This window comes from Moritella sp. F3 (assembly GCF_015082335.1).
Lineage (GTDB): Bacteria > Pseudomonadota > Gammaproteobacteria > Enterobacterales > Moritellaceae > Moritella.
This window is the reverse complement of sequence record NZ_BLRL01000013.1, coordinates 1-57,671: the sequence shown is the minus strand read 5'-3', so window position 1 is coordinate 57,671 and position 57,671 is coordinate 1. Positions and strand designations below refer to the sequence as shown.

The window sequence follows — 57,671 nt, the reverse complement described above, 5'->3', positions numbered from 1 at the left end:
CTAATTGGCTATAAATGTGTTAGCATACCGAAAAATACACCCCATTTTCACAAGGTATTTATTCATGAAAGTTGTTCGCTGGCTACTAGGCCGTCTTATTTTAACGCTTAATTTCATCTTTTCACCAAAAAGCATGAAACGTCCTGCAGAAGAACAAGCAAAGGTTGATAGCGAGATCAATAACATGTCTCTTTACCAATTTGAAGCTTGCCCATTTTGCGTCAAAGTACGCCGCAGCATGAAGCGTTTAAACCTAGATATTACTGTACGCGATGCAAAAAATGATGCGACGTTTGGTAATGAATTAGAGCAAGAAGGCGGTCGCCGTAAAGTACCTTGCCTACGCATTGAAGAAAATGGTCAAGTGCAATGGATGTATGAATCAAATGACATCATTGCGCATTTAGAAAAGAAATTTGCTTAATTAAATGGCGTCCAGCCAAATTAATTAATGCCTGAAAGCCTGATAGCAATATCAGGCTTTTTTTATGATAAATAAAACCGCCCCGCAGTAAAGTCCCTGTATACCAACGATTCGACCTCAATTTTAAGCTAATCACTGCTAACACCCATTCATTATTACCACGCGGTAAAAGTAATTTACTATTTCATGGGATTATCAATATCTCAGAAATAACTATAATGGCTCCAACAAAACGAGGGACCTCAGTGTTACCTCCCAAATGACAATATAAATTAGCGAGAACAACATGACTGATAAATTTATTAAATCAAAAGCGGCAATTGCTTGGGGCCCTAACCAACCACTTTCTATTGAAGAAGTAGATGTAATGCTACCCCGCGCTGGCGAAGTATTAGTGCGCATCATCGCAACTGGCGTATGCCACACTGATGCATTCACTATGTCAGGTGATGATCCAGAAGGTATCTTCCCAGTGATTCTTGGCCATGAAGGTGGTGGTATCGTTGAACAAATCGGTGAAGGCGTAACAAGTGTTGCTGTTGGCGATCATGTTATCCCACTTTACACACCAGAATGTGGTGAGTGTAAGTACTGTAAATCAGGTAAAACGAACCTTTGCCAAAAAATTCGTGAAACCCAAGGTAAAGGCGTAATGCCAGACGGTACGACGCGTTTTTACAAAGACGGTCAGCCAATCTTCCATTACATGGGTTGCTCAACGTTCTCTGAATACACAGTATTACCAGACATCTCGCTAGCAAAAGTAAACAAAGAAGCACCGCTAGAAGAAGTTTGTTTATTAGGCTGTGGCGTTACAACTGGTATGGGCGCAGTGCTTAATACAGCAAAAGTACAAGAAGGCGACACTGTGGCTGTATTTGGTCTAGGTGGTATCGGTCTTTCTGCAATCATCGGCGCACAAATGGCAAAAGCAGGTCGTATTATTGCTATCGATATTAACGAAAGTAAATTCGAACTAGCACGCCAACTAGGCGCAACAGACTGTATCAATCCAAAAGATTATGACAAACCAATTCAAGACGTGATCGTTGAACTAACAGATGGCGGTGTTGACTACTCATTCGAATGTATCGGTAACGTAGACGTAATGCGCTCTGCATTAGAATGCTGCCATAAAGGTTGGGGTGAATCAGTCGTTATCGGTGTCGCCGGTGCTGGTCAAGAAATCTCAACGCGTCCGTTCCAGTTAGTAACGGGTCGAGTATGGCGTGGCAGTGCATTCGGTGGTGTTAAAGGTCGTTCAGAATTACCAGAAATTGTAGAACGTTACATGGCTGGTGACTTCAAACTAAACGATTTTATTACTCATACGATGGGCTTAGAAGACATTAACGAATCGTTTGAATTAATGCACAAAGGCGAAAGTATTCGTACTGTCATTCACTTCGATAAATAGCATTTGCTACAAATTACTTTTATTAAAAATAATTTAATAAAGAATCGTGATCTATCCGTCTTCGCATGCAGCCAGTATGTGAAGGCGTTTTTTTAATCATCAATTTTCTATAAACAAAGTGAGCAGGTATCGTTATGGGTTGGTTATTTCTTTTATTAGGCGTATTGGCTGAAGCAACATCACATGTAGCACTGAAAGCCACCAACGGATTTAGTAACTTTTGGCCAAGTGTCATTGTTATTTTTGGTCACCTGCTCGCGTTTTTATTTCTAGGCCAAGCCGTTAAAAACTTACCCGTCGGTATTGTCCATGCTTCATGGGCTGGTTTAGCCATTATTTTAGTTACTTACATGTCGAGCTTAGTTTACAAGCAACACCTAGATACTAAAGTTTGGATCGGCATGTTATTTATCGCTGTGGGCATTGCGCTTATCAACCTATCATCAACGCCACACACGCATTAAATCGATCAACTCAGCAGTTTACCGCTCTTTTTTGTGGTCGTTATTAAGTAAACTATTAAAGCAGTTTAATTCCTCCTAATATTTATGCTATCTTGGGTCGCTTTTAAATCCTATTAAAGGCTCATCATGGCACGTAAAGGCACTCTATTTATTGTATCCGCTCCAAGTGGCGCAGGAAAATCAAGTCTTATCAAAGCACTTTTAGATGCAAACCCAAGCAGCGATATGAAAGTGTCTGTCTCTCATACTACCCGAGATATCCGCCCTGGTGAAGTTGACGGTACCCATTACCACTATATTCCAGTAGCTGATTTTAAAGCGCAAATCGAAAATAATGAATTTTTCGAATGGGCTGAAGTATTCGGTAATTACTATGGTACTTCACGTGTAATGATTGAAAACACCCTGGCTCGTGGTATTGATATTTTCTTAGATATCGATTGGCAAGGTGCACGTCAAATCAAAGAACAGATAGCTGATGCGCGTGGTATCTTTATCCTACCGCCAAGCCGTGAAGAACTTGAACGTCGCCTAAACAGCCGCGGTCAAGACAGTGATGAAATCATCGCAAGCAGAATGGCTGAAGCAGAAGCTGAAATGTCACACTATAATGAATATGATTACCTGATCATTAATGATGATTTCTCGACCGCTCTTGAAGACCTACACGCGATTGTGCGTGCAGAACGACTTGGTTCAGCAAAGCAAGCTGCGAAAAACAGCGTGATAATGAAAGATTTGCTGGTTAAGTAGGCAAAAATAAAGTATAGTTTCTCGTCATTTTTTAGACTTAATTCACTGGGAGTTCCTGCATGGCACGCGTAACCGTAGAAGATGCTGTACAACAGGTTGGTAATCGTTTCGACCTAATATTAATGGCGGCACGTCGCGCTCGTCAATTACAGATTAATGGCAAAGAGCCTTTGGTAGCACCAGAGAATGATAAGCCGACTGTAATCGCACTTCGTGAAATTGAAGCAGGTCTAATGAGCAACGAATTAATGGATGCTGGCGACCGTCAAGAACAGCAAGAGCACGAAGCACAGCAAGTTGCAGCAGTAGCAGCAATTGCTGAAGGCCGTGGTTAATACCGAATCATCTCTTTGATGGTTTGATAAAAAAGGTGCATATTGCACCTTTTTTAATGCCTGAGATCCGTCAGATGATGGATTATAGAGTTTTATGTATGTTTAAAGCTCTACCCTCTAAATGGCTAATGCTAACTTGAATTAGCATAAATATGACCAAGATGTAAATTTAAAGGTGCAATTAACCCCACTTTTGATAATCTTGCTAATATTATCATCTCATTTATATCAACTTTTTCAGTAACGAGGCTGTACTTGCATATATTCGCAAATTTGAAAGCAACGACATCAACCTATCTATCGGTTGAACAAGTCGAACTCATTGAGCATGCTTATTTAGTCGCGCGGGAAGCGCACTTACCTCAAAAAAGAAGCACAGGTGAACCTTATATTATTCATCCTGTTGCCGTTGCTGAAATTCTGGCTGATATGCGTCTTGATCATAAAACCATTATGGCAGCCCTGCTCCACGATGTGATTGAAGATACGCCAACGACCCAAGAAGACCTTGCTTCATTATTTGGCAATACCGTTGCCGAATTAGTCGAAGGTGTCTCTAAGCTTGATAAACTAAAATTCCGCGATCGCAAAGAAGCTCAAGCAGAAAATTTCCGTAAAATGTTCATGGCAATGGTGCAAGACATTCGCGTTATCTTAATCAAACTCGCCGATCGTACGCACAACATGCGCACCTTAGGCGCATTAAGACCTGACAAACGCCGTCGTATAGCTAGCGAAACATTAGAAATTTTCGCGCCAATTGCTAACCGCCTTGGTATTCATAATATTAAAAATGAATTAGAGGAACTGGGGTTAGAGGCTATGTACCCAATGCGTTACCGCATTCTGACTGAATCGGTAAAATCTGCACGTGGTAACCGCAAGGAAGTCATGTCCAACATCCGTCAAGAAATTGAAGGCCGTTTAGAAGAAGCAGGCGTACCAGCGGAAACCCATGGCCGCGAAAAGCTAATCTTTAGTATCTATAATAAGATGAAAAAGAAACGCGTTCAGTTCCATGAAGTTGTTGATATTTATGCCTTCAGAATCATCGTTGACGATCTTGATACCTGCTATCGCGTACTCGGTCAAATGCACAGTTTGTACAAGCCGAAGATAACGCGCTTTAAAGATTACATAGCCATTCCAAAAACCAATGGCTATCAGTCCCTGCATACTTCATTAGTCGGCCCACACGGCGTACCACTAGAAATTCAAATCCGAACTAAAGATATGGATCTGATGGCTGACCGTGGTGTTGCTGCGCATTGGTCATATAAGCAAGGCGCTGACAAGATTAATACCAACGCTCAATTGCGTGCACAAAAATGGATGCAAAGCTTACTGGAACTACAACAAAGTGCTGGTTCGTCGTTTGAATTTATTGAAAGTGTGAAAACCGATCTGTTCCCAGATGAAATTTATGTGTTCACACCAAAAGGTAAGATCATTGAATTACCTCGTGGTGCAACGCCTGTCGACGTCGCCTATTCTATCCATACCGATGTTGGGCATACTTGTGTCGGCGCGCGCGTTAACCGCCAGCCACACGCACTTAGCCAACCATTAAAAAATGGTCAGACAGTTGAAATTATTACCGCACCTGGTGCACGTCCAAATGCAGCATGGCTAAACTTTATTGTCACAGGCAGAGCACGTGGTCGCGTTCGTCAACAATTGAAAAACATGCGTACCGAAGATTCTATTATTTTAGGTCGACGTCTCCTAAATCATGCTCTTAATGGCGTGAAGATTGAAGATATTGCCCCTGAAAATTTAGTTCAAGTTCTGGCTGATACCAAATGTGAAACCCTCGACGATTTACTTATCGAAGTTGGTTTAGGCAATATCATGAGTATTCTGGTCGCACGTCGTCTACAAGGTCGAGTTGATGAACTGACCGATCTAGCACCACGCTCTGAAGAACAAGACAAAATGCCAATTAAAGGCGCGGAAGGTATGTTGGTGAGTTTTGCTAACTGCTGCCACCCAATTCCTGGTGACCCGATTGTTGCGCACTTAAGTCCAGGCAAAGGGCTAGTGGTACATATTGAGACTTGTCGTAATATCCATGGTTATCAAAATGAACCGGATCGTTATATCCCCGTTGAATGGGATGACAATATTGATCCAAGCCAAGAGTTCAAAACCGAGATCCGAATTCAAGTTGTTAATCACCAAGGTGTATTAGCAAAACTAACCAATACGGTTGCTGCGACAGGAGCGAATATTCACAATATCGTCACCGATGAAAAAGATGCGCGCGTTTATAATGTCGATATTCTGATCACCGCTAAAAACCGTAAACATGTCGCCGATGTAATGAAAAAGATCCGCACCCTGCAAGATGTATTGAAAATATCACGCAGTTACAACTAAGCAGCATCATCGCGAACTACAATTAATCGCGATGACGTGAATCGCCAAGGTCTTGTACTCAATGCCTTGGCGATATATTTACATTCAACTATCTCAAACCCAGTGAAGCTAACAGCAGATACTCGCATTAGCCGATTATTTGGGTATAATACCTCGCCAATTAAATCTTATAGAGTAAGACCATGACCCCAGAACGCTTAGAACGCATTACTAAAATGCTACAACACCGCCAACCAGACCTTACTGTTTGTATGGAAGCAGTGCACAAACCACATAACCTTGCTGCAGTAGTAAGAACCTGTGATGCTGTCGGTGTCAACAATGTTCACGCGGTATGGTCTGTACGCCCAACAAAAGTATCAGGCGGCACTGCAACTGGCAGCCAAAATTGGGTCAAAGTACACTCTCACGATAACATTGCAGAAGCAATTAAAGCGCTAAAAGCACAGGGTATGCAAGTGCTTGCAACAAACCTGTCGGATAATGCAGTTGATTTTCGTGAAATTGATTACACGAAACCAACCGCTATTTTAATGGGTCAGGAAAAAACCGGTATCAGTCCAGAAGCATTAGCACTAGCCGATCAAGACATCATCATCCCGATGGTTGGCATGGTGCAATCATTAAACGTATCTGTAGCAACAGCGACGATCTTGTATGAAGCACAGCGCCAACGTGACAATGCCGGTATGTACCAGGGCGAAAGCAAATTATCTGCTGAAGAACAACATAAAACATATTTTGAAGGTGGCCACCCTATCTTCGCAAAAGCATGTAAACGCAAAGGTTTAGCTTACCCAGCATTAGATGAAGAAGGTCAAATTGTGGCTGACGAATCTTGGTGGAATGCACTGCGTAGCGCTAACTAAGCAGTTAAAATATAGCTTTGTATTTTATCCCAAAATGCAAAGCTAGCATGATCCATATTGAAGTGGCTTGAGTATAAATCTTCTGATAATATATGTTTATATGTACAGTAGATTCTTGAGTGATTATGCGATTAGATAAGATCCCGGTTATTGAATTAAAAGGTGTCGGCGCTAAAATGGCCGAAAAATTAGCGAAACTGAACCTAGTTACCGTTCAGGATTTGCTTTTTCACCTTCCTAGCCGATATCAGGATCGTACCACCATCTATCCCATCCAGGACCTATTACCCGGTCTGCACGGCACTATCGAAGGCGAAATCGTCAGTTGCGATGTCACCTTTGGCAAGCGCAAAATCATGTCTTGTAAAGTCAACGATGGCACAGGCATTATCACGCTGTTGTTTTTTCACTTTAATGCCGGACAAAAAAACAGTTTCAATGTCGGTAAAACCATTACCGCGTTTGGCGAATTCCGCCGTGGTCGCTTTGGTTATGAAATTGTCCATCCTGAATATAAACTCGCGCATGCCAGCACCTCAGAAATGAGCGAAGAAACGCTGACCCCTGTTTATCCTTCAACCGATGGTTTAAAACAGCTAACACTGCGTAACCTGACCGACCAAGCGCTGCAGCATCTCAGCCAAACTACATTGCAAGAGCTACTACCGACAGGCCTTTATACTGGCCAAATTGAATTAAACCATGCCATCCAATTATTACATCGACCAACACCCGATGTATCGCTGGAACTATTAGAGCAAGGTCAGCACCCGGCCCAGCAGCGCTTAATCATTGAAGAACTGCTGGCGCAAAACATCAGCATGCTGCAATTGCGTAAAAAAATGCAGCAACATCCGGCCGTCAAACTACAGCCAAGCAAAACGATCACCGATAAGTTTTTATCACAATTGCCATTCACACCGACTAACGCACAGCAACGCGTCGTTAAAGAGATCCAGCAGGACCTCCAGAAAGCCTACCCTATGATGCGCTTGGTTCAAGGTGACGTTGGGTCAGGTAAAACCCTTGTAGCAGCCTTAGCGGCGCTTCAGGCTATCGGTAATGGCTATCAAGTGGCATTGATGGCGCCAACTGAGATATTAGCCGAGCAACACGCGATTAACTTTAAAGCTTGGTTCAATCTATTAGGCATTAAAGTGGGCTGGTTGTCAGGCAAACAAAAAGGCAAAGCACGCGAAGCAGAGCTGGAATCTATCGCCAGTGGCGAGACGCAGATGATTGTCGGTACCCATGCTATTTTTCAGGATGCAGTGCATTTTTTAAATTTAACACTCGTTATCATTGATGAACAACACCGTTTTGGTGTTGAACAGCGTCTTGCGCTACGTGAAAAAGGCGCAGTCAGCGGTTTATACCCACATCAGTTATTTATGACAGCAACCCCGATCCCACGCACCTTAGCCATGACCGCCTATGCTGACTTAAACACCTCAGTCATTGACGAATTACCTCCGGGGCGAACGCCTATCACCACTGTCGTCATGCCAGATACCAAGCGCAGTAAGATCATTGAACGGGTGCAGTTAGCCGTTAAAAATGAAGGTCGTCAGGTATATTGGGTATGTACCTTAATTGAAGAGTCTGAAGTATTAGAGGCGCAAGCTGCTGAAGATACAGCGAATGATTTACAAAAACAATTACCTGACTTACGTATTGGTTTAGTTCATGGTCGAATGAAAGCCATTGAAAAACAATACGTCATGGCTGCATTTAAGAACAAAGAATTAGATTTATTAGTGGCGACGACTGTCATTGAAGTTGGCGTTGATGTTCCGAATGCGAGTTTGATGATTATCGAAAACCCAGAACGCTTGGGTCTGGCGCAATTACATCAATTACGTGGACGTGTTGGCCGTGGTAAAGTCGCCAGCCATTGCGTATTACTGTATCATGCGCCACTTTCTGATACGGGCAGTAAACGTTTATCAGTATTGCGAGAAACCACCGACGGCTTTAGAATTGCGCAACGCGACCTTGAGATCCGTGGCCCCGGCGAGATGCTTGGCAGCAAACAAACCGGTATTGCCGACTTAAAAGTGGCTGATTTAGTGCGCGACCAGCAATTGATACCTTTGGTACAAAATATTGCCCGCCACTTATTACAGCAACATCCTGACAATGCCCATGCGATCACCCAGCGTTGGATGGCCGACAAAGACATTTATTCTAACGCCTAACGCTGTTTTAAGCGCTAAGTCATAAGACCTAAGCACCGACAGGAAGCACTACAAAGGTTGCACTAAACACCGCAGCCAATTTAGGACCACTGTAAACATCAACATCAATATCCAACTTGGCGTTGCGCCCTTCTAGTAACTCAAGCAAACTGCCTTTCATACGGTATTTATGTGCGACCGCAAACGGCTCAAGGTTAATCGGTCGCTTATAATGGATATTACCTTTAGACAGGACAATGTTGCCCATTAAGCCCTGCTCTTTCAGCATCAGCCAAACCAACCCCCAACCCGTTAAGGTCGCTTGGCTATAAATACTGCCTGCAAACATCGTATCGTGAACGTTGACGTTCGCGTTTAATGGGGCAGAGGTTTCAAACCGCCAGCCGCTATATTGGCGAATGTTAATGCCCATATGCTGACTGATTGGGATCTTAGTCGCCCACTCGTTTTGCAGTTCTGCGCACCAACCTGGATGGCGTAATATCTTATCCATCGCGCTGACTTCTTTAATCATCTGACGATGACGAACGCCTTCACTAATTTGGCCACTACCGACTAAAGAAAACCCACATTTTTCATAAAATGGCACAGCTTCAACACGTGCATTCATCACGATACGTTCACTACCGGCTTTATACGCTTCATCTTCCAACGCGGAAATCAGCAAACTACCCAAGCCTTTCTTACGATGATTGGGATCCACAGCCATATAATGAATTTGCGATTCGTTCACACCCGCGGTATAAATACGACCGCAGGCGATAGGCGTCCCAGTATTATCCAAGATCATACGATGCTCACTGTGCTCATCATAAATGTCTTTTTCAGTACCACGTGGACGCTGTAAAGGTGCTCTTAGCAGCGACCAGCGTAAATGATAATAATCTTCTAACTCTTGTTCCGTTTCAGGTACGTGCACGTGAAACATAGTCTCTCCTTGTCTATTACTATCACTCATGGTCTGCTACTTAGACCTGCAGCCAAAAAGTAACCGGTCCATCATTAACTAACGACACTTGCATATCAGCGGCAAAACGCCCTGTCGCTGTCGTTATTTCTTTCTGCTTACATAGCCCAACAAAATGTTCATATAAATGATTCGCATCAGCAGGCGCGGCGGCCGTCGAAAAGCTCGGACGCGTGCCAGAATTAGTATCCGCGGCAAGGGTAAATTGCGACACAACTAACAATTCACCGTTAACTTGTTGCACATTCAAATTCATCTTATCGTCGGCATCACTAAACACACGATACGCCAGTAATTTCTCACATAAACGTTTTGCTTTGGCTTCAGTATCGCCTTTTTCAACGCCGAGGAATACCAATAATCCCTGTTCTATTTTACCAATCACTTCATTTTCAACGCTTACATCTGCTTTACGCACACGTTGGATCAATGCAATCATGCCTTGCCTCAATAATCATTATTAAATATTAATGTTATTGATAATACCGAAATGGCTGAAATTAATCACTGACAAACTCATAGTCGATGATCTCAGCCATGAGTTCGGTTGCTTTTCGTAACGCATCGATCATGCCGGGCTCACAATCGAAGTGCCCAGCATAAGGCACGATAAACAATTGCGCGAGTGGTAAACGTTGACATAATCCATAAGCAGGGCCGAGTGGATTAGAAATATCAAAACGGCCATGGACCATGATCATCGGCACTTGCGCTAATAACTCACAGTGTTTAAAAATATAATTATCGCTAATAAAACAATGCTGGGAGAAATAATGACACTGTAGCGTCGACATACTTAATGCCACATCAGCATCTATCAAGTCCACTTTACTGCGAAATTCAGGATGAGGATTACCAATTTGTGCCTGCCATTCCACCCACGCTTTGGCAGCAGTCATTTTTTCGATCTCATTATCACTGACTAACAACTGGCTATAGGAGGATAGTAGTGCGGTATAATCATTGCCATTCGCATGACTCAATAAATGATGAAAATGCTCAGGAAAGAGCTGCGCGGCACCACCTGAAGCTGAAAATTGCCAAGCTAAATCCTGATTTCGCGCTAAAAAGACACTGTGTAGTATTAATCCCTGAACCTTATCTCGGTGCTTTAAAGTGTATAACAATGCCAAGGTAGCGCCCCAGCCTTCTCCAAATAATACACAGCGCGGAATAGCCAATAAGGTTAAGATCGCATTGATATCCTCCAACAAGTCTTGCGTCGTATTATCATCAACACATGCATACGGCTTAGACCCCCCACAGCCGCGCTGGTCGAATAAAATAATACGGTATAGCTTTGGGTCGAATAAACGTCGGTCATCCTCCATAATGCCCTTACCGGGACCATCATGAAGAAATATAAGCGGTATGCCGTCCGGATTTCCCACTTCCTCAATATAAAGGCAATGTTGGGCATTCACAGGTAAATAATGTTCAGCATAATGCTGGATGGCGGGGTACAGTCCAATCATAGTCTTCTCAACCTCCTTTCCCGCAACAAAGGACACAGAGGTTGATAGTTGAAACCTAACATCAGCAAATACAATGTTATCGCGTTAGCGAGTTTAAATTGTCTTACTTAGTCAGCACTGTCATCCATAGAACGGTGTTTTTGCTGCTGGTTATGTGACTGTTGTTGGCGTTCTGATTCTATTTCTGGTTCTATTTCTGATTGTAGCGCTTTGAGTTTTAACTGCTCAGTGAACTCGGTTAATGACGCCGTAATTTCAGCGCCTAACAATACGATTAACCAGCACACATAAATCCAAACCAGTAAGATAGGTATAGTTGCTAATGCGCCATAAATCACTTCATAAGACGGAAATTGTACTAGATACCAAGCAAAGATACGCTTTATCGCTTCAAACAATAGCGCACTAATACAAGCCCCAATAAACGCATAACGCAGTGGCACATGGCGATGTGGGATCACTACATACATGACAAATAACCCTAAAGTACCAAGTAACGCTGGGATTAATTTTAATAAGCTTACCGACCCAGTGACTTCAGTGACATCTGCTACAAATGACAAGGATAATAAATAAGACGAGATGCCTAAACTAATGGCAATGAACAGCGGTCCAAACGTTAAGATAAGCCAATATACCGCGAACGATAAAAAGAAACTGCGATCTATTTTACAACGCCAAATATGATTAATGTGCTTATCGATAGTGTTAATCAGCAACAATGCCACCATAAATAACGCCCCAGAACCGATAGAGGTCATCTTTCCGGTATTGGCAACAAAACCTTCGATATGGCCCTGCACAGCACCAGTCGCATTCGGTACTAAGTTAGTATATAAAAAAGATTCTACGCTTTGCTGCCATGTTTCAAAAACAGGGAACGCTGACATCACAGAAAACAAGACGGTAATTAAAGGCACCAGAGAAAGTAGCGTGGTATAAGCGAGAGAACTGGCGTTTACTGTGATCCGATCATCACTGACGCGCTTACCGAAATAACGTAAGAAGGCAAAACAAGTTAATAAGAATAACCAGATTGTGGTTTTTGTTTTAGCAATGAATACCAGCGATTGTTGATAAGGTGAAATAACCACAGGTTCCGTCCTTGGTAGTTTGAAGGTAAAAAAAAAGGTGATACCTAAGTATCACCTTTTTTTGTAATAGCGCCAAGATTATTAATTCATAACCTTGTTAACTATTATTATTTAGCTGGACGGCTAGCACGTTTACGTTCGTTTTCAGTAAGAAGTTTCTTACGGATACGAATGCTTTTCGGTGTAACTTCAACTAACTCATCGATGTCGATGAATTCAAGCGCTTGCTCAAGCGTTAGAATGATTGCTGGTGAAAGCGTTTGTGCTTCATCAGTACCAGACGAACGAACGTTAGTAAGCTGTTTACCACGAATACAGTTAACTGTTAAATCGTTAGCACGGTTATGAATACCAACAATTTGACCTTCGTATACTTCTGTAGCGTGACCTAAGAACAGGCGACCACGATCTTGTAAGAAGAATAGAGAGTAAGTTACAGCTTTACCAGTTTGGTTACAAACTAATACACCGTTTTGACGTTGACCAATTGTACCGCCTTTATGTGGGCCGTAATGATCGAAGCTATGGTATAGAAGACCAGAACCTGAAGTCATTGTTAAGAATTCAGTTTGGAAACCGATTAAACCACGGCTTGGGATGATGAAGTCTAAACGAATACGACCTTTACCATCTGGAGTCATGTTAGTTAGTTCCGCTTTACGGATACCTAACTGTTCCATAACAGAACCCTGGTGTTGATCTTCACAGTCAACAGTCAATGTTTCCATTGGTTCGTGTAGCTTACCGTCAATCATACGTTCGATAACTTCAGGACGAGATACTGCTAGCTCGAAACCTTCACGACGCATGTTTTCAATTAAGATACCTAAGTGAAGTTCACCACGGCCAGATACTTTAAATTTATCTGGATCAGCAGTTTCTTCTACTTTAAGTGCAACGTTATGTACTAACTCTTTGTTTAGACGGTCAAGGATGTTACGTGAAGTAACAAATTTACCTTCTTTACCACAGAATGGTGAGTTATTTACTTGGAACGTCATTGTTACAGTTGGTTCATCAACTGATAATGCTGGAAGCGCTTCAACATTGTTCTGTGCACAGATAGTGTCAGAAATTTTAAGTTCGCCTAAACCAGTGATTGCAATGATATCGCCCGCTTGTGCAAGTTCAACATCATGACGTTCAAGACCTAAGTAACCTAATACTTGGCCAACTTTACCTTTACGTTCTTTACCGTCAGAACCAACAATAGTAACTGCTTGGTTAACTTTAACAGAACCACGTGAGATACGACCAACACCGATCACGCCAACGTATGCGTTGTGATCAAGTTGCGAAATTTGCATTTGGAAGTCACCGTCACGATCGCCTTCTGGTGCAGCAACACCGTCAACAATAGCTTGGAATAAAGGTTCCATGTTTTCAGTTGCTTCTTCTGATTCAGCGTTAGCCCAACCATTTAGTGCAGAAGCGTAAACAACTTTAAAGTCTAGCTGTTCATCAGTCGCGCCTAGGTTATCAAACAAATCGAAGATTTGATCCATTACCCATTCAGGACGAGCACCAGGCTTATCAATTTTGTTGATAACAACAATTGGCTTAAGACCGTGTGCGAATGCTTTTTGTGTTACGAAACGCGTTTGTGGCATAGGACCATCAACAGCATCAACGATTAGGCAAACACTATCAACCATAGACATAATACGCTCAACTTCACCACCGAAATCGGCGTGTCCTGGAGTATCTACGATGTTGATACGGTAATCTTTCCATGTAATTGCAGTATTCTTAGCAAGAATTGTAATACCACGTTCTTTTTCAAGATCGTTAGAATCCATTACACGTTCTTCATTACCACCACGTGTTTCTAAAGTACCTGACTGTTCTAATAACTTGTCAACTAAAGTCGTTTTGCCGTGGTCAACGTGAGCGATAATCGCAATATTGCGTAGTTTATCTAGCACTGTGATGCCTCTATGTTTTTATATGGGTAAAAATTAGGCAGTATTGTAACCGCCTCGCTGTGATCTACCTAGCAAAATTTTGACGCAGAGTAAAATGATTGCATTTTTTTTTATTTAAAAAGCGGGCGATAGGCCTGATACGGGCTTTTAGCACACAAGTTAAAGTGCAATTAAAGTCTTTATGCCGTTATTTATCGACACTATATAAGATATAAATATTCAACATTATTTGAATACGATTTTACTGGTAATCGTTGAAAATAAACCATAATATCGAACAGAGTAAGAACGAATGTACAGCTTCAATGCTTACCCGTTTGACGCACTAAAATGGTGCGCTCCACGCACAGTAATAGTGCGCACACCGGTTGACGCAAGCGAATACATGTACATTAAAACATTTAAATCAACAACTTAAATAGTTGGCACATATATGGCATTATTTAGTTTATGATTGTTTACAGTCAACAACTTTAAATGAAGCCATCATATTGATGACACCGGAGGTTATTTTATTATGTCAGCAGAAAGCGTATTAGCTCTAATTAAAGAACAAGACGTTAAATTTGTAGATTTACGTTTTACAGATACTAAAGGTAAAGAGCAGCACGTTTCTCTACCACATCATCAAGTAAATGCCGGCTTCTTTGAAGAAGGTAAAATGTTTGATGGTTCATCAATTCAAGGTTGGAAAGGCATCGATGAGTCAGATATGGTATTGATGCCAGATCCGGCAACAGCTGTACTTGACCCGTTCACAGAAGCAACAACACTGAATCTACGTTGTGACGTACTAGAACCAGCAACAATGCAAGGTTATAGCCGTGACCCACGCTCAGTAGCTAAACGTGCACTTGCATACTTACGTTCAACTGGTATCGCAGATGACGTATTCTTTGGTCCAGAACCAGAATTTTTCCTATTTGATGATGTTAAATACAAAACAGACATGTCAGGTAGTATGTACAAAATTGACGCTGAAGAAGCTTCTTGGAACTCAGATAAAGAGTACGAAGGCGGCAACATGGGTCACCGTCCAGGCGTTAAAGGTGGTTACTTCCCAGTATCACCAGTTGACTCTGCACAAGACATCCGTAGCGCAATGTGCTTAGTAATGGAAGAGATGGGCTTAACAGTTGAAGCACATCACCATGAAGTAGCAACAGCCGGTCAAAATGAAATCGCAGCATTATTCAACTCAATCGTTGAAAAAGCCGATGAAGTTCAAATCACGAAATACGTTATCCATAATGTTGCACACGCTTACGGCAAAACAGCAACATTTATGCCTAAGCCATTAGTTGGCGATAACGGTTCAGGTATGCATTGTCACCAATCACTACAGAAAAATGGCGAAAACATTTTTGCTGGTGATCAATATGGCGGTCTATCTGAAACAGCGCTTTACTACATTGGCGGCATCATCAAACATGCTAAAGCAATTAACGCATTTGCTAACCCTGCAACTAACTCGTACAAACGTCTAGTTCCTGGTTTTGAAGCACCTGTAATGCTTGCTTACTCTGCACGTAACCGTTCTGCATCTATTCGTATCCCAATCGTACCGTCTGCAAAAGCGACACGTATTGAAGTACGTTTCCCAGATCCAGCGGCTAACCCATACCTTGCATTCTCTGCAATGTTAATGGCGGGTATCGACGGTATTAAAAACCGTATTCACCCAGGTGATGCAATGGATAAAGATCTATATGACCTTCCTCCTGAAGAAGCAGCAGAGATCCCACAAGTGGCAGCATCTCTAGAAGAAGCACTTTCTGCACTAAATGCTGACCGTGAATTCTTAATTGCTGGCGATGTAATGGCACACGATACTATCGATGCATACATTGAGCTTAAAGCTGAAGAAGTTGAAAGACTGAACATGACAACTCACCCAGTTGAGTTTGAAATGTACTACAGCGTATAATTTGTTATTAATACAAATTAATCTAAAAAAACCCGCTATTTAGCGGGTTTTTTGTTTGTTAATTTTATGTAACTAGGTGAGAATAACCATATAGATCAAGAAGCAATAGACAGGATGTCGTTATGCAACACGCTATATTATTAATACTATTACTCACCAGTTACACCAGTACGGCCGCTATTTATCAATGGACTGATGAACAAGGCATTACCCACTTTTCAGATGACGAAAGCAAACCTGAATCGGCAACTAAAATTAACGTCAAGCTAACACCACCATCGATAGGTTCACTGACCCAATCTCGAACACCTGTAGCAAGTACTGCAGTACCGACCACCCCTGATACTCCTTTACCCATCACGATTAGTATCAACAGTCCTGTCGAGCAACAAACCTTGCGCAGTAATAATGGTGAGATAATCGTGTCAGCCAAACTCAGTCACACTCTGACCTACGGTTTAAACATTCGCTTGTTAATTGATGGCGTGATCCATAGCGAACAAATTGATAGCCAATTTACGGTCCATAATATTCCGATTGGCACACATAAGTTACAGTTACAAATAATTAACAATTTAGGCAAGGTAATTGCATCATCTGAGCTAATTACTGTTTATTTACATCGTTTTAAAGCTAATTAACGCATAGCAGCTTTAATTTCATCACGCTGTGCAGTAGTATTTCAATAGTGGCACCAAAATGGTGCAGAGCGGTAACGAACAGTAATCCTGATAAGGAAATACCATGATCATGATCCCTGAAACGCAGCAGTCATTGCTCAACAACTTAGTTTCGTCAGTTTTCGTGCTCGATAATGATCTGCATATTAAATATCTCAATCCAGCTGGAGAACAGTTATTAGGATCAAGTGCCACCCGTGTACTGGACATGAAAATAACCGATGTCATTGAATACACAACGCTAGATTTATCGTTACTCGCAAGCACGATTAAAACAGGCCAAGGCTTTACCGATAATGAAGTGTCATTGGTGATTGATGATCGCCAACTGCTAGTTGAAATATCCGCAACGCTAACCAACTTTGGTGCTGATACCTGTATTTTGATTGAAGCGAGGCAGATCGATTTACAAAAAAAAATCAGCCAAGAGCTTTATCAGCACGTACAGCAACAAGCTGCGCAAGAATTAGTGCGTGGTTTAGCCCACGAGATTAAAAACCCACTGGGTGGCTTACGTGGCGCAGCGCAATTACTGGAAAAAGAACTGCCAACAGCAGAGCTAAAAGAATTTACCGGCATTATCATTGAACAAGCCGACCGTTTACGCGCACTTGTAGATCGCTTACTAGGGCCACAAAAACCCGGTAAGCAAACTATTTTAAATATTCACTCCGTAATTGAAAAAGTGAAACAACTTGTCGAATTTGATTTACCGGCGGGTATTATCATCGAGCGCGATTACGACCCTTCGATCCCTGATTTTGAGATGGAACCGGATTTATTACAGCAAGCACTACTGAATATTATTAGTAATGCAATTCAAATTCTAAAACATTCCGGTACTATAAAAATTATTACTCGAACAGCGCATCAAGTGAATATTCAAGGACAGAAATATCGCCTGAGCGCTGAAATCAAGATCATTGATAATGGTCCCGGTATCCCTGAGCATATCAAAGATACCTTATTCTATCCGATGGTCACAGCCAGACAAGGTGGCACCGGACTTGGTCTGTCTATTGCACAAAACCTCGTGAAACAGCATAAAGGCAAAATTGAGTGTACTAGCTGGCCAGGGCACACTGAATTTGCCATCTATCTGCCATTAAGAAAATAAAGGATTAAACTATGACAACAGCAACAGTTTGGATTGTCGATGACGATAGTTCTATCCGCTGGGTACTTGATAAAGCACTAAAATCTGAAGCATTTAATACCGTTGCATTTGCTGAACCACATGCTTTATTAAATAAATTAGAATTCGAACAGCCCGATATTATTATTTCTGACATCCGCATGCCGGAAATGACCGGTTTAGAACTCATGGATAAAATCCACGCTATCCATCCAGATCTACCGATCATTATCATGACGGCACATTCCGATCTCGATAGTGCAGTGAACGCTTATCAGGCTGGTGCATTCGAATACTTACCAAAGCCATTTGATATCGATGAAGCAGTATCTTTAGCAACTCGCGCAGTAACGCACGCCAGAGAGCAGTCAAAGAATCGCCGGAGAAATAACAAAGTTGCTCCCGTGACTGAAATTATTGGCGAGGCACCTGCAATGCAGGAAGTTTTTCGCGCTATTGGGCGTTTATCTCGCTCATCAATTAGTGTATTAATTAATGGCGAATCAGGCACAGGTAAAGAACTTGTTGCCCAAGCATTACACAAGCACAGCCCACGGGTAAACAATGAGTTTATTGCCTTGAATATGGCTGCGATCCCCAAAGACTTAATTGAATCAGAGCTATTTGGCCATGAAAAAGGGGCTTTTACCGGTGCCGCAAACGTCCGCAATGGTCGGTTTGAACAAGCTAATGGCGGTACGCTGTTTTTAGATGAGATTGGCGATATGCCGATCGATATCCAGACTCGGCTATTACGGGTATTATCCGATGGCCAATTTTATCGTGTCGGTGGCCATTCACCGGTGAGTGTCGATGTTCGCATCATTGCCGCAACCCACCAGAACTTAGAACAAAAGGTCGCTGATGGTAGTTTCCGTGAAGATTTATTTCATCGCTTAAACGTGATCCGAATTCATATCCCCTCATTGAATGAGCGCCGTGAAGATATCCCCAAATTAGCCAATCATTTTTTAATTAGAGCGGGTAAAGAATTAAGCGTCGAGACCAAAATTCTCAGTAAGGAAGCCCAAACTTACTTAGCCAATCACCACTGGTCCGGTAATGTTCGTCAACTTGAGAATATTTGCCGTTGGTTAACGGTAATGGCCAGCGGCCAAGAAATTTTTATTGATGATTTACCACCCGAGATCACCAATGAACAACCAGTGAAACTAAATAATAGTGGTGCAGAAATTGGCGATTGGCGTAGTCAATTAAAGACGTGGACAGCGCAGCAATTAGCATCAGGGCAAAGCGATATTCTTGCTGAGGCCATGCCCGACTTTGAACGTATCATGCTGCAGACGGCATTAGAGTATACTCAAGGCCATAAACAAGATGCGGCAAAACTATTGGGCTGGGGTCGTAATACCCTCACCCGTAAATTAAAAGAGTTGGATATTAATTAATACGCATTAACCTATATTATTACTTAACAACATCATCATCAGTCAATTTTGTCGCAAGTGCATGTACTGATGATGATGAATCTAAAGAAAAATAAATCGTCACCCAAAATACATCATCATCGTCAACAATGCTGAGCAACCACTACACCCGCTCGCATATTCGTTCAACAATAATCAAACACCACACATTCACAACTCGATAGCCGCTTTACCACGATAAGTAAAGTCCACAGTGATCTCAGCTAGGCCTAAGTAATCAGCGATAGTCTCTGCTATATTATAATGACCATCAACAATTAAAACGTTCATATCCCGCCTTCACGAACACTTCACATAGTTACTTATATTATGCGCTCAAATATTGATATCACCCGACAATTGAGTAGGTAAATCATGAAAAATTTATTTTTAGTTACCGCTATTTCAGCATCGTTAATGGCTTGTAATAGTGATGATAACCAATCAGATTCAGATCTAACACTGCAAGGTGTCGCTGGAACGATTGAGTTAGTCGATCTAAGCACCAACCAAATAGCCGTGAATGGTCATCGCTACAATGCTGATAATATTGCTTATAACACCACCCCATTGGCGCTGAAGCAACTGCAAAAAGACATGTTAGTTAATATCACGACAAGTGGCCAAGACAGTACTCAAGTTCGATTAAATCCAACTATTGTCGGTGTTGTAAGCAATGTAAACCATACTGCAAAGACTTTTACAATTAATGGTGTTGCGCTCACTTTCGCAGAGTTATCCGATGATATTGATAATGGAGACTGGGTAATGCTGTCTTCTATTCCAGCTGCTGATGGCGGTTATACTGTACTTTCAGTCGTTGAATTTGATGATGTCGACTTAATCGGTCAGGCTGAAATTGAAGGACTAATCTCAAACTTAACAAACACCGAGTTTCAACTCGCAAATACGATCACTGTCGATTATAGCAATGCCGTCATTGAGGATAACGAAACGCTCAGAAATGGTCAGTGGGTTGAAGTCAAAGGCACGTACAATAATACCTTTAACGCGACAGAAATTGACGTAGAAGATTATGATGATTTAGGCGATGACAGTGAAGTAGAAGGTATTATAACTTGGGTTGCCAACGATAAAACTAGCTTTGAATTAAATTCACGAGGTCGTTTCTTGGTAAACAGCCAAACTCAATTTGCTGACGGTAACCAAAATAACTTAACTGCAGGCCAAATGGTTGAAGTTAATTCGGTTAAACAAGGCGATAATCGCTTAGCAACAGAAATTGAGTTTGATGAACAAGATAATGATGACTGGGAGCAGTTTAAATTTGAGTTCGACGGTATAGTGAGTGATATCACACGAACAGCAGGAATAGTGACATCATTTAAAATGAATGCCCAAACGAATCAAGTAATACAAGCAGATGCTAACACGGTTTACGACAAACTGAATCAAGCTAACTTTGTTGATGGCATCGATGTTGAAGTTGAAGGTGTGATCATTGATAGTGATTTCGTCGCGCGTGAAATAGAACTCAATGATTAAGACAACATAATTATAATATCTCATCACTGATACAGCGAATAGCAGTTAGTCGGTACCTTCAAGCCCATTAGCTGCTCATTTTAATCATGCAAAGCATCGTGCTGCTCGATAATATAATCATGTAATATTAATGTCAGTTCATCGTTAATATTAAATTTTAACGCTAGTCCTTTAATATTATTCTTCTCACTTTCAATCCTTACCACCGTCGCATCAACTAAGTGAAAACCACGCTGCGGAATCTTTAGATAAAAGCGTAGATTAGCCCCCTCTTTCAGATTAACACCTGACGATGTAAGTTGCAGTTCACTACACAACATGAATAATCCCGAGGTGGAAATATTGCTGACAACACCTAATAGCACATCACCTTTATGATCGAATATTTTCAGTCCTTTCGGTGCTGCAAAACGCCAATAGCGGCCGCCGCCACCTTTATGATCAATAATATCTGGCTGCCCCAATTCCTTTAGTTCATCATCGAGTAAATAAAGCGGAAAGCGATACTCCTCTTGCTCGCGCTGAGCAACAAGTACAATATCACTCGATTGTGCTAAGACATTAAGCAGCTGTTTCGATATATCCGACATAGCAATATCATTGCAGCTATGAGCAGCTTGGCTATCGATGACTTCCTGTAATAAATTAAGCTCATCTTGGCTTAGTATATCGCTAACTTTTTTTGGCATGAAGTAACCGTCCCTGATTTAGCATACTTGCCTCCTTTGTTCGTATTCAAAATTCATCGGTAATGAATACTTAGTTTTCTGTAACTATACTAATCTTAGTAAACCAGATCAGATTTGACCTTGCAAATGTAAAACGAGTAAGCTTGATCTTTATACATAAAATTGCGTATTAACAGAGAGTTATTTCTATAAAACCACAAGTAGGCCAGCATGGAAGCAAATATAGACAACATAAATCAAGATATCAATATCATCGACACGATAGAGGTAGAAGGTGAATTTATCATGGAGCAGCGTCACCGCCATGAACGGCGGCAACGTCTATTAAAGCATAATCCCCGTTACGAACGTCGAGTCAGTAAACGACGCGACGCCCGTAGCAGTAAGATTGATATCACCGTCTAATGGTGATGATGTGGTTTCGCATTTCTAAAACTATGCGGTAATAACTCCAGCATAAAGCTACGTGCACCGCGACGTAAAATACTAATCGCAAATAACACTGTCACTATCGCTAAACTAGCATAACGCCACCAATCATCTTGCCAATGTGGCGCTAACGTTAACCAAGGTTTCGGTAACTCAGGTACCCAATACATAATGCCTAAGCCTAGTAGTAGCGCGACAGTGACAATGGCCATCACGACCGCCATCGCAATCTGCTTACCTTGATTGTCTTTAATAAAGCGATACAAATCTAAGTTCAATGTGGGTCCGACTAAACTAAAGGCCACAACCGCACCAGGAGATACGCCAGCAACCAGCATAATGGCCAGTACAGGCGTAATACCGGTGGCACAGAAGTGGAACGGCAAGGCAATCAGAATAGCCAATACAACCTGTAACCAAGGTTCTTGCTGTAAGAACTCCCAGCCAATGGTTGGCGTAAATGTCGCTGCCGCAATCAAACCAAATAATACCCAAGGTGCGGTATGATCAATAAGATGTGAAAAACCATGTTCAAATGCACGTTTAAGGCGTGACGTTGATGCCTCTAACTCTTCGGTCGTCGCGCAAGTATCGCTATTCAAGTCATGCTTTTTGAATAATGAACCAATAAGTAAGCCTAACGTCACCGCTAATATAACCGCCATCACTAAACGTATACCAACCCATTCAACACCCAACAGCGGTAATGAAATAAGTAACGCATCAAAGCCAATAACAGGGGATGCAACTAAGAATGAAACCGCTAATGCAGAACCACAACCCGCTTTAATCAGTTGCTTATACATACCTGATGCATCGGGTATGCAAATAGGCAATGGCAAACCAATGAGTGTGCCTTTCAATGCGCCAGCAACTGGGCCCGTACTGCGTAATTGACCGACCATATTAAAGGCTGGTTTCACAAAGTTAATCAGCCAAGTAAGGATATAAGCGAATAATAACGCTGGCGCGGCATGTAACGACAAGCTCACAAAGCGTAATAAGGTTTCCGCTGTTTCATTGCCATGTGCATGCCCAGCGTGATCATTATCAGCTGCTGCATGGTCATCATGTCCTACATGGTCATCATGTCCGACATGGTCATCGTGTCCTACATGGTCATCGTGACCGACATGGTCATCGTGACCGACATGGTCATCGTGACCGACATGGTCATCGTGACCGACATGGTCATCGTGACCGACATGGTCATCGTGACCGACATGGTCATCGTGTCCGACATGGTCAGCTGAGTGTAATTCAGCTGAGGTGACAATCTGTGATTCGACAGTTACAGGGGCATCATGATTATGCGGCGCATAACCTAACCAATGTGGCAGTAATACCGCAAGCAAACAAATAGCGCCAATTAAGCTGCCTGTGCCAGCGGCAAATTTATCTCGTTGCGTTTCTTTACCGTGTTCTTGCTTGTAGGGCTGGTGAAATACCACATGTAAGATAGAGCCCATGACTAACGCTTGGAACCAGATCAACCAATTACCGCTATCGTGCGCAATCAGTTCTCCACCTAACCAAGTACCAGCAACCGTCGCTAAGGACATTGCAGTTAAAACAGCCAATGGTAGCGCACGGCCATAATGCGGTCGTAATAACCACCACACAGTAAGGCCAACAGGGAAACGATGCAGTACCACACCAATCGCTAATAAATAAGCAGTCTGGTCATCTTCAATGGCCAGCGCACCACCATCGGTGATCGCATGTAAGACTAAACCTAGCACACCTAATATCAAAGTAACCGAATGGGTTTGCTTGGCGATTTTATGGAATACTTTCTCAACCATGCCAGGGCCAAATAAGCCAACCAACATTAATCCAAGCACAGCAATCCCGCCACTTTCTAGTAACTCTGGCAAGATGTGGAATAATACCAAACCGCCAATAGAGACAAAAATAAAGCTATCGAAGAAAGCAAAACGATCGGATTTAGAGCCGACAAATTTACATAAATAAGGGCCAAGGAAGAGCGTTGCAATGCTCAGAAATAACAATAAAGACATGGTATAAACACGAGGGTCAGTAAACAGCGTTATAATATAACATAACATTTGTAGCTGACGCCAGTTAGAATTGTTATATTATAACAATTCTAACTGGTTTTGATAAAACACAGATTAAAACAGTCGTAGAGGAAAATTATTTTACGACTTTAATATTATGTTTTTCTAATAGGTTTACATATTCTAACGATGCATCTTCGTCAGTAATAACCATATCAACCTGTTCGAATTGGTATAATGGCGTATTGTGCACTTGCCCAAATTTAGACGAATCTGTGATGACAATATTCTGTGCACCTTTCTCTAAAATTGCTACACCAACATCAGCACGCATCATATTACGGCTTGTAAAGCCTGTATTCGGATGCAAGCCATCAATGCCTAAAAATGCTTTAGTAAAGTGAGTATGCTTGATGCAAAGACGCGTCAATGTGCCCACCATACTTTCACTTTCATGTTGATACAGACCACCTAACACGATGATCTTAACGTCTGTTTCTTTCATCAAATGAGCAATGTAACTGCTTGGCGTAATGATAGTAACATCACTACGTTTACCGAGTTCTTTAGCCAGTAATGCATTTGCACTACCGCCTTCGATCATGACAGTTTCACCATGCTCAACCAAACTCGCTGCACACATCGCCATCTTGCGCTTGTGTTCATAATTAACCGTAATACGGTGAGACACGTTATCGGTATTATGTGGAGTAGCACCACCATGAACACGACGGATGAAGCCTTCTTTTTCTAACTTGTTCAGGTCATGACGGATCGTGACCTCTGAAACACCCAGCTTAATCGACATTTCGCCGACAGACGCGCGTCCCTCTTCATTTACAAGATTAATAATATCAGTATGTCGTTGCTGCATGATTTCTCATATCCCACACAATTTAAGTTATCTATTAAATAGATAGTACCACTTTCACCTGAAAGTCATAAGTACTAATTAAAACTACAAATTGAAAACCTCAGATACATTGCATAACTGAGATCTTCATCGCTAATGATAAGTTTAGCCTACTGTATCGACCATGACTTACCGTGCCAAGTTTGAATGATATGAGAAATTTCATACCAATCGTGAGCACAAGTGACATGCTCTCTAAACACCTTGTTATGCGGTTGTTTTATCATGATACAGTTATCAATACCGGCATTTTTCGCATCCACAAGATTGTCATATTTATCATCAACAAAAGCATGGATTTCATGTGTCTGTTGAATTTTATTTAAATAAGTCGCTTTTGACTCACCAAATTCAACAAAGAAAATCTCTTGAAAAATATTACCGAAGCAATGGTACATATTGGCGCGACGTAGCGCTTCAACTTGTCCATCACGACTACAGGCGGTAATACAGAATATTTCATAACCTTCTTGCGCTAACTTAGTTAGAATTCGAGATGCGCCTGGCAATGCGTCCAACGCGCCAAATTGCCAGCTAGATGCAAACTCTTTTAATATTTTAACGTCCTGACCTTCTTTAATCCCCAACCATTCACATAAGTCCCATGCTAATGGCTTACCAGTCACTTGTTTATCATATTGATGATTAACAAATTCACGTAACCGAGAACCAAAATCTAATACTGTATCATCAATATCAATGACTATCGCTTTCATAGGCGTACTTCCATTTTTGTGATCATTTCTGTCATTAACCGCTATATAAAATACGATAATGTTAGTCGAAGGGCAATATTACATAGATACCAAGTTATGTATATTAATCTTCTATGAAATCAAGTCGCTAATACTAACTTAATAGTCAAAAAATCGAGAGTACTATTTCGTGGTAACTGGCGGGATGCCTGCCTTTCGGGTATTAAAAAGGCACCATTAGGTGCCTCATTATTATGTCATCTTACTGGAACGATTAAATTACTCGAGAAAACTGCTGTTGACGTGCGCGTTGACGTAAATACACATCGAAACACATGCAAATATTACGGATCAACAACTTACCTTTCGGTGCAACTTGTAGCATATTACCGCCAACAATGACTAACTCGTCATTAATGAACGTTTGTAATAACCCCATGTCTTCAGCAAAGTAACTCGCGAAATCAAGATCGAAAGTATTGGCAATCTTGTCCATATCCAGTTCAAAATTACACATTAATTGCTTGATAACAGCGCGACGAATTGAATCATCATCATTCAAACCAACACCACGCCATTGGGCATGACCCAGTTCTTCAACTTGTTTGTAATAAGTTTTTAATTCTTTTTGGTTTTGCGAATACGCATTACCAATCTGACTAATTGAAGAAACACCCAGGCCTAATAAATCACTTTCACCTTGGGTTGTATAACCCTGGAAGTTACGATGCAGTATGCCTTCACGTTGAGCAATGGCTAATTCATCATCCGGTTTAGCAAAGTGGTCCATACCAATAAACTGGTAACCGTTGTCAGTTAAAAATGAAATTGCGTCTTCCAAAATCGCTAAACGATCTGAAGGTGACGGCATATCTTCTTCTTTCATTTTACGCTGACCGGCAAACAAGCTCGGTATATGCGCATAGTTAAACACGGTTAAACGGGCTGGGTCTAAATCAAGTACACGTTCTAATGTGTTATGGAACGTTTCTTTGGTTTGGTGTGGTAAACCGTAAATTAAATCAATGTTCGTCGATTTAAAGCCAAGTTCATGTGCACGTTTAATAATAGCAAAAATGAAATCTTCATCTTGATCACGATTAATCGCTGCTTGTACTTTTTTATCAAAATCTTGAACACCGAGGCTTAAACGGTTAAAACCAACTTTAGATAATAAGTCGATAGTACTCAGTTCAATTTCACGCGGGTCAACTTCAATCGAAATTTCAGCATCGTCAGCAAAAGTAAAACTGTCTTTTAACACATCAATCAAACGTTGAATTTGCGGCTGTGTTAAAAACGTTGGCGTACCACCACCCCAATGCAGTTGTGATACATTACGGTCTTTAAAAAATGGGGCTTGTAGCTTAATTTCCGCTTCCAGTACATCAAGGTACTTATCGGCTTTATGCAGATGGCGCGTAATAACCTTGTTACAACCACAGTAATAACAAAGCTTATGGCAGAAAGGAATATGCACATACAGTGACAACGGCTTATCTGGCGTCTCATCGCAAGCAAAGCGAAAGTCTTGATAGCCAAACGATTCATCAAATTCCAACGCAGTTGGATACGATGTATATCTTGGACCACTGTAATTATATTTTTCGATCATAGCCTGATCCCAGACTAATTTTTGATTTAGCATATTCATCCCCTAAGACAAGTCGCGACAGTATGCCGAAAAGCAATACCGAGCAGCTTGTCTTACATCATAATATTAACGATTAGAGCGTTATTAATTAACATTCAAACGTAGTTAAGCGAGCAACATCTTGCTGCACACACTCAGCGTATTCACCTTCAAAACGAAAACGGTTTAAATCTAATTGCATGCGCTCTTTTTTTGATAGCTCACTGCGAGCATCCATAATCGGCATGTGTTTTATTTTTTCATAAAACGCATGTAAGTCAGGATACAGCTTAACCCAATCAACAGGTTCCGCAGCTGGAATTGCGGCGAGTAACTTACAGATACGGATTGTGCCTTCAGACAAGTCACATTCTTCACTCCCCATAGCTTTAGCAATAATCTGTACACTTTCAGTGATACGAACTTTACGTGCAGCAATGGCGTCATTTTGTTGATTTAGCTGCTGCACTTGTTGCGCTTTTACACGATACAGTAAACGTCCCGCATACACTGATAATGCCAGAATGATCAGGCATCCACTGCCGATTAAAATCATCCAACTCGCTTGCATTATTAGCCCTCGTTATCGTTGTTCTTTAATTTTTTTTCTGTTGCTAGGAAACGCTCATACAATTCATCTTCAGATAACTGCTCAGTATTCGTGTTCAGTGATTTAGCATCAAGTTCAGCCATCATCGCTTCATCCCACTCAGCTTCATCGTACTCTTCGTCGAATTCTTCGTCATCAGCATAACCCAGTTCTTCAAGTAAGAATGCGTGACGCTCTACACCTTGATCGACATAATCTTGATCATCATGGTTTAGTACTTCGTTGTTATCTAGACGCAGTAATAGACCATTTAGACGTGCATCACTTTCTAACTTATCAAGCTCTTGCTCGAACGTTAATACAGGTGCAACAGGTTTCACTTCTGCTTTCGGTTGTTTTACTTTTACAATCGCAGGTTGTGCAACTGGCGTTGGCGCCGACACTAATTGAATTGGTGCTTTACTGCCGATACGAGGATCACCTGATTTACGTGGACCGCCAGTACCTTTTTTGCCTTTTTCAGCTTCAGCCGTTTTATTACCTGATGCTAAACCTTTACGTTTTTTTAGTCGTTTTTGCTTGCGCGCTTCTACTGCTTGAGTATTCGTTTCACGTTTACTACGGTCTGATTTAGCAATTGCTAACGGGCCGCCTGAGCGTTCTTTTCTTTTACGTGTCATAGTATTCTCTGTTTTAAATCTGTCTGATAGCAAGGTTAACAATAAGCTTGTTTACAATCTTGTTGATCAGTGGGGTATCGTATTTCGCCTTATTTAAAGATAGTCAATTTACCAATCTTTATTAAGGGCATAAGTAGGCAATTCTTTAAGTGAGCGCAGACTACCAAAAAAGCAAGGAAGAAAAAAGATAATTTAGATAAGATGAAAATAAAAAACTCAGCCGAGGCTGAGTTTTTTACGATATAAAAATGTACCTACTAAACAAAAATGCTTAGTGAAGGCCACCTAGATATTTAGAAATAATTTCCATATCCGCAGGTTTCATTTTATATGCGATATCATGCATCATACCATTTTGGTCATTTGCACGTTCTTTATTACTGAATTTCTCTAGCTGCGCTTTAATGTAATCAGCATGTTGGCCAGATATTTTCGGGAATTTAGCCGTTTCGCTACCATTACCACGTGGGCCATGACATGCAGAACAAGCTGTAATACCACGCTCGATGTCGCCACCACGGTATAATAGTTGACCAGCTGCAACCACTTCTTCAGGCGTTTCTTCAGGCTTCATTGTTTGCTCTGAATAGAATGCAGCAAGATCCTGCATGTTTTCTTCAGTTAACATTGCCGCCATACCCATCATGACAGGATCGTTACGACCCTTTTCACCACCAGTTTGCATAGCAAGCTGAAAATCTTTCAACTGCTTGACAAGGTACGAAGCATTCTGCCCCGCTAGTTTAGGATAGATACTTGCAGGGCTATTGCCATCAGCACCATGACACGCAGTACATGTACCAGAAATAGCTTCACCCGCAGCTGCATCCCCTGCAGCTTGGGCAGTACCCATTAATCCGATTAACATTGCAAAAGATAAGACAAGACTTTTCATAGCATTCCACTTGTTATTTTCAGCTTCCGATCCCATGTCACGGCGTGACATGTTACACTTATTATTATTCTTTTTGACTATTTTACACATTTTCAAAAAAAAGTAATCATTTAACACAATTTCAATGAGAGATATTAAATTGGATAACAAAAAGATACACTTCGAAAACGCTGCCTTTAGGATTAGTGCGCCAGACATTAGTCACCTAACAGATGATTCGGGCATTGAAATTGCTTTCGCTGGGCGATCTAATGCAGGTAAATCAAGTGCATTAAACACTTTGACACGCCAAAAAAGTTTAGCGAGAACAAGTAAAACACCTGGCCGTACGCAACTTATTAACGTATTTGAAATCGAAGACGGCAAACGCCTAATCGATTTACCAGGTTATGGTTTTGCAAAAGTACCTTTTGAAGTAAAGAAAAAATGGCAGAAAGCATTAGGTGAATACCTACAAAAACGCGATTCATTAAAAGGTATCGTGGTATTAATGGATATTCGTCACCCGTTAAAAGAATTAGATAAGCAATTAATTCTTTGGGCGATTGATTCTGAAATTCCAGTAATGGCGTTATTAACCAAAGCGGATAAATTGAAGCAAGGCGTTCGCAGCAAAACGGTTAAAGAAGTAAAAGAAGCCGTGAAAGAATTTGGTGGTGACGTAACTGTTGCACCATTCTCGTCATTAAAACATACCGGTATTGATGTACTTAAAAACAAGCTATGTGAATGGTATGCGCTAGAACCTGCAACAGGTACTCCAAGTGAAGACACCGAAGAGTACGATGACAGTGACTACGAATACATTAACGAAGACGATTAGTCGTTACTGAGTCTTTACTGAATTGTAGGCAAAAAAAACGCCTCGTCAAAAAGTGACGTGGCGATGAATAATAAATTCAATTTGAAACAAAAGGTTTGAAATATAATTTCGAACCTCCATACCCTACCCCGCCAATATACTGCAAACTTATTTCAACCGAAAGTAAAATACGTTATTTAGTTACAATTTTTGTGACAATGCGCACTAATAGCTTTTTTTTATGTATAAAAACAACAAAACCAGTCATGAGACTGGTTTTAGTTTCTATACTATACTCGCGTTATAGAATTAGCGCGTAATCAGTCCCTAATGGGATGTTAATGTGCTTCATCCCAGTTATCACCAACACCTGCTTCAGCAAGTAGTGGGACATCTAACGACATTGCCGCAGCCATCAACTCTTTAATGTTTTCAACATAAGCATCAACATGCTGTTCTTTAATTTCAAAAACCAATTCATCGTGCACTTGCATTAGCATGCGAATAGAGTCCGTTTCCACCGTCTCCATCCAACCCGCAACATTGATCATCGCTTTCTTGATGATGTCTGATGCAGTGCCTTGCATTGGTGCATTAATCGCAGCACGTTCAGCCGCCATTTGACGCATTTTATTACGTGCGTTAATTTCTGGTAGATACAAACGACGTCCAGACAAGGTTTCAACATAACCTTTATCTTTCGCTACTTTTCGCGTGTCATCCATATACGTTAATACACCAGGGTAACGCTCGAAGTAACGCGCCATATATTGCTTAGCTTCTTTTTGCGGTACGTTTAACTGACGACCTAAACCAAATGCACTCATGCCATAAATAAGTCCGAAGTTAATCGCTTTCGCACTACGACGTTGATCTGTCGTGACATCGGCTAAATCAACAGAAAATACTTCAGCAGCGGTTGCACTGTGAATATCTTTACCTTCAGAAAACGCGGTTAATAAACCTTTATCTTGTGATAAATGCGCCATAATACGTAATTCAATTTGGCTGTAATCCACTGCAACATATTTATAACCTGTTTCAGGAATAAACGCCTGACGGATACGTCGACCTTCACCCGCTCGTACAGGAATATTCTGTAGATTTGGATCGCTTGATGATAAACGACCCGTAGCGGTAACGGCTTGATGATAAGAAGTATGTACGCGACCAGTTTTTTCTTCGATCAAGGTTGGTAGCTTATCCGTATACGTTGATTTCAGTTTACTTAAACTACGGTATTCTAAAATCAGCTTCGGCAATGGATAATTAAGCGCTAATTCTTGTAACACTTCTTCTGCTGTTGATGGCGCACCTTTTGGTGTTTTCTTAATAACAGGCAATTCCATTTTCACAAACAGAATTTCTTGCAATTGTTTTGGGGAACTCAGGTTAAAAGGTTGCTCTGCAATTTCGTGCGCTTTTGCTTCTAGCTCTAGCATGCGCTCACCAAGCTCTACACTTTGTGCATCCAGTTTTGATTTTTCAATCAATACACCTTGGCGCTCAACACCAGACAAGATACTAACAAGCGGTAATTCAACCTCGTTAAATAAAGTCACTAACGAAGGTTCAGCTTCGATCTTAGGCCACAATACATTGTGTAAGCGTAAGGTAACATCTGCATCTTCAGCGGCGTAAGGTGATGCTTGTTCTAAATCGATTTGGTTAAAGGTTAATTGTTTTTTACCTTTACCGGCGATCTCTTCAAAGCTAATGGTTGTATGGCCAAGATATTTATATGCCAAACTGTCCATATCATGACGCGTCGCGACACTGTTATACACATACGACTCAATCATAGTGTCATAAGCAATACCGGCTAACTTAATGCCGTAGTTCGCTAATACAGATGCATCATACTTTAGATTTTGACCCACTTTCTTCGCGTTATCGTCTTCTAGTAATGCTTTTAATGACGCTAATACATGATCACGATCTAATTGTTCAGGCGCGTCAATATAATCATGCGCCACTGGTAAATAAGCAGCTTCACCTTCAGCAACCGCAAATGATAAGCCCACTAACTCAGCCTGCATGTAGTTAAGGCTCGTGGTTTCAGTATCCAATGCAAACAGATCTGATTGCTTTAATTTTTCTAACCAGCGATCAAAATCAGCTTGGGTTAAAATTGTTTCATAGTTACTGCGATCAATCGTCGATGGCACAACAACGTTAGCACCGTCCTCAGTACTACCATTAGCAGAATCACTTGAGCTCGCTTTTGCCGCTTTACCTGCGTGTACATGTTTCGTTGCATCAGCGCCGCCGACCAGTGCCGCTAACCAACGCTTAAAGCCCATCTTCTGGTATAGCGCAGCAAGATCATCAACGTTAGTAGGAGTAATAGCGAGATCATCGAGTGTCACGCCTGTTTCGACATCAAGCTTGATCGTCGCTAATGCATAAGACATTTCAGCATTGTCTTTATGCTCGATCATTTTCTTCGCAAGGGTTTTAGATCCACGGAAGCCTAATGGCGCAATAGCATCTAAGTTATTGTAAATATCTTTAATACTACCCAATCCCTGCAATAGACCTAATGCGGTTTTTTCACCGACACCGGGAACACCAGGAATATTATCGGCAGCATCACCCATCAACGCTAACAGATCAATAATCAATTCAGGTGGTACACCAAATTTATCTTTAACGCCTTGCGGATCTAATACAACATCGGTCATGGTGTTGATCAGTGTGACATTCTCGTCAACTAACTGCGCCATATCTTTATCGCCAGTACTGATCAATACAGCACGACCTTCCGCACTTGCTTGCAGTGCGATCGTACCGATCACATCATCTGCCTCAACACCTGAAATACAGATCAGCGGTAAACCCAATGCTTTAACAGCGTTATGCACAGGTTCGATCTGACAACGTAGATCATCCGGCATTGGTGGACGATGGGCTTTATAATCTGGATACATTTCATTTCGGAATGTAGGACCTTTAGCATCGAAGATCACGGCGATATGACTTGGGTCAAATTGCGTTAATAAGCTTTTTAACATGTTAACGACACCATACACAGCGCCCGTAGCCATACCTTCAGCATTGGTTAAATGCGGTGGTGAATGATAAGCACGAAACAAGTACGAAGAGCCATCGACAAGCACAAGGGGATTGCTAGGGATCGTAGACATAAAAATAAACTCAATGAAATAAGTGATGAATAGACTAAGCATGCCACAAGCCGTGAATTCGCGCTATGTTGATGATAAAAATATATCTCGCGATCAGATCTTAACCACTTGATCGAAGATCTAGATCTAGATCTAACTGTGGATAACTCTGTTAATAATGACGATCAAAAAAATAGCCAATCTGTTAAGATCTTGATGATAACACTTAAAACAAGCTTAATAACAAGGGCTTACATTTTCTTGTTATTAGATCTTAAATTATCTAGCGCTTTTAGAATATGTGGAAAAGAATCTTAGACCGAAGGAATTTGTGCGCAAAAAGAAATCATGATGATTAAAAAGAATACACCACATAAGTATTTCAATGTTTGATTTATGTTAATAAAGAATGGTTTATTGCAGAAAATAAAAAGCCGGTATTGATCAAACTTCTCTATAATCGAGGGATAAGAAGTTTGATCTACCGGCCCGAAAAAAATTCGGTTTACCCTGCAAGGAGTAATGGATTAAAATTAACCCGGAAGCAATGTGAGCAATGTCTTGTCCTACTGAAATAAATACTGACTTCCTGAAGAACAAGTTAATGATAATCAATCTCATTTGTATTTGCAAGTTTTATTAACAAAGAAAACGTATTTATTTAATTTTTGAATTGCAGATAGCAAAAAGCCCAGCGTACTGGGCTTTAAATATATCTGAATACGAGCGATTACTCAGCTAGGCCAACTGTTTCTCGGCTGATTTAGCATAACCAGCTAACACAGTGGCATGTAACGCTGTCGGTATGCTTTGCAAATGCGCAGTAAACTTAGCACGTTGCCCCGCCGTTACGCTGCTTGCAGCTTGTTTATATTCATCAGTACCATGTAACTGCTCCGCGGCTAATAAATTAGTGCCATGCAGATGGTAATTATCATCGATAACTTGATCAATACGCAGCGCTAATTCATTCGCATCGGCAATATCATCAATAATCACGTCACCAAAAGTAACATTCACATGACCTTTAAAGCCGACAATACCTTGGACAATACTATCAATATCTTCAAACTCAGCTTTATTGTATTCACCAGCTGTCGCTAACTGACAAATCTCATTGGCTTTCGCAGCATCGTTTGGATCGTATTCATAAGAAATAGTCACCGGTACAATATTTAATGATTTCATGTACTCTGGAAAGCTAATTTTCTGGCCTTTACCATTCATATACATCATTTTTAAAATCGCAGGGTCAGTCTGATCATTGCCATCTTTAGCACGACCTTCTTTCTGTGCAATCCAAATCGATTGCTGTTCTTCTTTTATTGAATGAGAAATATAACCCGATAATGATTTAAATGCTGCCATCATTTCACGCACGCCTTTCGCCGAACGTTTTACAATAAAGCTTTTATTTAAGCGCATCAGATCGGATACAAATGGCTTTTTCAATAAATTATCACCAATGGCAATACGTACCGTATCCAAGCCATTATGATGTAATGCCCAGTTTACAAAGGCGGGATCCATCGCGATATCACGGTGATTAGAAATAAATAAATAATTTTTATTCTTGTCTAACTTATTGGTACCGTTAAAAGTAACTTGCGTAGTCGTGGTCGCAATCATTTTTTCCATGTACGCAATGACCTCGTGCTGAATTTTGCTCACACTCGTAATATTGCCACATTTACGGCGTAGCGCCATGCGGATCATTGGGAATATCACCCAACTAAAATGCTTGATCAAGCGCGGAAATTGAAAGTGCGCTATCGCAGTAATAAATTCTTTATCGTTAACCAAGCGTTCAACAACACTTGCTATTTCGTCATCATTAAAAGGACGAATATCATCGTATAAACCGACGTCAGTTGCCATTCGGCACCTCAATTGCGTGTAAATTAAAAGCGTAAAATCAGGGACGCGGCGATTATACCTTAACTACCAATACATTTACTGTAATAAAACAAAAAAGGCGCTAAACTTTTCACAACTCGGTGAATCAGTTTAGCGCCTTTCGCCCTCGTGCTAGCTAAGTTGTATTAACTCACTTTTGCACTTGTGAGGTTGTTGTTACTATTACCTTGGAAAGTAATAACACTCGCCAATTTAGTTAATAGCACACCATACAATGGTAAAAATATCGCCAAACTAATCAATAATTTGAACCCGTAATCAACCGTCGCAATTTCAATCCAGTTAGCTGCCATAAAGGCATCTGAACTTTGGTAAAATGCCACAAAGAAAAATATCATTGTATCGATTAAGTTACCAAATACCGTTGATGATATCGGAGCTACCCACCATGTTTTTAATTTTCTTAAACGATTAAAAACAACAATATCAAGCGCCTGGCCAAATAAATAAGCTAAAAAGCTCGCCAGCGCAATACGGCCAACAAAACTATTAAACTCGCTTAAACCTGCGAACCCTTGATAACTACCTTCAAAGAACACCACAGATAACGCATACGAGATCGCTAATGCCGGTAACATCACTTGCGCAATAATGCGTTTCGCCATGCCAGCACCAAAGACACGAATAGTCAGATCGGTTGCTAAAAAGATAAACGGAAATGTAAATGCTCCCCACGTCGTGTGGAAACCAAATATATTGATTGGAAGTTGGACTAAATAGTTGCTCGCTGTGATCACTAAAATATGAAAACAAGAGAGACAGATCAACGCTTGACGCGTCTGCATTGCAGTTAATTCACGCATAATAAACCTTTTTAGTTAAATTCATGGGGTGAGGGAACCCATGCAAATTGTATCCGCCCTTTTCAAGTGAAAGGAGGCGGACGGGCATTATACAAAAGCTGACCTTGAATTCAATGTAATTATATTTCAGCCATAAAAAATGCACTCAAGTTGAGTGCATTGTGTGACTAGCTAGGGATTTTTTCGTAAACGTAAACGGTCGCGGGCGGAATGTTAAGCCATATTTTTTTGACCTGTTTAACCTTGAAGTTATTTTCATGTAAAGCAACATGACCAAATGGACATCGATTTAAATAAGTATATTGAATGAATACCCCATCATCATCTAATGTTTTATTTATTATATTCAGTGCTTTATTTCTATTTTCGCCAGAGAAATTGACAAAGGGGATACTGGATAAGATAGTGTTTACTTTTTTATTTCTGTGCGTTGCTGTCATTGTAAAAAGATCTGACAAGCAGATAGTTTTATCTATATTCTTAAGAGAGTGATGATATTCCTCATTATTTTCATATGCATATATGGTACTTACAGACCTCATAGATGCCAACTTTCTCGTTATCACTCCCGAGCCAGAGCCTAATTCAATTACCGATCCTTTTTTCGATATATGCGAAACCATTTCATCCACTAAAAACCGACTACTGGATATTACAGAACCAGTATTAGAAGGATTTTTTAAAAATTCAATAATCATGTTTAAGCTTCTATAGGAATACATGGCATTAGTATCTAATTAATAATATGAATGGCACCTGAATAAGAATGTAAAAGCGAGTCGTCATCACAGTTTAAAAATAACATACTAGTAACAAAACCATTAACTGATCTGGATCAGTTAATCCAATTGTAATATCAGTAACATTACCTATAAATAAGTAATCATTACTGAAATATACAATTTTAACGATCTACTGATATCACCGAAGTGAGAGGAGTTACACAATGGACATTTGGACTAAACTTTTAAGCGATCTTTTTTCTGATACTGTTGGCATTGCTTCATTTAGCGTGATTGCACTGACCTGTATTATTGTCAGCGTATTAATCAGTATGTTTATTGTGAAGAGCCGATAAGACAGAGCTTAATCGCGATACACGAATAATTATCAGCAAATAGCGACTATAATTAATGCATCATCATGAATGTTAGCCGCTTTGCGCCGCCTAATTAAGGACATTCAACCACTCGGAGATGTCCATGATAACCATCATAAATCTAGCTGAAGCTAATCTGTTCATTAACCTATCGCAGACCATCACCCACAGAGATTACGAAACCGTATTAGAACCGGTGATCACAGATATACTAAAGCAACACCCGCAGGTGAATGTTTGCGTTGTCTTTGCCAATGATTTTACTGGATTCGAGCTACATGCCTTAGTCGATGATGCAATGATGGGGATAAAATACTGGCAGTATTGGCATAAAATAGCATTTATTGCTGAGCCGAAATGGTTGCACAAGATGGTAACAACGCTTGAAGCGATCAACCCGATCGCCGTCGAAAGTTTTTCAACGACGCTACAGGCCGAGTTATGGTTTAACGAAGAAGAAATTTTTTAATATTTAATAGTCGAATAACATGAACTGGCTGTTAGCTTTATTGCTATTTCAATTTTTCCGCAATTTCAACAAGAATGCCCTGTTCTTCTTCACGGGCAACCGCCAACCAGGCACTACCAGTGTAATCTTCAAATTCAAATAATAAATTAATGTCCTGGTATTCTAATACCCAGGCGTGGCGATCTGCACCCCAGTTTTTATCACATACACGTGCAGCGATTAACTCAACCAATGTCGGCGCGAGAGTGGTAAAGTTTTCAAAATTCAATTCAGCATGTTCCAACATCAAAATGTTATCTGTTGCTTGTTGTGTTGCGAGAGTCCAGCTCATGTTTTTATTATTCCCTGCTATTCATAAAATACGATTTATTATACTCAATATAAAACTAGTCGTAAGCGGCTATTTTAGTCAAAAACTGACGCCCAAAACGTTCTAATTTAACGTGACCAACACCATTAATATCGAGCATTTCCGCTTCATTTTGCGGTTTTATCTCTGCCATTTCAGCCAGTGAAGCATCATTAAACACCACATACGGCGGAATGTTTTCACTGTCAGCAATGTCTTTACGTAATTTGCGCAACGCTGCAAACAATTTACGATCATAATTAAAGTTAGCAATACGGCTACTGCGTTTTGGTGCTTTATCAACATTGGTAATAGGCTGTAAGCGTGGCTCGGCTAATTCGAGTTCCTGCTCACCACGTAATACTGGGCGTGCAGCTTCAGTTAACTGTAATACCGAGCTGCGAGTAATATTTTGCAATAACAAACCACTGTGAATTAATTGGCGTAACACGCTTAACCAATGCTCTTGTGATTTAGCCTTACCAATGCCAAACGTCGATAATTTATCGTGACCACGTTCTTTCACCCGTTGATTCTGAGAACCTCTTAATACGTCAACAACATAGGCCATACCAAAGGCTTGGCCAACACGATACACACACGACAATGCCATTTTTGCATCTTCGGCACCGTCATAACGCTTCGGAGGATCGAGACAAATATCGCAGTTACCACAGGGCTTATCATTAAACTCACCAAAATAATTCAGTAATACCTGACGACGACAAGTTTGCGCTTCAGCAAACGCCACCATGGTATTAAGCTTGTGCATTTCCACACGCTGCTGCTGTTCATTTTCAGTTTGCTCAACCATATAACGCACGCGCATTATATCGGCGGGATCAAACATTAATAACGCTTCAGCAGGCAAGCCATCACGACCAGCACGGCCAGTTTCTTGATAGTAGGATTCAATGTTTTTTGGCAGATCATAATGCACCACAAAGCGCACATTGGGTTTATTGATGCCCATACCAAAAGCGACTGTCGCCACGACGATATCTAGCTCATCGCGGATAAAGGTTTCTTGTGTCTCTTGGCGTTCTTGTTGTGATAACCCCGCATGATAAGGTTTAGCGTCAAAACCGGCACGGCTTAAGCCTTCTGCAACTTCTTCAACACGTTTACGGCTGGTGCAATAAACAATACCACTGACACCATCTTGCTGTTTTACATAACGCTTAAGTTGATCTAGTGCTTTAAATTTTTCTACCAGTGAGTAACGAATATTAGGTCGATCAAAACTCGACATACTCACTTTCGGTTCATGCATTTGCAATTGGTTAAGAATATCTAAGCGTGTTGCGTCATCCGCGGTTGCCGTTAATGCCATCATAGGTACATTCGGGAAAAACTGCTTCAGCTTACCTAATTCATTGTATTCAGGTCTAAAATCATGACCCCAAGAGGAAATACAATGAGCTTCATCAATGGCAAATAAACTGATTGGAAATTGCTGCAGGTATTGTAAAAAATCGCCCACCATCAAACGTTCTGGTGACAAATATAAAACTTGTAAGCGATTATTCTGTAAATCATTATAAATTTGCGCTGACTCTTGTCTCGCCAGCGTCGAATTCATATACGCAGCCGCCACACCGCTTGCGCGTAAGGCATCGACCTGATCTTTCATTAAGGAAATAAGTGGGCTTAGCACGATGGTTAAACCACCACGCACCAATGCTGGCACTTGATAACACAATGATTTACCGCCACCCGTAGGCATAATAACAAGACTATCGAGACCAGCCACTGCATGTGCAATCACCTCTTCCTGACCCATGCGGAATTGTTGATAACCAAAAACACTTTCAAGCACATGTTGCGCTGATGGCAGGGTAGAAACGGTTGCAGTCATGGTGGTTCGATCTCAATATAAATAATGGGGTGTACGCAGTTCTGCGAATCCACGATTTTAGCAGTATATACCTGCGATAAACAAACACTAGTCGAACAAACACCAGTGAAAAATAAGCATATCGACATGAACAAAATAATTCGTGCAAAAAATTGGCCTAAACGATGTCTAAAAACTCGCCTAAACTATGTAGTGAATACGCAGTAACTCGCTAATCGAAAAGGACATTCACTTTGAATATATTAAAACAGGTCATTTTAATTATTTGTTTTACGACTATCTCACAGACGGCGAGCAGCCAAATTTATCCATCAGCAGGCACAGCTTGGGTAATAACAGGTAATCAGCAAAGTGCAACGGCTAAAAATTGGCAACAACAATTCAACACACCTGAAAAAGTTTCTCGCTGGGAAGAGAACCATGCAGATATCAGTATTGGCGGCCACTTCCAACATGCCACAAAAAAAATCACCAAAATAAGCTATATGTATAACCAAAAACTAGAGTGGAAAATGGGGGTTAAAGAACAGTATTTACGTCACCAACTTGCCCAATCTCAGCAAGACTATGAATCCCTGTTTTTACACTTTCAAAATGACACCACAATGCCATTACCCAAAAATACTAACGGCCACCTAACGCCCCTCTATGGTGTACCTGAAGTCGTCGCTATTAAAAATACTGACTCAGGTGTTGCACCAATTAAATTACTGACAATGCCACTGCAACAAGCGGTAACCTTGGTCAACCAACAAACGCTATATCTACTCTCATCAGAAAAGCTCGATGGCTTAACTCTACAATTTAACCATCAAGACAAAAACCAAAAACTCAGCGATTCTAGCGTTAATATCGCCTATGCGACGAAGGCGATAAATAGTGCTGACGATCGCATTATTATCAGTAACATAGCGTCTAATATAAACGCCTCAGGCTCTAATCCAAAAAATGAAGATGCCAATTGGCAACCATTAGCTAAAAGCCCATTAAGTAATATAACCTATGTGTCTTGGTTCCCCCCAAAAAGCTGGCCAAGAGTGGCATTTTCCCCAGTATTAAATCAACAAACATCTGTTGCACACGCGCGTTTTTTTGTCATCAAAATAACCATCAATACACCATCAGCAGGACTACAGCTCGCAGGCATAAACTTACCGTCTTGGTATAGCATTATTCAAAATGGAGATGAACAACAGGTAACCATCTCAGGTTGGGATCCTGTGAATGATATCAATAAAGATAATTATATTGATGATCGGGAATACGCAATGCGCAACAATAATCAAGCCAGTGCACGCTTCCCCTATCAAGCTCGTCTCGTCCCCCTCGGTCGTATGTGGAGTCCGCAATCTTCATTCTGTTATACCAACTTATTTACCGTCGACAATCGTAAATTATTGGCAGAATATCTCGATCAACATTGGCAAGCACAAGGCTTTGTCGGTGCTTATAATGATGATTTATATCGGATCCCTGGCAAAGTACAATTCCCGAGTAGCAATGAAGGCAAGGTACTAGAACTACAATTGCCGATTAAACAAGTCAGCCCACACTATTGGCAACAGCTCAGCGCATTTACCCAACAATTACAGCAAACAGGCTCTGAACGTTGGATCGGTGCGAATATTTCAAACCTGAACTTATTTACTCAGCCAGATTTATTACCCGTGAATAACGGTTTTAACTTCTTTGTCCGTGAAGACTATATTCATCCCAGCATGGGGCTAGCCAACAAGGACGGCCTACTTCAGCGCTGGGAGCATTTTGTTCTGGCTGCACAAGGGAAGCGCAGCATACTAATGGCTAATACCCGTAAAGGCGGGAAAGTGAGTTGGCAAGGCCATACGGCTTCCAATTGGTCACATGATAAAAGCACCAATCTGGCGATCTTTTATCTACTAAATAATCCCACCCTCGATTTTTACCAGCAATGGAATAATAGCTTTCACTATTCTAGTGCCAATACCGAGAGTGGTAATTTCTATCAAGCAGGTATTCCTAAAAATGCAGCTTACCAACCAACCAGTATGTTACGCCATGATATTGGGAAGCCTATGACTGCACCCGCTCATTATCCCGAAGTCAGTTATGTCGATGCAGATAATCATATCATCGCAACCAGTCGTGATAACCAACTCAACGTGAATAATCAACGGCTATCGATGACGCCAAGCCATTGGTTCTATCTTTACAGCAAAACCTCGCTTACCCTGCCATGGCAAAATGCAGCACCGCAAGAAGCGGTGATTGCCCGACGCTACCAACATGGTTTAATCCTCTACTACACAGATCGAGATGGCAAAAATAAAACATTCAGTCAGCAAGCGACAGCAACCGTTGAATTACCCGGTCAATACCGCAGATTGAATGCCGATGGCAGCCTAGGTAAGCTTACCGACACCATGACTCTCACGGGTTATCAAGGTGTTATTTTGATCCCAGAGCAGCCCGCGACATAAAATAAAAGTAAACGAATAGATAATTTCAGGTGTATTCTTAACAAAACTGAGTTACCTTAACGTAACTCAGTAAATTAATGACAAATTAAATAATCACCCAGCTTAAGCAGGATGCATGCAAATGATGACCGAGCAAGATGTAGTAGACCAAGAACTCACTGAACAGCAGATGCTTGATTTCATCAGTGATATGTTCATGAACCAAATGCCATTTAATGATTTACTTGGTATGCGGATCACCAGTTACACCACTGACAGTATCGAATTACGTATCAACATGGATGATAAACTAATTGGTAACCCGATTCGTAAAATACTCCACGGTGGCGTGACAGCAAGTCTCCTTGATGTCGCTGGCGGCATGCTGGTCGCAGCGGCAGCGATTCCACAAATGGCCACCAAAAGTGCCGCTAACTTCCATAACAATCTTAAATCACTGGGTACTATCGACTTACGCGTCGACTACTTACGCCCAGGCTGGGGCGATGAATTTACTGCAACGGCGCAGATAATCCGTTCCGGTAACAAAGTCGCTGTCACGCGGATGGAATTGCACAATCAAGAAGGCGTACACATAGCTTTTGGTACCGGCACCTATTTAGTTGGCTAGCAAATCATAAACATTATTAATATCACTATCCCTGATTATCCATCATTGTTATGCTAGCCGACCTATTTATTCCTATAAAAATCGCTGGCATAACCAATGACAACCAACAATGATACTAAGCACGGGATAATATTCGCCGTTCTCGCGTATGTAATGTGGGGCATGGCTCCACTCTATTTTAAACAGTTACAACAAGTTCCAGCTTATGAAATTTTAGCCCATCGCGCGCTTTGGTCTTGTATATTTATTGCTGTATTACTTAGCCTATTTAAATTATGGCCGATGGTAAAATCGGTATTATCCGTACCTAAGAATGTGTTATTGCTGCTTTGTACTTCCTTACTGATCAGTATTAACTGGTTAACTTATATTTGGGCGGTTAATAACGGTCATTTACTCGATGCTAGTTTAGGCTATTTTATTAACCCAATTATTAACGTGTTTCTAGGTATGATATTTTTATCTGAGAGGTTACGTAAACTACAGTGGGCGGCAATTTTACTGGCGGTAGTCGGCATTTTAATTCAGATTATTGCGCTAGGCTATCTGCCTTGGGTTGCCCTAGTATTAAGCTGTAGTTTTGGGTTTTATGGGTTACTGCGTAAGAAATTAAAGCTCAATGCGCTGGTTGGACTACTGATTGAAACAATCATCATGTTACCTATCGCGGCAACTTACTTGTTTGTCTTTGCAGATTCTGCGACATCAGATCTCAGTGCTAACAGCATGCACCTTAATTTGTTGTTACTCAGTGCCGCTTTTGTCACGACTATACCGCTATTATGCTTTAACCATGCAGCTGTACGTTTACCGCTATCGACACTCGGGTTCTTCCAATACATTGGACCGACATTGATCTTTATTCTGGGTGTGACGCTATATGATGAAGTGGTCAATGCAGAAACACTGATGACGTTTGGTTTTATTTGGGCTGCGCTAGTGGTCTTTAGCCTTGATGGTTTTAAAAATAACCGTCATCAACGGGCTAAATTAAAGCCTTAATAACGCGTCAAAATACGTATTAAAATATCGATTTAACCATCAATATCAACATCGCACCCAAGATCTATTATTGTAGGTATGGGTGTTGATGTTATTAGTTATCCTCAGGCGAGACATAATCTTCTAGCTTTAAAAATGTGACAGGCTCTTCGAGTCGACCAGGTAATAGATTGCCAAACTTGTCATAACCGCCATCTAAAAATGAAATATTCACTTCTGATACCGCGAAAAACGTTGTTAACAATGCAGTGCCTTTACTTGATAGACAAGAATTGGCATCCGTTTCTCCGACAAAAGTACTCGTCACTTTTAACTCAATAAGTAATTCACAGTTATTACTGATACTAAGCTGAGACTGAGTTAAGCTAGCTAATACTTGCGGAACATAATACGCGCCAGCAAAATCAGATGCACGTGGGATCGTGTAGCTGTATAAACGAATCAAACCGTTAGGGGTAGCGACCAATTGCAAAATGCGTTGACGGAATGGCTTGTTTGGCGAGTCAATAATACGACTTTCAATATACAGCCATTCACCATCAATACGATCTTGCCAAATAGGTAATACTTGCAGGCCTATGTTAACTTTTCGTCCCTGAATAACATCGTTAGTGGATTGATGAACACCCCCTAACCACTGTCTTAATAACGCAGTATTTTCTGATTTGAATACAGCAGAATAAGCTAATGAGCTGAACAGGCACATAAGCGCGACGATAGATCGTAATATCAAAATAACTCCCTGTAGCCACATAGGTAACGCTAACATCCAAGTTAGCGTGCAATATGCAGTGATACTATCCTAAAAAATCGCGCAACTATACTACAAAAAGTTGAATCTGACTATAGAGCCTGCAATCTAGCGTAAGATACTACCAACCATTTGCTGCCGAGTTGATCAAACTCAATTTGAATACGACATTGCGGGCCACTGCCTTCATAGTTCATCACAATACCTTCACCAAATTTAGCGTGTAATACACGCTGACCTAATTGATACCCCGTCGACTCAAATGACATTTTTTCAGAACCGGCACTAAAACGGCCAAACTGCGTTGGTTGACGGATCTGAGTTTTTAAGCGGATCTCTTCAATGTACTTTTCTGGTATTTCACGAATGAAACGTGATGGACGGTGATTCATTTCTTTACCGTATAAACGACGTGACTCAGCATAACTAATGTAGAGTTTTTTCATTGCACGGGTAATACCCACATAACATAGACGACGTTCTTCTTCCATGCGGCCTGATTCTTCAGTCGATTGTTGACTAGGGAACATGCCCTCTTCAACCCCCACCATAAAGACCACAGGAAATTCCAAACCTTTAGCAGAATGCAGTGTCATCAGTTGCACTGCATCATCGAATTCATCAGCTTGTCCCTCTGCAGATTCCAATACCGCAAATGCTAAAAATGCCGATAGCTCGGTCATTTCTTCACTGTCATCAGGGATCTTAAAACCACGCGCGGCAGAAACTAATTCCTCTAAGTTCTCAATACGGGATTGGGCTTTTTCACCTTTCTCTAACTGAAACATAGATTTCAGGCCTGAATATAACACCACGTGATCGATTTGTTCATGCAGGGCCAACTCAGCAACATCATTATCAAGCGCCGTGATCAACTCGACGAATTTACGGATCGAACTCGCTGCGCGACCCGCGATCAGGTTGTTATCAAGTAAATAGATTGCAGCTTGCCATAACGTTGAACCTTGCTCACGACTCGCGTCACGCAACAAGGACAAAGCACGATCGCCAATGCCGCGAGTCGGTTTATTGACGATACGTTCAAATGCCGCGTCATCATCACGATTATTCTTCAAACGCATGTACGCCATTGCATCTTTGATTTCCAAACGATCAAAGAAGCGATGACCACCATAAATACGATAAGCGAGCTGCTCTTGTAATAGCGCATCTTCTACTACACGAGATTGCGCATTACTACGATATAAGATCGCGCAATCACTGAGTGAACCACCTTGATCTTGCCACTCTTTAATTCGGCCAACGACAAAGCGCGCTTCATCAACTTCATTGAACGAGGCATATAAAGAGATCGGGTCGCCTTCGTTATCTTCCGTCCATAACTCTTTACCCATACGCTCGCTGTTATTCACAATCAGCGCATTGGCGGCATTCAAAATATTACTACTCGAACGATAATTCTGCTCAAGCTTAATGGTTTTTGCACCTTCAAAATCAGTTAAGAAACGTTGGATGTTTGCGACTTGCGCGCCACGCCAGCCATAAATAGACTGATCATCATCACCCACGATCATCAAGTTACCGCGATCACCCGTTAACATACGTAACCACGCATATTGGATGTTATTGGTATCTTGGAATTCGTCGACCAGGATGTTCGAAAAACGATCTTGGTAGTGCGCTAAAATATGTGGTTTGTGTAACCACAGTTCATGTGAACGTAATAACAGTTCACCGAAATCGACTAAGCCAGCACGATCACAAGACTCTTGGTAAGCTTGATAAATCTTGATCCAGTTACGTTCAATCGGATCGTATGCCTGTAAGTGTTCAGGGCGTAGACCTTCGTCTTTTTTACCACCGATATACCACATCGCCTGTTTTGCTGGCCATTGTTTCTCATCTAGGTTCATGGCTTTGATCAAACGCTTTAGTAAGCGCAATTGATCATCACTGTCGATGATTTGAAATTCAGCTGGCAGACCGGCATCAAGATGATGAGCACGCAATAAACGGTGAGCGATACCATGGAAAGTACCGATCCACATACCTTGTTGACGACCATTTAATAGTTTATCAACACGGCCACGCATTTCAGCAGCAGCTTTATTGGTGAAGGTCACCGCTAATAAAGAATAAGGTGAGCATTGCTCCACCTGCATTAACCAAGCTAAGCGATGTACCAATACTCTGGTTTTGCCACTACCAGCGCCGGCTAAAACCAGCATACTTGATGGTGGTGCTGCAACAGCATTACGCTGCTCATCATTGAGGCCGTCCAGTAAGAGAGATACATCCATAATTTAGTCACCTTAGACTGTATATTTAATCAGTAGAATAAAAGGATTATAACAGGCTTGTTAATTCATCCAAGTGCGTTATTTCAATATCGGGTAAATGACTGGTTTTGTTACTTGTCATTAACGATTGTTGTTGATCATTAAACCAAGCTGACATGAAGCCATTACTGATTGCACCAGCGACATCAGACTTAAGATGATCACCGACATGGAGAATATGTTGGGGTGGTAATGCTAACGTGTCAGCCGCAAGCGTGAACAAATCTGGATACGGTTTCATTCTTAATCCATTGCCCGGTTTTATCACCGCGGTAAAAAAAGGCGTGAGGCCAATTTTATCGGTATCGACATTACCGTTAGTCACAGCAATTAACGGCACTTTACTCGCCAATTCAGATAACACGGCAAACGTATTTTCTGGCACAACAAAGTCACTGCGCACCGCAAGTACTTGCTTAAAAATACCTTCAGCGACTGAACGGGCATCCTGCTCACTATAACCGTGACGTAAAAATAATACCGTTAAACAAGCAATACGGATCGCACTGACATCATGCACCAAAGTCGGCTGTTGGTGAATCACCTGGCGTTGTAACTGTAACCAAGCATGACTGTCTAAATGGGTAATCTGTGGATATTGACTGCGCAAATGCATATGCATCCACGTTTCAGCTCGGCGTACCACGGGACCATTGTCATATAAGGTATCGTCTAGATCGAAACTCATGGCTTTGATCTGTTGTAATCGTCGATAGAATTTCATCAATCCTCTCTGTTCTTTTTCTTTGCTCGAGGGTGGGCAGCATCATATACCTTAGCCAGATGTTGAAAGTCCAAACTGGTGTAGATTTGAGTGGTACTGATATTAGCATGCCCCAATAATTCTTGTACGGCACGTAAATCGCCACTGGATTCAAGCATATGAGTGGCAAATGAATGACGTAATTTATGCGGATGTACATGACTCGTCAGTGTTTGTTGTTGCCCCCACTTCGCCATTCGGCTTTGTACACTGCGATGTGAGATCCGACGGCGCAATTGACTAATAAATAATGCAGGTTGCGTGCTATCAGCGTATTCACCACGTACTTTTAGCCACGCTTTTAATGCCGAGATCGCCACACTGCCGATGGGTAATTGACGTTGTTTATTGCCTTTACCAATCACGCGCATCGTTTTATCGCTTAACTTAACGTCTTTTAAATCTAAGTTAACCAATTCGTCTAACCGCAAGCCTGCCGAGTACATTAACTCCATCATGGCTTTATCACGCAGCACTAAAAACGGAGCATCTTTTTCTTCCGCATTGGATACAGCGAGTAGTTGATTAATTTCATCAACATCAAGATTCTTAGGTAACGCTTTATGTTGTCGAGGAGCAGATACGCCTTTGGCTGGGTTGGCGCTCAAGTCACCTTGCAGTACTAAATAATCACAAAAACTGCGCAATGCGGATAATTTAGTGGCCAAGCTGCGTGGCGATAAACCCAATTTATGATTTAAAGTCGCTAGCTTACGCACTTGGGATGCGTCAAGCGCATGCCATTCCGTGATAGGTAATGTCAGCATTTGCTCGGCGAATAGCGTCAAATGGCGACGATAATTACGCGCGGTATGCAAACTCAATTGACGCTCACTGGTGATATAACGTAAAAAACGGTCTATCGGTTTAAGCAATTGTATCGGTAGTTCGCAAGGTACAGGTAGCTCACTACCTGCTGCGATATTATTTTTTGATGGCGTTGTCACGTAAAGGCATCAGTTGCGGTAACAGGGTAGAGATAATGCGACAAAGTTGACCTAACAGCAAGTTATCCATACCCGCTTGGTAATGATCCCCATTAGCACTACCAATAGCGAGTAAACCATACTCACCGCGTTCACCCAATGCCATTAAGGCCACTGAGTTAACCAAAGCATCTTGACCAAACAATAAGGCTTTATCCACACCCGTAACAGGTCCAAAATAATGATCACCTCCGGCAAATTGTTGCTGACGAATGCGAATTAATTGTCCAGCTGAGATAGCGAGAGGTAAATATTGCGATTTGAGGTGAAAATAAGCTTCATTAAGATGTAAATTAACAGCCGCTAAAGGCAACTGAGACTGGATCTCATTGACTAAAATACGCTGCATCTGCATCACTGAAGTACAATGAAACAGTGCCGTATAAATATCCGCATAAATACGAAATAATTTATCGTTGTCAGCGGCAATCGCCACTAATTGTTGTAACTGTTGTTCTAAATCAGCAATGCGTTGGCGTTGACGCTCTAACCGTATAGTCACTAAAGATACGCTGCCTTGCTGACCATGAGAAATAGACAGAGAATCAACTAAATCATTATTGCGTACAAAAAAATCCGGTTCCGCCTGTAAAAAAGCAATCACATCCTGCTCTGAAATAGTGGGCGGTTCCACATTTAACACCGACGCTGACACATCGATCATATATTTATCTGTCCATCGTAAACATGTGTTGCAGGTCCCGTCATAAAGACCGGAGTACCTGGACCACGCCATGATATTTGTAATTTACCGCCAGGCAGTTCCATACATACATCTTGACCTAGTTTACCTTGCAATTGACCGACAACAGCTGCCGCACAAGCACCTGTACCACACGCTTGCGTTTCACCAACACCACGCTCATAAACACGTAACTTAGCGTGGTCAGGCGACAATACTTGCATAAAGCCAGCATTAACACGATTAGGGAAACGTTCATGGTGGGCAATCGCATGACCTAGGTCTGCTAAGGGTGCCGTCTCAATATCATCAACTAATGTCACACAATGTGGATTACCCATAGATACCGCGCCACAAAATACCGTGCTTTCTAATGCGCGTAAAATATAGGTTTTTTCTTGTTGCTTGGCTCGAAATGGAATTTTATCAGGGGCTAATTCAGGCACCCCCATGTTCACCGTGATCTGGCCATCATATTCAACCTGCAAGGAAATCTTACCAGCACTGGTACTTACCGCAATTTTACTCTTATTCGTTAAACCTTTATGACGAACAAAACTCGCAAAACAGCGTGCACCATTGCCACACTGCTCTACTTCACTACCGTCAGAATTAAAAATGCGATAATGAAAATCAAGATCAGGATCATAAGGCGCTTCAACCACTAACAACTGATCAAAGCCAATACCGGTATTTCTATCCGCTAAGCGTCGGATATTGTCATTATTAAAAAATACATTTTGAGTAACACAGTCAACAACCATGAAATCATTACCCAAACCGTGCATTTTTGAAAACTGTATAAACATATGAACCTGTAACCCTTATTCTATTCAGTCGGTAAACTATTATTACGCAGGTAAAATCGTTTCATCTTTCCAGATTTCTGCAAGTTCTTCTCTGCGGCGGATCAAATGAGCGACATCACCATCAACCATTACTTCTGCAGGACGACTACGCGAATTATAGTTAGAACTCATTGTTGAGCCATAAGCACCGGCAGAGCGCACCACGATATAATCATCCATCGCGATCGTTAAATCACGATTCTTACCTAAAAAATCACCAGTTTCACAAATTGGACCAACAACATCATAGTTTCGAGATTCACGCACTAATGATTTATTCACTGGTACAATAGCTTGCCACGCACTGTATAACGCAGGACGAATCAGATCATTCATCGCTGCATCAACGATAGCAAAGTTTTTATGTTCAGTAAGTTTAATATACTCAACTTTACTGACCAAAATACCGGCATTCGCCATGATCGCACGACCAGGTTCAAAAATAAGTGCCAGTTTACGACCAGCTAATTTATCTTTTAGTGCCTGCGCATATTCCGCTGGTAATGGTGGTGTTTCGCCTTCATAAGGAACGCCTAAACCGCCGCCTACATCAAGGTGTGCAAGTACAATACCTTGTGCTGATAGTTTATCAATTAATACCAGTAACTTATCTACCGCTTCTAAAAACGGTGAAAGCTCGGTTAACTGAGAACCGATATGGCAATCAACGCCATTCAATTTAATACCAGCCATTTTGCTAGCCGCTTGATAAACGCCTTCAGCAAGGTCGATATCGATACCGAATTTATTTTCTTTTAAACCCGTTGAAATATACGGGTGCGTTCCTGCATCAATATTCGGATTTACGCGAATAGACACTGGCGCTTGCACACCGCGACTTAGCGCGACTTCATTAATACGCTCGAGTTCTGATGTTGATTCAACATTGAAACAATGAATTTGATGATCGAGTGCTAAATTAATTTCAGCGACTGTTTTACCAACACCAGAAAATACGATTTTGCTTGGATCACCACCGGCTGCTATAACGCGTAATAACTCACCACCAGAAACAATATCAAAGCCTGAACCTAAACGCGCCATCACGTTAAGCACAGCAATATTTGAATTAGCTTTTACGGCATAACAAACCAAATGTGGATGTTCACCAGCAGCATCATTAAATGCATGCCAATGACGTTCGATCGTCGCTCGGCTATATACATACGTCGGTGTACCAAACTTTTTTGCTACGTCAGCTACAGCACACAGTTCCGCAAATAACTGGCCATCATCCTGATAATTAAAGTAATCCAATGCTCTATTCCTTTTCTATAAATCGTAAACACATCCATTCATTGTCGATCATGCAACAATGTTTGTTTATTCAGTTGCCTCACTTGGCGTTTCACTTTCAGCATTACTAACAACACTTGTCTCGGCCTGTTTTGGCTTAGTTTTTCCCGCATCAGGTCCTGTTCCAGGTGCATACAAAGGACCTGAAATACCACAACCACTCAACAAGCTAGCACTAAATAACAAGGCTAATGTAATAAATGTTGTTTTTCTTACTTGGCTCATAACCGACTCAATGATAAATTAATTCTATCCCTTATAATCGCACTGACAAAATTAAAAGCAATAGGATTAATAAAAAATGACTGATTCAGAATTCCACGAACAAGTAGATGAGCTATTAATTAGCTTTGAAGAGATCATTGATGACAGTGATGTTGAGCTCGATTATGAAAACAGCAACAGTATTTTGACTTTATACTGCCGTGACGGTTCGCAAATCATTTTGAACAAACAAGCGCCATTACATCAGCTTTGGGTAGCAACAAAAGCCAATGGCCATCATTTTGCATTTACCAACGATGCATGGATTGATAACCGCACCCAACAAGAATTATCAGTGGTATTAACTGATGCCGTTAAAAATCAAGGCGGCGAAGACGTTAGCTTTTAACGTGATGGCATAGCAAGGGCGTAATTAAGGCTTATATCCTTACTATGGTTTCAGTAAAACAACTGCTTATCTGATTGTTTTTGTTCTACTTTAGTTATTTCATCACTGCGATTACTAAATTTTAGGCAAAGAAAAGGCCGCACTAGAAAACTAATGCGGCCTTTTACGTTGTCGTAATAGCTCATATCCTTGAACTTATTGTGCTCCCTGCACTTAGACGTTTTACCTAATCCGTTAGGTGATTTACTTTTCCCCAATCCTTTGAGTTGTTCCTTTGGCAATCCTAGCCTAACAAGTCATCCTAACCTGTTTCTCATCTCCGTCCTGGAGGTGTCCATTATTCACTCTAAATCCGTGAGTGCTATCCTTGTTATCCACCACATCCTTGCGGTTTCAGTAGAGAGCCAAGTCATCATCCTGATGAGCTTCCTGCGTCTCTGGAAACAAATATAACAAATCTAAAAACAATAAATAGCGATAAAAAACAAATTAAATTAGAGCTACAACACTAACCCATCCGTGGTAATCACTCTAAATAGCGTGAGAATAGGCTTTAAGCCTTACTCATAAAGAAATAAAAACAGTCACACCCTAGGATCACACTTGAATATAAGTACTTTATCTACAGGTCTGCATAGCCGATCTCTTACACGCTAAAAATAGCCTATAAATACCATGTTTATTGAATCAGCAATAGCAGCCATAAATGTGTGATCATGATCACTGTGCCTTATTAATCACTACCAATGATCAATCCAAAAGGGGCTAATAGTTGTTCCTGCTGCCAACTGCAAATCGTCACGCCCTGCAAATTCACCCGTCGAGGGTCAAGCCCAGTAAGATCCACATGACTTAAATTACAATGCTGAAGATTAAACTGTGACCAAATCTCTTGCGAGAACTCGCCACGACTCAGATCTGAGCCCTGCAATGATGCCCCAACTAAATTACAGCCGGTCCAGCGGTTTTCATACAACTCACATTTTTCGAGGCGTTGATCGGCAAGGTTGGCATAACTCAAGTTACATTGGCTTATATATGCAGAACAGAAGAAGGTTTTATGCGTGATATAATTAGCAAAGCTAGCTCGGTTAAAATCTGTACCTTGCAGATTACAACCTCGAAATTCAATACCAAAACATTCAGCCCCAATAAATTGACTCATATTTAAGTCACAATGTTTAAAACTGCACCCTTTCAAGTCGGCGTAATCAAATCGACAACCAGACAGGTTACCCGATTCAAAGAATTGGCAATCTATAAATTCGGCATCATTTAACTGCGCATGATTAAAATCACAACGGTAAAAAGCACAGCGCGTAAAAATCATCGATTCTAAATCTTGATCGCTAAAATCAGTTTCAATAAAAGTATTATCGGTCGTCTTCATCATCTTGTTCCCTTGCTCGAATTAGCATCAGATTACTACCAATATGCACCCGATACCTAGTACTATTCCACCACTAAATTGAAATAAAAACACAGGCTTATAATAGCTATTTTAAGCAGGGTAAAAGCGCTTTAACGAGGAGAAAACAAATCTAACGACATGGCAGTCGAATATTCAGGAACGGTTAACAGACATAAGCTCTCGCACCGTAATAGCGCATACTAACAAGTGCGTAATTATAGACTGAGATTGTTCAATAAAGCAGCACGGTAGTGTGAGTAGGTAATTTCAGAAGAGGTGGGAAATAAAACAGCAGATAAAGAAAAGGACGGCATAAATGCCGTCCTTAAGTAGTCACGTAGCCCAATCCTTGAACTAATTTTGCTCCCTGCAAATTGACTTACCTAATTTCCTTTAGGTTTAACTCCCAATCCATCGGGTATTTTTTTATTACCATCCTGGTACAATAAATCAATCCGATTTATTTCATCTCCATCCTGGAGGTGTCCTTAAACTCAAATCCGTTGAGTGTCCATCGCATCTTCATCCTGAAGACTTTTCCTTGCGACCACATCCTGTGGTAAATCCTATTCGATAATCCATATCTAGTCAGTAATCCTTACCAACTACGTCTGCGTCCTTACGGATACCTACTATAGAGAAATCCCATTTTGCTGCAATGCATAAATCGATTTTTTTGCATAAAAAATACAAGATACAGATCACACTATTAACTTAAGGTAATAATATCAACAAGATGATAAGTAGGACAAGGTGTATCACATTGCTAAAAACGAATAAGCCCACAACCATGGAATAGTTAACTCTTACGTTTAAAATAGGCAATGTCTTACAGTTGTAAATCAAATTTAAAAATAAAATTTGTCGTTTTCAATAAAAACGCCTAAGAGATGAAATCACTGATATAAATGAGGGTACTATTTCGTCGATACGTAAGGAATAACTTCTAACTCTTGGCTTTCAGAATAAACGATATCGTAAAATTGTGGTAAGTTGAAATTAGCAAACGTACCTTCGTTGCGGGATTCTTCTTGAGAGTTGGTATAAAAACGATGAACACCTTTGATCAGCTCATCTTTATTGCCACTTAAATGCTGGTACGTTTCGACACGGTTAGCTTCATCAACAATATAGACGTTAAAGCCATTTTTATAATTCTCAAAAAAGAACTGTACCAAACCTTCTGACGAATGTGACTCAACCGCAAGAGGTGTACCTTCTGCCGTTGTCGTTTTATCAATACGCAATGGCATTTGCTCTAACTTGCGTTCAGAAATATGGTTATATAAATCAAGAGATGTCTCAAGTTTACGAATAGACACGCCACGACGCTCAAAATAAATACCAAAGCGGTCATCACTAATAGTCAGCATTTTAACTACCTGGTCTTTATCACGTTGTAACCGCGTACTAATACAATCTCGTACCAAACGCTCAAAGCTATGACGGATCAAACCACGAAAATGTAAGCTATAACAGAACACTTTAATCGAATCAGGTTCCGTCGCATCTTGATGCATTTTGCCCATGATAGTCGTCAATGCGTCAACAATACGCTCTTCACCAGAAAAATGCAGCGTGCGCACTTCATTCCAGGAATTACGATAAATAAGATCAATACTACCGACTAAGCAGGCTTTACAATCACCAAACGAGAAGACATCACTGGTATTGGTATCAAATTCAATAATACGACCGCCCCAATGGTTCGTCGGATCGTGCTCTAAATTTAAAAATATAGATAAATCACGAATCTCGCAAGGTCGGCTTAACGCTTGATTCGATGCAGGTTTTGCTTGTATCGGAAATTTACTCTTAAGATCTTTACAGAATGAATTCAATACATCGCTATTCATATCAGAGTCTTGATTAAAAATATCGACTTCAGTTTTATCTGCCATCAAGCCATTAAAGTAACTCCAGGCAACCAGCTTACTTAGATAACCGTTATGTTCCAATGGTTTACGACCAACAATCTGCATTGGTTCAAGCGATGAATTATATAAGTACCAGCCGGAATTATTAAAACGGCCATCGGGAACTTGTACAAAACTAAGTTGCTGTTCGGATAAGTCAGGTGATATCTGCGGGTTAATATAAGTCACTTTACCCGGCAAAGATTCAAATGCAGCATATAACTTACGGGACAAAATACCGATATCAGCAGGATTAATCGATTCACTGATATTATTACGACGAGCAAAGCCAATAAGGTTACGATAACCCTTCATCATTGCATCAAGTAATTCGGGATGCGCCTCTTGTACTTGCTCAATTTTCCAATTGTCACGATTATCAAGATGAGCAATACGATCGGGATGCCAGTCCCATTCACTGATAACCTCTGCCACAGAAGTACGATGCCATTCTGGACGCGCTAGTTTTTCCGCAGCGCAATTACCACTGAACATTTTTAAGTAAAAACAACGACGTAATAAATCAACACGCGCGTTATCGCCTATCTTTTCAAGATAAGCAGTTACTTTTACTAAAATTTGATAATAAGTATCGTGTGACAATTCCAACTGCAGTGAAGAGGCTAATTGAAAGTTTTCTTTCATTATTTGCGATAATAAGCGGTTATTTGGGTATTCCGCAGAGTAGGCTTCCATTAATAACGTTTTCAATACCGCTTTGTAAGGGGAATCAATACCTTTATAAAGCTGCCACAATGCAGAACCAAAATACTCTTCAGCTGGAATACGTGGAAAACCACCTAAATCAACCCACTCTTCACGATCAATGATGCCATCAGCCACCAATTCATCGACATAGTCATCATAATTATTATCAAATTCTACAGGTAAAATGTGCCAAAGGCTGGGTTTACCTGCGATCCGCAAAGCACTACGATAAAATTCATCTAACAAAAGAAAGTGTTGGGCGCTGCCACAACTTTCTTTTGTCATCACCGCATTATTTACTTTTCGGAACTTATCTTCTGCAATCAGAAAAAAGTTAACTTCGACATGATAGGTCTCTGCCCACGCGGTGATTAGCGTGCATTTCTGCTCTAATAACTGCGCTTGTTCTTCACTCATAGCTGGATCATGGCATACCCAAATGTCGAGATCACTGCGCCAATTTTGGCCAATAGATCCGGTACTGCCCATGGCATATAAGCTATATATAGGCGAACACGTTGCACATTTGTCATCTAACTCAATATTTAATGCCGTTAAATAATCTTGCTGTTGTTCGTCAGGTGTAAATAGGCAAATACCATAAGGTACTGTTCCTGCTAGATAAACAGGTAGATTAGGGTGATTACAATGCAGTAAAAGAGGTAAAATAGCTGTCACTTCGCGCCCATTGTCATCCATTAAGGATAAGGCACGATCAAGTCTAAGTTGGTTGAACAACTTAGCTTTCTGTTTCAGTTCAACAATTTTATTCTGCAAAATAAAACCTTAAATGAGAGAAAACCATGCTTAATTTTATTGATTATTTACAACAAAATTGAGCCTATATAAGACAGGCATAGAAGTGTGATGATGCTAACAGTTTTCTAGATAATGGTAAACTTATAGCACCAAAATAGTCACATTATTAATATGGGATAGGATTAAATTCGCTAAAAATGACGCAGGTTATTGGTTTATCATATTTGTTGCCGTTCACAAATATGTTATCTACTATTAGTAATCCTGCTTCAGCTGAGCACTAACGCACAATTAATAAACAAAAAGAAGTAAAAAAGATCGCCACGAAACAATTTAAATAAAATAATTGATTTAGGGGTTGCATAAACATTTGGAAGTGGATAATATCTGCCTCCTCGATTAGGGGCGCTGCTTCAAAACAACGTTACCAATATTAATCGAAAGTATGGGGTCCTTAGCTCAGTTGGGAGAGCATCGCCCTTACAAGGCGAGGGTCACTGGTTCAAGCCCAGTAGGACCCACCATATATTAAATCTGGTTATCTATTTTATAAGATACGTAACGGGATTTACTATGAAGAAAGAATTCGGGGGCTGTTAGCTCAGTTGGTAGAGCAGTTGACTTTTAATCAATTGGTCGAAGGTTCAAATCCTTCACAGCCCACC

General features: G+C 41.0%; 51 protein-coding genes and 2 tRNA genes. 23 read left to right on the top strand and 30 right to left on the bottom strand.

Going from position 1 to position 57,671, the window contains the following annotated elements; all coding sequences use genetic code 11:
* Positions 1–64 precede the first annotated feature (64 nt).
* The 8 genes from JFU56_RS17895 (at position 65) to recG (ending at position 8,839) form a co-directional block, all read left to right on the top strand.
* Entirely contained in the window at positions 65–424 is a 360-nt protein-coding gene (locus JFU56_RS17895) for a glutathione S-transferase N-terminal domain-containing protein (RefSeq protein WP_198438628.1), read from the top strand.
* Positions 425–710: 286 nt separating this feature from the next.
* A complete protein-coding gene (locus JFU56_RS17890) occupies positions 711–1,841 on the top strand; it encodes an S-(hydroxymethyl)glutathione dehydrogenase/class III alcohol dehydrogenase (RefSeq protein ID WP_198438627.1) in 1,131 nt (376 codons plus the stop codon).
* Positions 1,842–1,975: 134 nt separating this feature from the next.
* Entirely contained in the window at positions 1,976–2,305 is a 330-nt protein-coding gene (locus JFU56_RS17885) for a multidrug efflux SMR transporter (protein ID WP_017222388.1), read from the top strand.
* A gap of 126 nt (positions 2,306–2,431) precedes the next feature.
* On the top strand, positions 2,432–3,058 hold the full coding sequence (gmk, locus tag JFU56_RS17880; RefSeq protein ID WP_198438626.1) for a guanylate kinase: 627 nt from the start codon (positions 2,432–2,434) through the stop codon (positions 3,056–3,058).
* 59 nt (positions 3,059–3,117) lie between these two features.
* A complete protein-coding gene (rpoZ, locus tag JFU56_RS17875) occupies positions 3,118–3,393 on the top strand; it encodes a DNA-directed RNA polymerase subunit omega (RefSeq protein ID WP_019441233.1) in 276 nt (91 codons plus the stop codon).
* Between the two features lie 255 nt (positions 3,394–3,648).
* Positions 3,649–5,772, top strand: a complete 2,124-nt coding sequence (gene spoT, locus JFU56_RS17870; RefSeq protein ID WP_198438625.1) for a bifunctional GTP diphosphokinase/guanosine-3',5'-bis pyrophosphate 3'-pyrophosphohydrolase — start codon at positions 3,649–3,651, stop codon at positions 5,770–5,772.
* Between the two features lie 182 nt (positions 5,773–5,954).
* On the top strand, positions 5,955–6,641 hold the full coding sequence (trmH, locus tag JFU56_RS17865; RefSeq protein ID WP_198438624.1) for a tRNA (guanosine(18)-2'-O)-methyltransferase TrmH: 687 nt from the start codon (positions 5,955–5,957) through the stop codon (positions 6,639–6,641).
* A 125-nt stretch (positions 6,642–6,766) separates the two neighbouring features.
* The gene (gene recG, locus JFU56_RS17860) at positions 6,767–8,839 is read left to right on the top strand and encodes an ATP-dependent DNA helicase RecG (protein ID WP_198438623.1); all 2,073 of its coding nucleotides are present in this window, start codon (positions 6,767–6,769) and stop codon (positions 8,837–8,839) included.
* 28 nt (positions 8,840–8,867) lie between these two features.
* On the opposite strand, the gene JFU56_RS17855 is transcribed toward recG, so the two are convergent.
* From JFU56_RS17855 to typA, 5 genes are all read right to left on the bottom strand, one after another.
* Positions 8,868–9,767: a bifunctional GNAT family N-acetyltransferase/hotdog fold thioesterase gene (locus tag JFU56_RS17855; RefSeq protein WP_198438622.1), complete on the bottom strand. Its 900-nt coding sequence runs from the start codon at positions 9,765–9,767 to the stop codon at positions 8,868–8,870.
* 40 nt (positions 9,768–9,807) lie between these two features.
* Positions 9,808–10,245, bottom strand: a complete 438-nt coding sequence (dtd, locus tag JFU56_RS17850; RefSeq protein ID WP_198438621.1) for a D-aminoacyl-tRNA deacylase — start codon at positions 10,243–10,245, stop codon at positions 9,808–9,810.
* A 61-nt stretch (positions 10,246–10,306) separates the two neighbouring features.
* Entirely contained in the window at positions 10,307–11,281 is a 975-nt protein-coding gene (pip, locus tag JFU56_RS17845; RefSeq protein WP_198438620.1) for a prolyl aminopeptidase, read from the bottom strand.
* Positions 11,282–11,388: 107 nt separating this feature from the next.
* Positions 11,389–12,375 carry a virulence factor BrkB family protein gene (locus JFU56_RS17840; protein ID WP_198438619.1) on the bottom strand — a complete coding sequence of 329 codons (987 nt, stop codon included), beginning with the start codon at positions 12,373–12,375 and terminating at the stop codon, positions 11,389–11,391.
* A gap of 107 nt (positions 12,376–12,482) precedes the next feature.
* Complete coding sequence (gene typA, locus JFU56_RS17835; RefSeq protein ID WP_198438618.1) at positions 12,483–14,300, bottom strand: translational GTPase TypA; 1,818 nt, start codon at positions 14,298–14,300, stop codon at positions 12,483–12,485.
* A 517-nt stretch (positions 14,301–14,817) separates the two neighbouring features.
* Here typA and glnA point away from each other — a divergent pair.
* From glnA to glnG, 4 genes are all read left to right on the top strand, one after another.
* Complete coding sequence (gene glnA, locus JFU56_RS17830; protein ID WP_198438617.1) at positions 14,818–16,227, top strand: glutamate--ammonia ligase; 1,410 nt, start codon at positions 14,818–14,820, stop codon at positions 16,225–16,227.
* A 122-nt stretch (positions 16,228–16,349) separates the two neighbouring features.
* Complete coding sequence (locus JFU56_RS17825) at positions 16,350–16,868, top strand: DUF4124 domain-containing protein (RefSeq protein WP_198438616.1); 519 nt, start codon at positions 16,350–16,352, stop codon at positions 16,866–16,868.
* A 103-nt stretch (positions 16,869–16,971) separates the two neighbouring features.
* On the top strand, positions 16,972–18,024 hold the full coding sequence (gene glnL / locus JFU56_RS17820; RefSeq protein ID WP_198438615.1) for a nitrogen regulation protein NR(II): 1,053 nt from the start codon (positions 16,972–16,974) through the stop codon (positions 18,022–18,024).
* An 11-nt stretch (positions 18,025–18,035) separates the two neighbouring features.
* Positions 18,036–19,451, top strand: coding sequence for a nitrogen regulation protein NR(I) (glnG, locus tag JFU56_RS17815; protein WP_198438614.1), 1,416 nt, complete (start codon positions 18,036–18,038; stop codon positions 19,449–19,451).
* A 189-nt stretch (positions 19,452–19,640) separates the two neighbouring features.
* Here the strand turns inward: glnG and JFU56_RS23210 are convergent, their stop codons facing one another.
* Entirely contained in the window at positions 19,641–19,760 is a 120-nt protein-coding gene (locus tag JFU56_RS23210) for a response regulator transcription factor (RefSeq protein WP_198438613.1), read from the bottom strand.
* A gap of 84 nt (positions 19,761–19,844) precedes the next feature.
* Between JFU56_RS23210 and JFU56_RS17805 the strand changes: the two genes are divergently transcribed.
* Positions 19,845–20,975, top strand: a complete 1,131-nt coding sequence (locus JFU56_RS17805) for a DUF5666 domain-containing protein (protein ID WP_198438612.1) — start codon at positions 19,845–19,847, stop codon at positions 20,973–20,975.
* Between the two features lie 80 nt (positions 20,976–21,055).
* Here JFU56_RS17805 and JFU56_RS17800 read toward each other — a convergent pair whose 3' ends face one another.
* On the bottom strand, positions 21,056–21,664 hold the full coding sequence (locus tag JFU56_RS17800) for a PilZ domain-containing protein (protein WP_198438611.1): 609 nt from the start codon (positions 21,662–21,664) through the stop codon (positions 21,056–21,058).
* A 210-nt stretch (positions 21,665–21,874) separates the two neighbouring features.
* Between JFU56_RS17800 and JFU56_RS17795 the strand changes: the two genes are divergently transcribed.
* On the top strand, positions 21,875–22,069 hold the full coding sequence (locus tag JFU56_RS17795; RefSeq protein ID WP_198438610.1) for a hypothetical protein: 195 nt from the start codon (positions 21,875–21,877) through the stop codon (positions 22,067–22,069).
* On the opposite strand, the gene JFU56_RS17790 is transcribed toward JFU56_RS17795, so the two are convergent.
* The 7 genes from JFU56_RS17790 to JFU56_RS17760 form a co-directional block, all read right to left on the bottom strand.
* The gene (locus JFU56_RS17790; RefSeq protein ID WP_198438609.1) at positions 22,066–24,114 is read right to left on the bottom strand and encodes a permease; all 2,049 of its coding nucleotides are present in this window, start codon (positions 24,112–24,114) and stop codon (positions 22,066–22,068) included. The genes JFU56_RS17795 and JFU56_RS17790 overlap by 4 nt on opposite strands.
* Positions 24,115–24,250: 136 nt before the next feature.
* Positions 24,251–24,988: a DNA-binding transcriptional regulator YciT gene (locus JFU56_RS17785; protein ID WP_198438608.1), complete on the bottom strand. Its 738-nt coding sequence runs from the start codon at positions 24,986–24,988 to the stop codon at positions 24,251–24,253.
* A 149-nt stretch (positions 24,989–25,137) separates the two neighbouring features.
* Positions 25,138–25,743, bottom strand: a complete 606-nt coding sequence (locus tag JFU56_RS17780; protein WP_242066007.1) for an HAD family acid phosphatase — start codon at positions 25,741–25,743, stop codon at positions 25,138–25,140.
* 253 nt (positions 25,744–25,996) lie between these two features.
* Complete coding sequence (gene hemN, locus JFU56_RS17775; protein ID WP_198438607.1) at positions 25,997–27,370, bottom strand: oxygen-independent coproporphyrinogen III oxidase; 1,374 nt, start codon at positions 27,368–27,370, stop codon at positions 25,997–25,999.
* A 94-nt stretch (positions 27,371–27,464) separates the two neighbouring features.
* Positions 27,465–27,926 (bottom strand): DUF2489 domain-containing protein, encoded by a 462-nt coding sequence (locus JFU56_RS17770; RefSeq protein ID WP_198438606.1) that lies wholly within the window; start codon positions 27,924–27,926, stop codon positions 27,465–27,467.
* A gap of 2 nt (positions 27,927–27,928) precedes the next feature.
* A complete protein-coding gene (gene yihI, locus JFU56_RS17765; protein WP_198438605.1) occupies positions 27,929–28,585 on the bottom strand; it encodes a Der GTPase-activating protein YihI in 657 nt (218 codons plus the stop codon).
* A 271-nt stretch (positions 28,586–28,856) separates the two neighbouring features.
* Positions 28,857–29,480 (bottom strand): cytochrome c, encoded by a 624-nt coding sequence (locus JFU56_RS17760; protein WP_198438604.1) that lies wholly within the window; start codon positions 29,478–29,480, stop codon positions 28,857–28,859.
* Positions 29,481–29,619: 139 nt separating this feature from the next.
* Here JFU56_RS17760 and yihA point away from each other — a divergent pair, with 139 nt between their 5' ends.
* Entirely contained in the window at positions 29,620–30,303 is a 684-nt protein-coding gene (yihA, locus tag JFU56_RS17755) for a ribosome biogenesis GTP-binding protein YihA/YsxC (RefSeq protein ID WP_198438603.1), read from the top strand.
* Positions 30,304–30,620: 317 nt separating this feature from the next.
* Here yihA and polA read toward each other — a convergent pair whose 3' ends face one another.
* From polA to JFU56_RS17735, 4 genes are all read right to left on the bottom strand, one after another.
* Positions 30,621–33,428 carry a DNA polymerase I gene (polA, locus tag JFU56_RS17750; protein ID WP_198438699.1) on the bottom strand — a complete coding sequence of 936 codons (2,808 nt, stop codon included), beginning with the start codon at positions 33,426–33,428 and terminating at the stop codon, positions 30,621–30,623.
* A 717-nt stretch (positions 33,429–34,145) separates the two neighbouring features.
* The gene (locus JFU56_RS17745) at positions 34,146–35,285 is read right to left on the bottom strand and encodes a 1-acyl-sn-glycerol-3-phosphate acyltransferase (protein ID WP_198438602.1); all 1,140 of its coding nucleotides are present in this window, start codon (positions 35,283–35,285) and stop codon (positions 34,146–34,148) included.
* Positions 35,286–35,449: 164 nt separating this feature from the next.
* Entirely contained in the window at positions 35,450–36,127 is a 678-nt protein-coding gene (locus JFU56_RS17740; protein ID WP_198438601.1) for a 7-cyano-7-deazaguanine/7-aminomethyl-7-deazaguanine transporter, read from the bottom strand.
* A gap of 167 nt (positions 36,128–36,294) precedes the next feature.
* Complete coding sequence (locus JFU56_RS17735) at positions 36,295–36,825, bottom strand: class I SAM-dependent methyltransferase (RefSeq protein WP_198438600.1); 531 nt, start codon at positions 36,823–36,825, stop codon at positions 36,295–36,297.
* 248 nt (positions 36,826–37,073) lie between these two features.
* Here JFU56_RS17735 and JFU56_RS17730 point away from each other — a divergent pair, with 248 nt between their 5' ends.
* Together JFU56_RS17730 and JFU56_RS17725 are read left to right on the top strand one after the other, a co-directional pair.
* The gene (locus JFU56_RS17730; RefSeq protein WP_198438599.1) at positions 37,074–37,205 is read left to right on the top strand and encodes a DUF3149 domain-containing protein; all 132 of its coding nucleotides are present in this window, start codon (positions 37,074–37,076) and stop codon (positions 37,203–37,205) included.
* A gap of 124 nt (positions 37,206–37,329) precedes the next feature.
* On the top strand, positions 37,330–37,695 hold the full coding sequence (locus JFU56_RS17725) for an STAS/SEC14 domain-containing protein (RefSeq protein WP_198438598.1): 366 nt from the start codon (positions 37,330–37,332) through the stop codon (positions 37,693–37,695).
* A gap of 43 nt (positions 37,696–37,738) precedes the next feature.
* Here JFU56_RS17725 and JFU56_RS17720 read toward each other — a convergent pair whose 3' ends face one another.
* Together JFU56_RS17720 and recQ are read right to left on the bottom strand one after the other, a co-directional pair.
* Positions 37,739–38,026, bottom strand: a complete 288-nt coding sequence (locus tag JFU56_RS17720; RefSeq protein WP_198438597.1) for a DUF3630 family protein — start codon at positions 38,024–38,026, stop codon at positions 37,739–37,741.
* Between the two features lie 55 nt (positions 38,027–38,081).
* A complete protein-coding gene (recQ, locus tag JFU56_RS17715) occupies positions 38,082–39,902 on the bottom strand; it encodes a DNA helicase RecQ (RefSeq protein WP_198438596.1) in 1,821 nt (606 codons plus the stop codon).
* 233 nt (positions 39,903–40,135) lie between these two features.
* Here recQ and JFU56_RS17710 point away from each other — a divergent pair, with 233 nt between their 5' ends.
* The 3 genes from JFU56_RS17710 to rarD all read left to right on the top strand — a co-directional run bounded on the left by JFU56_RS17710 (position 40,136) and on the right by rarD (position 43,973).
* A complete protein-coding gene (locus JFU56_RS17710) occupies positions 40,136–42,361 on the top strand; it encodes a hypothetical protein (protein ID WP_198438595.1) in 2,226 nt (741 codons plus the stop codon).
* A 115-nt stretch (positions 42,362–42,476) separates the two neighbouring features.
* On the top strand, positions 42,477–42,971 hold the full coding sequence (locus JFU56_RS17705; protein WP_198438594.1) for a thioesterase family protein: 495 nt from the start codon (positions 42,477–42,479) through the stop codon (positions 42,969–42,971).
* A 96-nt stretch (positions 42,972–43,067) separates the two neighbouring features.
* Positions 43,068–43,973 (top strand): EamA family transporter RarD, encoded by a 906-nt coding sequence (gene rarD / locus JFU56_RS17700; protein ID WP_198438593.1) that lies wholly within the window; start codon positions 43,068–43,070, stop codon positions 43,971–43,973.
* 94 nt (positions 43,974–44,067) lie between these two features.
* Here rarD and JFU56_RS17695 read toward each other — a convergent pair whose 3' ends face one another.
* The 8 genes from JFU56_RS17695 to JFU56_RS17660 all read right to left on the bottom strand — a co-directional run bounded on the left by JFU56_RS17695 (position 44,068) and on the right by JFU56_RS17660 (position 51,824).
* Entirely contained in the window at positions 44,068–44,706 is a 639-nt protein-coding gene (locus JFU56_RS17695) for a chromophore lyase CpcT/CpeT (RefSeq protein WP_242066006.1), read from the bottom strand.
* A gap of 110 nt (positions 44,707–44,816) precedes the next feature.
* The gene (uvrD, locus tag JFU56_RS17690; protein WP_198438591.1) at positions 44,817–46,985 is read right to left on the bottom strand and encodes a DNA helicase II; all 2,169 of its coding nucleotides are present in this window, start codon (positions 46,983–46,985) and stop codon (positions 44,817–44,819) included.
* 46 nt (positions 46,986–47,031) lie between these two features.
* Positions 47,032–47,748, bottom strand: coding sequence for an HAD-IA family hydrolase (locus JFU56_RS17685; RefSeq protein ID WP_198438590.1), 717 nt, complete (start codon positions 47,746–47,748; stop codon positions 47,032–47,034).
* Positions 47,748–48,734, bottom strand: coding sequence for a tyrosine recombinase XerC (gene xerC, locus JFU56_RS17680; protein ID WP_374221052.1), 987 nt, complete (start codon positions 48,732–48,734; stop codon positions 47,748–47,750). The genes JFU56_RS17685 and xerC overlap by 1 nt, the downstream gene beginning before the upstream one ends.
* Positions 48,712–49,437, bottom strand: a complete 726-nt coding sequence (locus tag JFU56_RS17675; RefSeq protein ID WP_198438589.1) for a DUF484 family protein — start codon at positions 49,435–49,437, stop codon at positions 48,712–48,714. Before JFU56_RS17675 ends, xerC begins: the two co-directional genes overlap by 23 nt.
* Positions 49,434–50,264 (bottom strand): diaminopimelate epimerase, encoded by an 831-nt coding sequence (gene dapF / locus JFU56_RS17670; protein WP_198438588.1) that lies wholly within the window; start codon positions 50,262–50,264, stop codon positions 49,434–49,436. Before dapF ends, JFU56_RS17675 begins: the two co-directional genes overlap by 4 nt.
* Positions 50,265–50,306: 42 nt before the next feature.
* Positions 50,307–51,560 carry a diaminopimelate decarboxylase gene (gene lysA / locus JFU56_RS17665; RefSeq protein ID WP_198438587.1) on the bottom strand — a complete coding sequence of 418 codons (1,254 nt, stop codon included), beginning with the start codon at positions 51,558–51,560 and terminating at the stop codon, positions 50,307–50,309.
* 66 nt (positions 51,561–51,626) lie between these two features.
* Positions 51,627–51,824 (bottom strand): lipoprotein, encoded by a 198-nt coding sequence (locus JFU56_RS17660; protein ID WP_198438586.1) that lies wholly within the window; start codon positions 51,822–51,824, stop codon positions 51,627–51,629.
* Positions 51,825–51,900: 76 nt separating this feature from the next.
* Between JFU56_RS17660 and cyaY the strand changes: the two genes are divergently transcribed.
* A complete protein-coding gene (cyaY, locus tag JFU56_RS17655) occupies positions 51,901–52,212 on the top strand; it encodes an iron donor protein CyaY (RefSeq protein ID WP_198438585.1) in 312 nt (103 codons plus the stop codon).
* Positions 52,213–52,945: 733 nt separating this feature from the next.
* Here cyaY and JFU56_RS17650 read toward each other — a convergent pair.
* Positions 52,946–53,602, bottom strand: a complete 657-nt coding sequence (locus tag JFU56_RS17650; RefSeq protein WP_198438697.1) for a Qnr family pentapeptide repeat protein — start codon at positions 53,600–53,602, stop codon at positions 52,946–52,948.
* A gap of 938 nt (positions 53,603–54,540) precedes the next feature.
* Complete coding sequence (locus JFU56_RS17645) at positions 54,541–57,024, bottom strand: class I adenylate cyclase (protein WP_198438584.1); 2,484 nt, start codon at positions 57,022–57,024, stop codon at positions 54,541–54,543.
* Positions 57,025–57,454: 430 nt separating this feature from the next.
* Between JFU56_RS17645 and JFU56_RS17640 the strand changes: the two genes are divergently transcribed.
* Positions 57,455–57,530 (top strand) — tRNA-Val (locus tag JFU56_RS17640).
* Between the two features lie 66 nt (positions 57,531–57,596).
* Positions 57,597–57,669 (top strand) — tRNA-Lys (locus JFU56_RS17635).
* Positions 57,670–57,671 lie beyond the last annotated feature (2 nt).

Coding starts and splice junctions, on each gene's coding strand:
- glnG (WP_198438614.1), top strand. CDS start 18,036: ATGACAACAGCAACAGTTTGGATTGTCGATGACGATAGTTCTATCCGC.
- yihI (WP_198438605.1), bottom strand. CDS start 28,585: ATGACACGTAAAAGAAAAGAACGCTCAGGCGGCCCGTTAGCAATTGCT.
- JFU56_RS17675 (WP_198438589.1), bottom strand. CDS start 49,437: ATGATCGATGTGTCAGCGTCGGTGTTAAATGTGGAACCGCCCACTATT.
- JFU56_RS17790 (WP_198438609.1), bottom strand. CDS start 24,114: ATGTCTTTATTGTTATTTCTGAGCATTGCAACGCTCTTCCTTGGCCCT.
- glnA (WP_198438617.1), top strand. CDS start 14,818: ATGTCAGCAGAAAGCGTATTAGCTCTAATTAAAGAACAAGACGTTAAA.
- JFU56_RS17660 (WP_198438586.1), bottom strand. CDS start 51,824: ATGAGCCAAGTAAGAAAAACAACATTTATTACATTAGCCTTGTTATTT.
- dtd (WP_198438621.1), bottom strand. CDS start 10,245: ATGATTGCATTGATCCAACGTGTGCGTAAAGCAGATGTAAGCGTTGAA.
- uvrD (WP_198438591.1), bottom strand. CDS start 46,985: ATGGATGTATCTCTCTTACTGGACGGCCTCAATGATGAGCAGCGTAAT.
- JFU56_RS23210 (WP_198438613.1), bottom strand. CDS start 19,760: ATGAACGTTTTAATTGTTGATGGTCATTATAATATAGCAGAGACTATC.
- JFU56_RS17760 (WP_198438604.1), bottom strand. CDS start 29,480: ATGAAAAGTCTTGTCTTATCTTTTGCAATGTTAATCGGATTAATGGGT.
- polA (WP_198438699.1), bottom strand. CDS start 33,428: ATGTCTACGATCCCTAGCAATCCCCTTGTGCTTGTCGATGGCTCTTCG.
- JFU56_RS17895 (WP_198438628.1), top strand. CDS start 65: ATGAAAGTTGTTCGCTGGCTACTAGGCCGTCTTATTTTAACGCTTAAT.
- JFU56_RS17780 (WP_242066007.1), bottom strand. CDS start 25,743: ATGAAAGCGATAGTCATTGATATTGATGATACAGTATTAGATTTTGGT.
- dapF (WP_198438588.1), bottom strand. CDS start 50,264: ATGTTTATACAGTTTTCAAAAATGCACGGTTTGGGTAATGATTTCATG.
- rpoZ (WP_019441233.1), top strand. CDS start 3,118: ATGGCACGCGTAACCGTAGAAGATGCTGTACAACAGGTTGGTAATCGT.
- JFU56_RS17885 (WP_017222388.1), top strand. CDS start 1,976: ATGGGTTGGTTATTTCTTTTATTAGGCGTATTGGCTGAAGCAACATCA.
- JFU56_RS17745 (WP_198438602.1), bottom strand. CDS start 35,285: ATGGCAACTGACGTCGGTTTATACGATGATATTCGTCCTTTTAATGAT.
- JFU56_RS17740 (WP_198438601.1), bottom strand. CDS start 36,127: ATGCGTGAATTAACTGCAATGCAGACGCGTCAAGCGTTGATCTGTCTC.
- JFU56_RS17650 (WP_198438697.1), bottom strand. CDS start 53,602: ATGAAGACGACCGATAATACTTTTATTGAAACTGATTTTAGCGATCAA.
- trmH (WP_198438624.1), top strand. CDS start 5,955: ATGACCCCAGAACGCTTAGAACGCATTACTAAAATGCTACAACACCGC.
- glnL (WP_198438615.1), top strand. CDS start 16,972: ATGATCATGATCCCTGAAACGCAGCAGTCATTGCTCAACAACTTAGTT.
- rarD (WP_198438593.1), top strand. CDS start 43,068: ATGACAACCAACAATGATACTAAGCACGGGATAATATTCGCCGTTCTC.
- JFU56_RS17825 (WP_198438616.1), top strand. CDS start 16,350: ATGCAACACGCTATATTATTAATACTATTACTCACCAGTTACACCAGT.
- JFU56_RS17730 (WP_198438599.1), top strand. CDS start 37,074: ATGGACATTTGGACTAAACTTTTAAGCGATCTTTTTTCTGATACTGTT.
- gmk (WP_198438626.1), top strand. CDS start 2,432: ATGGCACGTAAAGGCACTCTATTTATTGTATCCGCTCCAAGTGGCGCA.
- JFU56_RS17785 (WP_198438608.1), bottom strand. CDS start 24,988: ATGCAGCAACGACATACTGATATTATTAATCTTGTAAATGAAGAGGGA.
- hemN (WP_198438607.1), bottom strand. CDS start 27,370: ATGCTAAATCAAAAATTAGTCTGGGATCAGGCTATGATCGAAAAATAT.
- JFU56_RS17720 (WP_198438597.1), bottom strand. CDS start 38,026: ATGAGCTGGACTCTCGCAACACAACAAGCAACAGATAACATTTTGATG.
- JFU56_RS17800 (WP_198438611.1), bottom strand. CDS start 21,664: ATGCCAAAAAAAGTTAGCGATATACTAAGCCAAGATGAGCTTAATTTA.
- JFU56_RS17705 (WP_198438594.1), top strand. CDS start 42,477: ATGCAAATGATGACCGAGCAAGATGTAGTAGACCAAGAACTCACTGAA.
- JFU56_RS17795 (WP_198438610.1), top strand. CDS start 21,875: ATGGAAGCAAATATAGACAACATAAATCAAGATATCAATATCATCGAC.
- cyaY (WP_198438585.1), top strand. CDS start 51,901: ATGACTGATTCAGAATTCCACGAACAAGTAGATGAGCTATTAATTAGC.
- JFU56_RS17855 (WP_198438622.1), bottom strand. CDS start 9,767: ATGTTTCACGTGCACGTACCTGAAACGGAACAAGAGTTAGAAGATTAT.
- recQ (WP_198438596.1), bottom strand. CDS start 39,902: ATGACTGCAACCGTTTCTACCCTGCCATCAGCGCAACATGTGCTTGAA.
- recG (WP_198438623.1), top strand. CDS start 6,767: ATGCGATTAGATAAGATCCCGGTTATTGAATTAAAAGGTGTCGGCGCT.
- JFU56_RS17735 (WP_198438600.1), bottom strand. CDS start 36,825: ATGATTATTGAATTTTTAAAAAATCCTTCTAATACTGGTTCTGTAATA.
- JFU56_RS17685 (WP_198438590.1), bottom strand. CDS start 47,748: ATGAAATTCTATCGACGATTACAACAGATCAAAGCCATGAGTTTCGAT.
- JFU56_RS17890 (WP_198438627.1), top strand. CDS start 711: ATGACTGATAAATTTATTAAATCAAAAGCGGCAATTGCTTGGGGCCCT.
- pip (WP_198438620.1), bottom strand. CDS start 11,281: ATGATTGGACTGTACCCCGCCATCCAGCATTATGCTGAACATTATTTA.
- JFU56_RS17770 (WP_198438606.1), bottom strand. CDS start 27,926: ATGCAAGCGAGTTGGATGATTTTAATCGGCAGTGGATGCCTGATCATT.
- JFU56_RS17805 (WP_198438612.1), top strand. CDS start 19,845: ATGAAAAATTTATTTTTAGTTACCGCTATTTCAGCATCGTTAATGGCT.
- JFU56_RS17725 (WP_198438598.1), top strand. CDS start 37,330: ATGATAACCATCATAAATCTAGCTGAAGCTAATCTGTTCATTAACCTA.